The organism is Brevibacillus sp. MER 51 (assembly GCF_023714195.1).
GTDB lineage: Bacteria > Bacillota > Bacilli > Brevibacillales > Brevibacillaceae > Brevibacillus.
Window position 1 is genome coordinate 57,672 of sequence record NZ_JAMAUS010000014.1, and the last position, 57,671, is coordinate 115,342.

At 48.7% G+C, this 57,671-nt stretch carries 56 protein-coding genes, 1 pseudogene and 1 riboswitch (1 of these 58 only partly in view); of the genes and pseudogenes, 35 read left to right on the forward strand and 22 right to left on the reverse strand.

Translation table 11 applies throughout. The features are described from left to right. Nucleotides 1-75: 75 nt before the first annotated feature. The 3 genes from M3630_RS24560 to M3630_RS24570 are packed head-to-tail and all read left to right on the forward strand — an operon-like array spanning nt 76 to nt 2,423. Nucleotides 76-243, forward strand: coding sequence for a cytochrome c oxidase subunit 2A (locus M3630_RS24560; RefSeq protein WP_251253846.1), 168 nt, complete (start codon nt 76-78; stop codon nt 241-243). A 23-nt stretch (nt 244-266) separates the two neighbouring features. After that, nucleotides 267-734: a cytochrome c oxidase subunit II gene (locus tag M3630_RS24565; RefSeq protein WP_144618062.1), complete on the forward strand. Its 468-nt coding sequence runs from the start codon at nt 267-269 to the stop codon at nt 732-734. Between the two features lie 15 nt (nt 735-749). Beyond that, on the forward strand, nt 750-2,423 hold the full coding sequence (locus M3630_RS24570; protein ID WP_251253847.1) for a b(o/a)3-type cytochrome-c oxidase subunit 1: 1,674 nt from the start codon (nt 750-752) through the stop codon (nt 2,421-2,423). Nucleotides 2,424-2,646: 223 nt separating this feature from the next. Here M3630_RS24570 and M3630_RS24575 read toward each other — a convergent pair whose 3' ends face one another. Then, nucleotides 2,647-3,402, reverse strand: a complete 756-nt coding sequence (locus M3630_RS24575; protein ID WP_251253848.1) for an SDR family NAD(P)-dependent oxidoreductase — start codon at nt 3,400-3,402, stop codon at nt 2,647-2,649. 127 nt (nt 3,403-3,529) lie between these two features. On the opposite strand from M3630_RS24575, the gene M3630_RS24580 reads away from it, so the two are divergent. Further along, the gene (locus M3630_RS24580) at nt 3,530-4,162 is read left to right on the forward strand and encodes a nitroreductase family protein (RefSeq protein ID WP_173611851.1); all 633 of its coding nucleotides are present in this window, start codon (nt 3,530-3,532) and stop codon (nt 4,160-4,162) included. A 106-nt stretch (nt 4,163-4,268) separates the two neighbouring features. Here the strand turns inward: M3630_RS24580 and M3630_RS24585 are convergent, their stop codons facing one another. From M3630_RS24585 to M3630_RS24595, 3 genes are read right to left on the reverse strand one after another with little or no spacing between them, the layout of a single operon-like run. Continuing rightward, the gene (locus M3630_RS24585; RefSeq protein WP_251253849.1) at nt 4,269-5,663 is read right to left on the reverse strand and encodes a sensor histidine kinase; all 1,395 of its coding nucleotides are present in this window, start codon (nt 5,661-5,663) and stop codon (nt 4,269-4,271) included. Beyond that, a complete protein-coding gene (locus tag M3630_RS24590) occupies nt 5,650-6,357 on the reverse strand; it encodes a response regulator transcription factor (RefSeq protein WP_251253850.1) in 708 nt (235 codons plus the stop codon). The genes M3630_RS24585 and M3630_RS24590 overlap by 14 nt, the downstream gene beginning before the upstream one ends. A gap of 37 nt (nt 6,358-6,394) precedes the next feature. After that, nucleotides 6,395-7,759 (reverse strand): VCBS repeat-containing protein, encoded by a 1,365-nt coding sequence (locus tag M3630_RS24595; protein WP_251253851.1) that lies wholly within the window; start codon nt 7,757-7,759, stop codon nt 6,395-6,397. A gap of 254 nt (nt 7,760-8,013) precedes the next feature. Between M3630_RS24595 and M3630_RS24600 the strand changes: the two genes are divergently transcribed. The 4 genes from M3630_RS24600 (at nt 8,014) to M3630_RS24615 (ending at nt 12,091) form a co-directional block, all read left to right on the forward strand. Continuing rightward, nucleotides 8,014-8,970, forward strand: coding sequence for a hypothetical protein (locus tag M3630_RS24600; protein ID WP_251253852.1), 957 nt, complete (start codon nt 8,014-8,016; stop codon nt 8,968-8,970). A gap of 162 nt (nt 8,971-9,132) precedes the next feature. After that, nucleotides 9,133-10,347, forward strand: a complete 1,215-nt coding sequence (locus M3630_RS24605; RefSeq protein ID WP_251253853.1) for a GTP-binding protein — start codon at nt 9,133-9,135, stop codon at nt 10,345-10,347. Nucleotides 10,348-10,371: 24 nt separating this feature from the next. Beyond that, nucleotides 10,372-10,521 carry a 50S ribosomal protein L33 gene (gene rpmG, locus M3630_RS24610; RefSeq protein ID WP_012684162.1) on the forward strand — a complete coding sequence of 50 codons (150 nt, stop codon included), beginning with the start codon at nt 10,372-10,374 and terminating at the stop codon, nt 10,519-10,521. Nucleotides 10,522-10,654: 133 nt separating this feature from the next. Then, nucleotides 10,655-12,091 carry a glycosyltransferase family 4 protein gene (locus M3630_RS24615; protein ID WP_251253854.1) on the forward strand — a complete coding sequence of 479 codons (1,437 nt, stop codon included), beginning with the start codon at nt 10,655-10,657 and terminating at the stop codon, nt 12,089-12,091. 11 nt (nt 12,092-12,102) lie between these two features. Here the strand turns inward: M3630_RS24615 and M3630_RS24620 are convergent, their stop codons facing one another. Both M3630_RS24620 and M3630_RS24625 read right to left on the reverse strand, forming a co-directional pair. Then, nucleotides 12,103-13,236: a glycerate kinase gene (locus M3630_RS24620; RefSeq protein ID WP_251253855.1), complete on the reverse strand. Its 1,134-nt coding sequence runs from the start codon at nt 13,234-13,236 to the stop codon at nt 12,103-12,105. A gap of 92 nt (nt 13,237-13,328) precedes the next feature. Next, the gene (locus M3630_RS24625) at nt 13,329-14,492 is read right to left on the reverse strand and encodes a cation:proton antiporter (protein ID WP_173611859.1); all 1,164 of its coding nucleotides are present in this window, start codon (nt 14,490-14,492) and stop codon (nt 13,329-13,331) included. Nucleotides 14,493-14,722: 230 nt separating this feature from the next. Between M3630_RS24625 and M3630_RS24630 the strand changes: the two genes are divergently transcribed. Further along, nucleotides 14,723-15,067, forward strand: coding sequence for a cupin domain-containing protein (locus M3630_RS24630; protein WP_173611860.1), 345 nt, complete (start codon nt 14,723-14,725; stop codon nt 15,065-15,067). A gap of 50 nt (nt 15,068-15,117) precedes the next feature. Here M3630_RS24630 and M3630_RS31010 read toward each other — a convergent pair whose 3' ends face one another. The 3 genes from M3630_RS31010 to M3630_RS24640 form a co-directional block, all read right to left on the reverse strand. Continuing rightward, on the reverse strand, nt 15,118-15,252 hold the full coding sequence (locus tag M3630_RS31010) for a hypothetical protein (protein WP_012684166.1): 135 nt from the start codon (nt 15,250-15,252) through the stop codon (nt 15,118-15,120). Between the two features lie 26 nt (nt 15,253-15,278). Beyond that, the gene (locus M3630_RS24635; RefSeq protein ID WP_251253856.1) at nt 15,279-15,569 is read right to left on the reverse strand and encodes a hypothetical protein; all 291 of its coding nucleotides are present in this window, start codon (nt 15,567-15,569) and stop codon (nt 15,279-15,281) included. 98 nt (nt 15,570-15,667) lie between these two features. Beyond that, nucleotides 15,668-16,081 (reverse strand): Lrp/AsnC family transcriptional regulator, encoded by a 414-nt coding sequence (locus tag M3630_RS24640; protein WP_173611862.1) that lies wholly within the window; start codon nt 16,079-16,081, stop codon nt 15,668-15,670. Between the two features lie 118 nt (nt 16,082-16,199). Between M3630_RS24640 and M3630_RS24645 the strand changes: the two genes are divergently transcribed. From M3630_RS24645 to M3630_RS31245, 5 genes are all read left to right on the forward strand, one after another. Next, the gene (locus M3630_RS24645; protein WP_251253857.1) at nt 16,200-16,958 is read left to right on the forward strand and encodes an MBL fold metallo-hydrolase; all 759 of its coding nucleotides are present in this window, start codon (nt 16,200-16,202) and stop codon (nt 16,956-16,958) included. A 150-nt stretch (nt 16,959-17,108) separates the two neighbouring features. Further along, nucleotides 17,109-17,702 carry a winged helix-turn-helix domain-containing protein gene (locus tag M3630_RS24650; protein WP_007726169.1) on the forward strand — a complete coding sequence of 198 codons (594 nt, stop codon included), beginning with the start codon at nt 17,109-17,111 and terminating at the stop codon, nt 17,700-17,702. Next, nucleotides 17,699-17,956: a hypothetical protein gene (locus tag M3630_RS24655; RefSeq protein WP_173611864.1), complete on the forward strand. Its 258-nt coding sequence runs from the start codon at nt 17,699-17,701 to the stop codon at nt 17,954-17,956. The genes M3630_RS24650 and M3630_RS24655 overlap by 4 nt, the downstream gene beginning before the upstream one ends. A 35-nt stretch (nt 17,957-17,991) precedes the next feature. Next, complete coding sequence (gene clpP, locus M3630_RS24660; RefSeq protein ID WP_007726172.1) at nt 17,992-18,573, forward strand: ATP-dependent Clp endopeptidase proteolytic subunit ClpP; 582 nt, start codon at nt 17,992-17,994, stop codon at nt 18,571-18,573. A gap of 164 nt (nt 18,574-18,737) precedes the next feature. Further along, nucleotides 18,738-20,423: a methyl-accepting chemotaxis protein gene (locus M3630_RS31245; RefSeq protein WP_251253858.1), complete on the forward strand. Its 1,686-nt coding sequence runs from the start codon at nt 18,738-18,740 to the stop codon at nt 20,421-20,423. 61 nt (nt 20,424-20,484) lie between these two features. Here M3630_RS31245 and M3630_RS24670 read toward each other — a convergent pair whose 3' ends face one another. Further along, entirely contained in the window at nt 20,485-21,723 is a 1,239-nt protein-coding gene (locus tag M3630_RS24670; protein WP_251253859.1) for an MFS transporter, read from the reverse strand. Nucleotides 21,724-21,795: 72 nt separating this feature from the next. On the opposite strand from M3630_RS24670, the gene M3630_RS24675 reads away from it, so the two are divergent. The 3 genes from M3630_RS24675 (at nt 21,796) to M3630_RS24685 (ending at nt 24,617) form a co-directional block, all read left to right on the forward strand. Beyond that, nucleotides 21,796-23,652, forward strand: a complete 1,857-nt coding sequence (locus M3630_RS24675) for an SgrR family transcriptional regulator (RefSeq protein WP_251253860.1) — start codon at nt 21,796-21,798, stop codon at nt 23,650-23,652. A gap of 78 nt (nt 23,653-23,730) precedes the next feature. Further along, complete coding sequence (locus tag M3630_RS24680; protein WP_173611869.1) at nt 23,731-24,093, forward strand: cupin; 363 nt, start codon at nt 23,731-23,733, stop codon at nt 24,091-24,093. 89 nt (nt 24,094-24,182) lie between these two features. Then, nucleotides 24,183-24,617, forward strand: a complete 435-nt coding sequence (locus M3630_RS24685) for a metal-dependent hydrolase (protein ID WP_173611870.1) — start codon at nt 24,183-24,185, stop codon at nt 24,615-24,617. 167 nt (nt 24,618-24,784) lie between these two features. Here M3630_RS24685 and M3630_RS24690 read toward each other — a convergent pair whose 3' ends face one another. Continuing rightward, nucleotides 24,785-26,434, reverse strand: coding sequence for a DUF6583 family protein (locus M3630_RS24690; protein WP_237899854.1), 1,650 nt, complete (start codon nt 26,432-26,434; stop codon nt 24,785-24,787). A 214-nt stretch (nt 26,435-26,648) separates the two neighbouring features. Here M3630_RS24690 and M3630_RS24695 point away from each other — a divergent pair, with 214 nt between their 5' ends. The 10 genes from M3630_RS24695 (at nt 26,649) to M3630_RS24740 (ending at nt 37,951) form a co-directional block, all read left to right on the forward strand. After that, nucleotides 26,649-27,563 (forward strand): LysR family transcriptional regulator, encoded by a 915-nt coding sequence (locus M3630_RS24695; RefSeq protein WP_173611872.1) that lies wholly within the window; start codon nt 26,649-26,651, stop codon nt 27,561-27,563. Nucleotides 27,564-27,669: 106 nt separating this feature from the next. Then, on the forward strand, nt 27,670-28,752 hold the full coding sequence (locus tag M3630_RS24700; RefSeq protein ID WP_251253861.1) for a DUF418 domain-containing protein: 1,083 nt from the start codon (nt 27,670-27,672) through the stop codon (nt 28,750-28,752). 98 nt (nt 28,753-28,850) lie between these two features. Beyond that, complete coding sequence (locus M3630_RS24705; protein WP_173611956.1) at nt 28,851-29,954, forward strand: citrate synthase/methylcitrate synthase; 1,104 nt, start codon at nt 28,851-28,853, stop codon at nt 29,952-29,954. Between the two features lie 653 nt (nt 29,955-30,607). Then, nucleotides 30,608-31,636 (forward strand): NADH:flavin oxidoreductase/NADH oxidase, encoded by a 1,029-nt coding sequence (locus M3630_RS24710; protein WP_173611874.1) that lies wholly within the window; start codon nt 30,608-30,610, stop codon nt 31,634-31,636. A gap of 147 nt (nt 31,637-31,783) precedes the next feature. Next, nucleotides 31,784-32,374 carry a TetR/AcrR family transcriptional regulator gene (locus M3630_RS24715; protein WP_251253862.1) on the forward strand — a complete coding sequence of 197 codons (591 nt, stop codon included), beginning with the start codon at nt 31,784-31,786 and terminating at the stop codon, nt 32,372-32,374. Between the two features lie 74 nt (nt 32,375-32,448). Further along, a complete protein-coding gene (locus tag M3630_RS24720) occupies nt 32,449-33,828 on the forward strand; it encodes an MFS transporter (protein ID WP_251253863.1) in 1,380 nt (459 codons plus the stop codon). Nucleotides 33,829-33,899: 71 nt separating this feature from the next. Further along, complete coding sequence (gene pdxR / locus M3630_RS24725; RefSeq protein ID WP_251253864.1) at nt 33,900-35,285, forward strand: MocR-like pyridoxine biosynthesis transcription factor PdxR; 1,386 nt, start codon at nt 33,900-33,902, stop codon at nt 35,283-35,285. 103 nt (nt 35,286-35,388) lie between these two features. Continuing rightward, a complete protein-coding gene (locus tag M3630_RS24730) occupies nt 35,389-36,162 on the forward strand; it encodes an HAD-IIB family hydrolase (protein WP_251253865.1) in 774 nt (257 codons plus the stop codon). 20 nt (nt 36,163-36,182) lie between these two features. Next, nucleotides 36,183-36,878 (forward strand): M24 family metallopeptidase, encoded by a 696-nt coding sequence (locus M3630_RS24735; protein WP_251253866.1) that lies wholly within the window; start codon nt 36,183-36,185, stop codon nt 36,876-36,878. Nucleotides 36,879-37,324: 446 nt separating this feature from the next. Further along, nucleotides 37,325-37,951, forward strand: a complete 627-nt coding sequence (locus tag M3630_RS24740; RefSeq protein WP_251253867.1) for a hypothetical protein — start codon at nt 37,325-37,327, stop codon at nt 37,949-37,951. Nucleotides 37,952-38,630: 679 nt separating this feature from the next. On the opposite strand, the gene M3630_RS24745 is transcribed toward M3630_RS24740, so the two are convergent. From M3630_RS24745 to M3630_RS24790, 10 genes and pseudogenes are all read right to left on the reverse strand, one after another. Further along, nucleotides 38,631-39,446, reverse strand: coding sequence for an ABC transporter permease (locus M3630_RS24745; protein WP_251253868.1), 816 nt, complete (start codon nt 39,444-39,446; stop codon nt 38,631-38,633). Then, nucleotides 39,443-40,429, reverse strand: a complete 987-nt coding sequence (locus M3630_RS24750) for an ABC transporter ATP-binding protein (RefSeq protein ID WP_173611881.1) — start codon at nt 40,427-40,429, stop codon at nt 39,443-39,445. The genes M3630_RS24745 and M3630_RS24750 overlap by 4 nt, the downstream gene beginning before the upstream one ends. A gap of 21 nt (nt 40,430-40,450) precedes the next feature. Further along, on the reverse strand, nt 40,451-41,260 hold the full coding sequence (locus M3630_RS24755) for an ABC transporter permease (RefSeq protein WP_251253869.1): 810 nt from the start codon (nt 41,258-41,260) through the stop codon (nt 40,451-40,453). A gap of 1 nt (nt 41,261) precedes the next feature. Next, nucleotides 41,262-42,359 (reverse strand): ArsR/SmtB family transcription factor, encoded by a 1,098-nt coding sequence (locus M3630_RS24760; RefSeq protein WP_251253870.1) that lies wholly within the window; start codon nt 42,357-42,359, stop codon nt 41,262-41,264. Nucleotides 42,360-42,510: 151 nt separating this feature from the next. Further along, on the reverse strand, nt 42,511-43,839 hold the full coding sequence (locus M3630_RS24765; RefSeq protein WP_251253871.1) for a DUF4129 domain-containing protein: 1,329 nt from the start codon (nt 43,837-43,839) through the stop codon (nt 42,511-42,513). Next, nucleotides 43,836-45,026, reverse strand: coding sequence for a DUF58 domain-containing protein (locus M3630_RS24770; RefSeq protein ID WP_251253872.1), 1,191 nt, complete (start codon nt 45,024-45,026; stop codon nt 43,836-43,838). The genes M3630_RS24765 and M3630_RS24770 overlap by 4 nt, the downstream gene beginning before the upstream one ends. Before the next feature lie 4 nt (nt 45,027-45,030). Then, nucleotides 45,031-45,969: pseudogene (locus M3630_RS24775) on the reverse strand (AAA family ATPase). Nucleotides 45,970-46,017: 48 nt separating this feature from the next. Then, entirely contained in the window at nt 46,018-47,244 is a 1,227-nt protein-coding gene (locus tag M3630_RS24780; RefSeq protein ID WP_251253873.1) for an MFS transporter, read from the reverse strand. Further along, nucleotides 47,241-48,290, reverse strand: coding sequence for an ArsR/SmtB family transcription factor (locus M3630_RS24785; protein WP_251253874.1), 1,050 nt, complete (start codon nt 48,288-48,290; stop codon nt 47,241-47,243). Before M3630_RS24785 ends, M3630_RS24780 begins: the two co-directional genes overlap by 4 nt. A 153-nt stretch (nt 48,291-48,443) precedes the next feature. Further along, complete coding sequence (locus M3630_RS24790; protein ID WP_251253875.1) at nt 48,444-49,748, reverse strand: homocysteine synthase; 1,305 nt, start codon at nt 49,746-49,748, stop codon at nt 48,444-48,446. Nucleotides 49,749-49,837: 89 nt separating this feature from the next. Further along, nucleotides 49,838-49,944, reverse strand: a riboswitch (SAM riboswitch). Nucleotides 49,945-50,255: 311 nt separating this feature from the next. Here M3630_RS24790 and M3630_RS24795 point away from each other — a divergent pair. Continuing rightward, nucleotides 50,256-50,567, forward strand: coding sequence for a rhodanese-like domain-containing protein (locus M3630_RS24795; protein WP_173611890.1), 312 nt, complete (start codon nt 50,256-50,258; stop codon nt 50,565-50,567). A gap of 81 nt (nt 50,568-50,648) precedes the next feature. Next, nucleotides 50,649-51,275, forward strand: a complete 627-nt coding sequence (locus tag M3630_RS24800) for an SCO family protein (RefSeq protein WP_251253876.1) — start codon at nt 50,649-50,651, stop codon at nt 51,273-51,275. Here the strand turns inward: M3630_RS24800 and M3630_RS24805 are convergent. Continuing rightward, the gene (locus M3630_RS24805) at nt 51,272-51,610 is read right to left on the reverse strand and encodes a YqzG/YhdC family protein (RefSeq protein WP_251253877.1); all 339 of its coding nucleotides are present in this window, start codon (nt 51,608-51,610) and stop codon (nt 51,272-51,274) included. The two genes, M3630_RS24800 and M3630_RS24805, sit on opposite strands and share 4 nt — an antisense overlap. A 103-nt stretch (nt 51,611-51,713) precedes the next feature. On the opposite strand from M3630_RS24805, the gene M3630_RS24810 reads away from it, so the two are divergent. From M3630_RS24810 to M3630_RS24835, 6 genes are all read left to right on the forward strand, one after another. After that, nucleotides 51,714-52,484: a hypothetical protein gene (locus M3630_RS24810; protein WP_173611893.1), complete on the forward strand. Its 771-nt coding sequence runs from the start codon at nt 51,714-51,716 to the stop codon at nt 52,482-52,484. A gap of 98 nt (nt 52,485-52,582) precedes the next feature. Next, nucleotides 52,583-54,253: a ribonuclease J1 gene (gene rnjA / locus M3630_RS24815; protein WP_047073943.1), complete on the forward strand. Its 1,671-nt coding sequence runs from the start codon at nt 52,583-52,585 to the stop codon at nt 54,251-54,253. A gap of 79 nt (nt 54,254-54,332) precedes the next feature. Continuing rightward, the gene (locus M3630_RS24820; protein ID WP_173611894.1) at nt 54,333-54,761 is read left to right on the forward strand and encodes a BrxA/BrxB family bacilliredoxin; all 429 of its coding nucleotides are present in this window, start codon (nt 54,333-54,335) and stop codon (nt 54,759-54,761) included. A gap of 672 nt (nt 54,762-55,433) precedes the next feature. After that, nucleotides 55,434-56,141, forward strand: a complete 708-nt coding sequence (locus M3630_RS24825; protein ID WP_251253878.1) for an SDR family oxidoreductase — start codon at nt 55,434-55,436, stop codon at nt 56,139-56,141. A gap of 242 nt (nt 56,142-56,383) precedes the next feature. Then, nucleotides 56,384-56,938 carry an RNA polymerase sigma factor gene (locus M3630_RS24830; RefSeq protein WP_251253879.1) on the forward strand — a complete coding sequence of 185 codons (555 nt, stop codon included), beginning with the start codon at nt 56,384-56,386 and terminating at the stop codon, nt 56,936-56,938. After that, nucleotides 56,935-57,671, forward strand: partial view of a DUF4179 domain-containing protein gene (locus tag M3630_RS24835; RefSeq protein ID WP_251253880.1) — the 5' portion only. It continues 982 nt past the right edge of the window; the window shows 737 of its 1,719 coding nt (coding positions 1-737); it begins with the start codon at nt 56,935-56,937; its stop codon lies beyond the right edge, outside the window. Before M3630_RS24830 ends, M3630_RS24835 begins: the two co-directional genes overlap by 4 nt.

Genomic DNA, 57,671 nt, shown 5'->3' on the forward strand with positions numbered 1-57,671 from the left:
GGGGTTCCAGCGTTAGAATGAAGGCGTGAAAACTACACCGCGCCCATGAGGCACGTAGGAAAGGAGATGAGCGCGATGGAGACGCAAGTTGACAAGGCGGAGAAAGGCAAGAAATTAAAATCCAGCAAGCTGCAAACGGACCAGGAAGACTTGAAGGGAACGTTTGTCGCGGTTCTGATCGTCGGAGGTATCATTCTAGTCGGTTGGTTGGGTGTATTCGGGCTTTTTCTGGATAGGGCGTAATAAGGAAGTAAAGGAGGGTACTTATGCATTTGCATCGATATGAAAAAATCTGGTTGATGCTTGGCGCAGGTGGTTTGGCCTTATTTATTGTATTGTTGTGCGTCAATGCGTTTGCCATGGGGATGGCTCCGCCAAGTAATATGGAAATGATTGATCCGGAGAAGGTTACGGAGACGCCTCCTTTTGATAAACCAGGCTTGAAACAGGTAGGGGACAACGAATACGACGCTTATATGACAGCATTTGCGTTCGGCTTCTCTCCGACCAAGATGGAAATACCAGTTGGCGCAACGGTGAATTTCCACGTTACGAGTCCAGACGTTATTCACGGATTCCAGATTCCAGAGACCAACATTAATTTCATGGTTCTGCCTGGGCACATCAGCTCGGCGACACACACGTTTGACGAGCCAGGTGAGTATTTGATCCTTTGTAACGAATACTGTGGCGCAGGTCATCAGGTTATGGCGACCACGATTATTGTGAAATAAAGGTAGGTGAATCCTATGGTAATCGCACGGAAGATCGACGATACACTCCCCCATGTTCCGGTTCAGCGTTCTGCGGCAACGCTTAGTTTGGCCTATGTGTGGGTAGCTTATATTGCATTCGGATTGGCAGCTGTGGCAGGGATGGTACAGGGCATGGTTCGCGGTGGAATCATGGAACTGCCGAGCTGGACAAATTACTATCAAATTTTGACTGCCCATGGCGTGTTGATGGCACTTATTTTTACCACGTACTTCATCGTCGGATTTATATTCTCAGGAGTTGCCCGCACGACAGGTGGTTCCTTGCACGGAGCCGCTCTGAAATTCGGATGGGCAGGCTGGATTCTCATGACGCTAGGGACGTTGATGGCTGTTGTCACCATTCTGTTGAATGAAGCCTCTGTCCTTTATACGTTCTACGCACCACTGAAAGCATCTCCGTACTTTTACATTGGTTCTGCCTTGCTCGTAGTAGGTAGCTGGCTAGCTGGATTCGGTGTTTTTGCCAGCTATCGTAAATGGAAACGTGAAAATAAAGGGAAAACGTCTCCGCTCTTCCTCTACATGGGGGTTACTACTTACATCCTGTGGATTACTGCTACGATTCCTGTAGCGGTGGAGGTTCTGTTCCAACTCATCCCGTGGTCACTCGGGCTGGTGCCAACGATTAATGTCATGCTCAGCCGTACGCTGTTCTGGTTTTTCGGACATCCGCTCGTTTATTTCTGGCTATTGCCTGCTTATATGGCATGGTATGTATGTTTACCAAGAATCATTGGCGGTCACATCTTCAGTGACTCGCTCAGTCGACTCGCTTTTATCTGCCTGCTGTTGTTCTCGATCCCTGTCGGGTTCCACCACCAATTGATGGAGCCGGGAATCTCACCAGCTTGGAAAATGATTCACGTTACACTGACGTTGATTGTTGTAATCCCATCACTGATGACAGCATTTTCGATGTTTGCCATCTTTGAAACGACTGGACGTAAAAAAGGCGGAGTTGGACTTTTCGGTTGGTTCAAAAAACTGCCTTGGACAGACGTACGTTTCTTTGCTCCTTTTGTAGGGATGCTGTTCTTCATTCCTGGCGGAGCTGGGGGAATTATTAACGCAAGTAACCAGATTAACGCGGTTGTGCACAATACGATTTGGGTTACCGGTCACTTCCACATCACGGTAGGGGCAGCTGTTGCGCTCACCTTCTTCGGCGTCACCTTTTGGCTGATTCCAGCATTGACCGGCCGGAAGTTGACCAAGACTGCGAATCGGATGGCAATGGTGCAAACGGTATTCTGGGCAGTAGGAATGTTCTTGATGTCGCTCGCCATGCACACAATGGGCTTGCAAGGGGCGCCACGACGAACAGACTACACAACGTATATGGATCACCCGTTAGCTCTGGGCTGGATGGATTACCAGCGCTTGATGGCTTTCGGTGGAGGATTGTTGTTCGTATCTGCGATTCTCTTGATCCTGATCTTGCTGTATCTGACGTTCTACGCACCAAAAGGGAATACAGAATATCCGATTGCCGAGACAGAGACAACGCAAGAAGTTCCAAAAATTTTGGAACGCTGGCCAGTTTGGATCGGATTGGTTGCCTTCCTGATTATTCTCGCGTACGGTTATCCGATTTTGCAACAAATTCAGCACCAGGCACCAGGCTCGCCGCCTTTTGTGACTTGGTAAGACGATACGTACGAAAAAAGCCGCTCATTCCGTTTGGAAGCGAGCGGCTCTCCTTTTTTAAAAAAACTCTAGCGCTGCCAATTCGGTAAAGGCAAGAATCAAATACCCAATTGCCAAAAGCCATAGGGCGAGAATTCTGAGGTCTTCCTCTTCAAATGGCATACAACTCCTCCTTTTTCTCTTGTTAGCACAGCATATTCAAGAGGGAGGGCATTGGTTTAGCTTATGGCTCGTATATCATCTTGCGAGTCATTCCGCCATCTACAATCAGCTCAGTACCCGTAATGAAATCGTTGTCCTTTTGCGTCAAAAATAGACACGCACGGGCAATATCATCGGGTGTTCCTACGCGACCTGCCGGATGCTGGGCATGATCACCGGGACGAAGAGCGGCATAATCGCGGTGTTCAATCCAGCCGGGAGAGATCGCATTGACCCGAATCCCATCGGGGCCGAGTGATACACCAAGCGCATGTGTTAAGGATAAAATACCTCCTTTGGAAGCCGCGTATGCCTCCGAGTGTGGCTCAGACATATGTGCCCGCGTCGAACAAAGATTAATGATTGCGCCTCCACCATGGCGACGCATGATTTTTGCTGCTTCTCTCGATGCGAGAAAAACACTTCGCAAATTTGTGTTCAAGATATGGTCCCATGCTTCCACGGTCAGTTCATAGGGAGATTCCCATACGGACAAGCCCGCGTTGTTGATCAAAACATCGAGCCGCCCCCAGCGTTCATCGACGGTTCTCATCAACTGTTCGATTTGCGCTGGTACGCTGACGTCGATGTGCTCGAAGTGTGCCGTGCCTTTCACTGCTTCTGTTGTGTTGATTAGCGAGGCCGTTTCTTCTCCTGCTGCGCGATTGCACTCGGCAATGACGACATGTGCTCCTTCGGCAGCATACATGGTGGCCACAGCCCGTCCGATGCCTTGGCCACCGCCAGTGACGATGACAATGTTATCCGTGTATTTCATCGGGAGTGCCTCCAAACAATAGGGTATGAAGCAAAGTGTAAAAAATAATTGCAAAATGTTTGTAACGATAATAAAGTAAGTAGTATCTTTTTAACAGCGTACTATACCGTATGGAGGAGATTCAACCATGAATTCAGAACTGAAAATTACCGCTGAACAGGTAATGGAAGCCCGTCACAGCGTGCGTAAATACGACCCGAATGAAAAAATTCCACAAGGCGAGCTGAACGAAATCCTGCGTCTTGCAGCAAGTGCGCCATCTTCCTGGAACTTGCAGCATTGGCGTTTTCTCGTCGTGACCGATCCTGCTATCAAAGAAAAACTGCTCCCAATCGCTTACAACCAGCAGCAGGTAGTGGATGCTTACGCTACGATCATCATTCTCGGCGATCTGGAGGCTTACAAGTCTGCTCGCCCTGTTTATGATGAAGCATTGGCAAAAGGTTACGTTACAGAGCAAGTACGGGAGACCATGATCGCGCAAATCGAAGGGGCTTACAATAACAACCCGGAAATCGCGCGCGATGAAGCAATCCGTAATTCGTCCTATGCAGCGATGCAGCTCATGCTGGCGGCAAAAGCAAAAGGATACGACACGTGCCCGATGGGTGGATACAACCGTGATGCGCTCATTAAAGAGCTGAACATCCCATCCCGCTATTTGCCAACACTCATGCTGACTTTGGGGAAAGCAAGCGTGCAAGCTTATTCGACTTCCCGTTTTGGTCTGGATCAGTTGGTCATTCAAAACAGCTTCTAATATCGTGTACTAACAGCAAAAAACTCATCCACGCCTCATTTTCAATGCGGCAAGGGTGAGTTTTTTTGCAATATCTTCTCCAGGAGAGCAACCCGCTCTTCCTGCCTTATTGATTCGCCAACAACGGTAAATCCACCATAATCGATGTTCCTTGACCAAGGGCGCTGCTAACCGAAAACCTCCCGGCATGGAGTTGAATGATCTCTTTGCAGATTGCCAATCCCAAACCACTGCCGGAGAGCTTGGAGCGCCCCTTGAAAAACTTTTCTGTGACATGTGGCAGGTCTTCCGGGTTAATGCCTTCACCAGTATCCGTGACAGTGACAAGGAGCCTATCGCCTGACAAGGAAGCTGCGATGATGATCGAGCCATTTTGTGGCGTGAATTTTAACGCGTTGTCCAATAGATTCACAAATACTTGCTTCAGCCGATTCGGGTCTCCCATAACCATGAGTGGAGTAGGGGGAGTCTCCAGTTTCAACTCGATTTGTTTGGCGTTGGCACGTACTGAAAATTGAAGATGCAAATCATGGAGAAGATCCCGGACATCCATACGTTCTCGAGACAATTTCATCTCACCGGATTGAAACTTCGAGAAATCGAGTAATTCCTCGACCAGACCAATCAGACGATCTGTCTCCTTGGAGATGACTTCCAAACCGAGCATTGTCTCTTCAGGTTCTTCCAAACCACCCGAAATGAGTGTTTCGCCCCACCCTTTAATCGACGTAAGTGGGGTACGCAGCTCATGGGAGACCGAGGAGATGAAGTCATTTTTCAGTTTTTCGTTTTTCCCTATCTCCGTTGCCATGTAATTGAAAGTATCTGCGAGTGTTCCTACCTCATCATCGAATCGTTTTGGTGCGCGGACAGCGAAATTTCCTTCCGCCATTTGTTTGGCCGCATTCGTTAAATCTTCAATAGGGTCGACGATTCGTTTTGCCATGAGCAGGCTGAGTGCAAAAGCAAGGACGACTACGCCTGTCCCAACGCCAGCGCCGTACAAGGCAATGCGATTTACTGCTTGATAGAGCGGTTCAGCAGAGATCGTGTACCGAAGAACGCCTACAAATTCTCCGCTGTACGTAAGCGGATTGGACACCGCGATGACACGCTCCCGCGATTGTGGACTTTTCCCGATGTAGAGACCACTTTGTCCCTTGAGCGCATCCATGACGTCAGGGGTATTGATGATCTCGCTGGTCTGAAAGCCGTAGGAGTTGAGAATGACTTTTCCTCCCGGGTCCAAGACCTCAATTTTGGCGTATTCCTGATTCGAAACATTCTCCAAAATGTAGCGTGCTTTGTCTTTTAACCGATAGCCAGTGGCGTACTTGTTAATAAAATTGGTGAAGGTCGTGCTGCGGGTCACTAACGCTTCGGTCGCAGTCCCGATGTAATATGTATGAACGGCCCAGTAAAACAGTCCTTCCAAAAGCAGCACGATCAGAAGGAGGATCAGGCCGAAATGAAGAACCAGCCTACTCTTAATGCCTTTCATCTGGGACGTCCTTTCGCCACAGGTAGCCATACCCCCAGACAGTCTCCAGGAAAGCTGGATGAGCCGGATCGTCCTCGATTTTTTGCCGGATTCGGCGGATATTCACATCAACGATTTTTAAGTCCCCGACAAAAAATTGACCCCAAACTGCTGTCAAAATCTCGTCTCGACTGATGGCTTTGTTCGCATTTTCAGCGAGTAATTTGATGATGGCAAATTCTTTTGGCGTGAGGTCAATTTCTTGTTCCACCCGAATCAGCTTGCGTTCATCCAGCAATAGCCTGAAGGGGGCAATGTTAATTTCATTTTTGTCCTCAGCCTCAGCAATGGGTGTCAATCTTCGGTGCAACGCTTTGACACGGGCCAGCAGTTCCGCAGGGCTAAATGGCTTGGAGACGTAATCGTCCGCCCCGAATTCGAGACCCATGACTTTGTCCAACTCCTGGCTTTTCGCCGTCAACATAATGATCCCGAGACGCGGATATTTTTTTCGTAGCTGCCCGCATACTTCGAAGCCATCAATGCCGGGGAGCATGACGTCGAGAATCGCGATGACGATGTCCGATTGTTGATCTGCGAGATCAAGTGCCTCTTCTCCGGTCCCAGCCTCGATTACCTCATAGCCCTCGCGCTTGAGATTGATGCGCACAAAATCCCGGATGGATTTCTCGTCTTCCAGTAATAGAACCTTCATAGGGCAAATCTCCTTGATAAGGATTTACTATTTCACTTTATTCCCGGCTCGTCACCGGTTTGTAGAGCTGACGAACCTCCTCTGCGGTAAGCTGCATGGATCGATATTCTGCGAGCGCAGCTTTTCCAAGGGTAGGTGTCGTTTGCGGTAAAATGGCGATCAAGACTTGTTTTCCCTCTTCCTTCAGCAAAATGTAGGGAACTTGCTTTTGCTTCAATCCGCTTTCAAATTTGGTCCATTCGTTTTGTGGAATGCTTTGCAGCGTTAGTAATTCTGCCTTATTTTTCCCATTCGCGCCATAATAATGGAATCGGACTAGAAGTGGATTCGTATCATGGTTGATGGAGATGGTGTACTTTTCGCCCCATTTTGCCGGAATCTTGAGGTCAAAGCCCTGTGTATAATTTTGATAATGATCCTCAATGTGTTTCAAGCCCGTTTTCCCGTCCCATTGGAAGTAGGAGGAGACCCAGGGTATTTCTGCCATGGCCAAATCCTCTGTCCCAGCGGGTTGTATCTTTGTGCCGATCTCGATGATGCCATCACCGTTGATATCTTCACTTTCCAAAGAATAAGGCTTGAAGGTCAGGTCCATCTCTCCTTCTATTTTTGCCAAAGGGTTGGACAGTTGTCCATTGTCCCAGAGGAGTAGTTCAGTGGAAGCAGAGTGAGCACCTAATCCAGCATCAATAAATAGTCCGTTTCGGGCCGACGATGCTTTTCCGATGATAGCCTGATAGTAACCATTCACATATCCGTCAAGGGCTATCTCTGTCTTTTTGGCGATTGTTCCATTCGCCGCCCCGTACAACTCGGCTTTGGATGTGAAGTTATTTTTATCGAGAACAACGAGAGCGAGATCCGCGTGATCATCTCCTGTCAAATCGCCTACTGCCATAATGGTATAGGGCTGCTTCATTAATTCCTGGGTCATATTATTCGCTAGCGAATAGATGGAGAGCTCCTTGTTTAAATCTTCGCCGCCTCCCATTCCGATCAGCATTTCTGGAATTTTGTCCCCTGTGAGATCTTGAAAGGAGACGTAATCCAATTCGCTGCCGACACCAGTAAAGGAGGAGAGCTTTTCCCAGTTTCCTTGCTTTTGGGTAAGCACAAGCACACCGATTTCATAATCGGTTTTTTCGGTTTTGTAAAAAGCGACGACCTCTGCAACTCCATCTCCATTTAGGTCCTGTAGGGAGACGGCACTGGCTTCTGCGGGATGAAGAGGAACAGATAATTGTGACCCAGCCGGCAAAAATTGCATGACGGCCTGATTGATTGATTTTTGATCGCCGTCTGCTGACGGGGCGCGCATCAATTCATTGGGTGTATCTGTGAGTCCGCAACCGCTAACAAGCGAGGCGCAGAGTGCTGTCGTTACGAGCCAAGCCTTTTTCATTTCAAATGTTCCTTTCTGTTGCTGCATCCATTTGACTATATTGTAGCTTGCCCATCCCGCAAATTTGTTGCAAAACGGTAAAAAAACCCGTTTTGGAGCTTTTCAAGAACGAAAGAACATGCTCTAAGCTACCTTATACAGGAAAAAAGTGCGAGAGAACAGGGAACATTTTACTAGCAACAATTGACCTAGCAAATTCGTTTAAAAATGTAGGATAGGAGTTGGATGTTATCTATACGAAGGAGGAGAATAGGATGAAAGCATGGCACAAAACGATGGCGGCAGTTCTTTGCAGCGGCGCGGTTCTCATGGCTTCAGGCGTTGGGGCTAACCCGGTTCAAGCGAGCGGCACCCAATCGCAAGCGTACGCGCCGGTAGTCTTATTGCAACCAGTGCAAAATATCCCGTTCAACATACAATTTGCCGATGGATTTGTGGCAAAAGTAACGAACACAAAAACAAAAGCGACGAGTACAGTAGATATATCGGACAATAAGGCTACGTACGTGAAGCAAGGGATTTATCATGCCAATGGAAAGTTGCAAAAGGCAACCAATGGATATACGCAAAAGCTGGTGGAGCTGGTGCCATTCCGGGATGCGAAAGGCAACCTGCGTTACATGGGCAAGCAAATCTTGTGGGGGCTGAATACGGAGGATCGCCTGGCGGTGGCGACCAGTGTATGGAACGTCGTCGACAAACAGCCGCAGCTTTTACAGGTAACGGTTCAAAAAGCAGACTGGGACAATATGCCGTCGCCAGATGTGACGATCAATAGCGGCTTCAGTATGAGCAGCGATAGTACCTTTGTCCTTGATACGAAATATGCAGACGTAACGGGAGACAATATCAAGGATCTGATTTTGCTTGTAGGCGATAAAATGGGTGTATCGATGAATCAGACGGCTCATAACCTGCGTGTCGTAGTTCGCGAAGGGAAGGATAATCAGCAGACGTTTATCTCTGTAGGAAAACGTGACAGTGGTATTCTTCCGAAGCTCTCCATCACGGATGGCAATGCTGATCAGGTAAAAGACATCCTCGTCACGATGCCGACTGCGACAGGTCATGTGTACAGCCAGCTTACGTGGAAAGACAATCGCCCGCAGCCAGTCGTCGAGCAGGGGAAGTTAAATGATCGTCAGTCGTACCAGCCAGTCATTGGGGTTTATGGTGAAGCAGTTGGGATGAATAAGGCGAAAAAGCAATAGTGGAGTAGGCGTGGACGAATCAGTCAGAGTGAAATCTGGCTGATTTTTTTGTTTCTTAAATCGTAATAATTACGTTTTGTATTGACTTTAGATATTTTGGCGCGTTATGATAACCAACAAATCGGAATAATTACGTTTTAAAAACTGAAAAGGAGATCTAGCATGAACATAAACGAAAAGAGAATCCCTGTCACAGTCCTGAGCGGGTACTTGGGAGCGGGCAAAACGACGCTACTGAACCATATCCTGAACAATCGGGAGGGGCTACGAGTCGCCGTAATCGTTAACGACTTGAGCGAAGTAAACGTAGACGCCTCTCTAATTCTCGCAGGCAGTGGTCTGTCACGCGTGGACGAAAAGGTCGTGGAGCTGTCGAATGGTTGCATTTGCTGCACCTTGCGAGAGGATTTGCTGACGGAGGTAGAGCGTCTGGCTTTGGAAGGAAGGTATGACTACATACTGATTGAATCGACGGGAGTAGGCGAGCCGGTTCCTGTCGCCCAGACTTTCACATACGTAGACGAAGAAAATGGCATTAATTTGTCGTCCTTATGCCGCCTGGACACGATGGTAACCGTAGTGGATGCGTACCGCTTCTGGCATGACTTTTCTTCCGGCGAAAACCTTTTGGACAGAGGGCAGGCAGTTGGCGCAGAGGATACTCGTGAGGTCGCGGATCTTTTAATCGACCAGATTGAATTCTGTGATGTGCTGATTCTGAACAAATGCGATCGCGTCGCTCCAGACGATTTAATCCAGCTGGAAGCCGTTCTGCGCAAGCTACAGCCAAAGGCACGCTTCATCCGCGCTGTTCGTGGGCAGGTGGACCCGCAAGAAATTTTGAATACCCATCTGTTCGACTTCGAGACTGCCAGTCAATCAGCGGGATGGATTGCTGAGCTGCAAAAGGAAGTGCATACACCTGAGACGGACGAGTACGGAATTTCCTCCTTCGTTTATCGCAGTCGCAGACCGTTTCATCCAGCCCGTTTTGAAAAGTGGTTAGAGGCTTGGCCAGAAGAAATCGTGCGTGCCAAAGGCTTTTTCTGGTTGGCGACACGAAATGACGTGGCGATGACACTCAGTCAGGCGGGGCCATCCATCGAAATCGGAACGGCAGGCTATTGGACAGCAGCGTTATCGGCAGAAGAGCAACAAGCCATTTTGGTAGAGGAGCCAGATTGGCAGCAAACATGGCATCCCGTACATGGAGATCGAACCACAGAGCTCGTCTTTATCGGGATCGATCTAAACCAGGAGCAAATCGTGAAGCATCTCGATGCATGTCTCCTGAACGATGAGGAATACGAGGCGGACTGGAGTAAGCTGCCCGATCCACTCCCAACAGCAGATGCTGTAATCGAGACGACATTGTAACCAAAAAAGAGGAGGCTGACATCCATGCGCGTGAACATTACCCTGCAATGCACTGAAACCGGAGATCGCAACTATATCACATCCAAAAACAAGCGGAATCATCCCGAGCGATTGGAACTGAAAAAATATTCCCCGCGACTAAAGCGCTATACCCTTCATAGGGAAACAAAGTGATTCCCAAAAAATGTCTAAGGGCAATAGGCCCCGAGCCCAACACCTTCTACTCACCCAAACATAAAATGTACTTGTGTCTATCGAATGAAAAATTCTCTGCAAGTCCTAGCTCTTAAACAGGAGAGGGATCGGTATGAAAATCGTGATCATCGCCCCTGAGCAAATTCCCGTTCCCCCCATTCTTGGGGGGTCCGTCGAAATTACAATTCTGGCGATCGCCAAAGAATTGAGTAAGTGGCACTCGGTCTCGATCATCAGCAGAGCGCATTCTCGGTACCCAAAGTATTCTGTTATCGATGGGGTGAACATCTATCGCGTTCCTACCGGGAGTCCTGCGAAATATTTAACCCATGTGAAAAAAATCCTGAAAAAACGCCAATTTGACGTTTTGCAAATTGATAACCGTCCAGAGTTCGTCGGGCAGATTAAATCGATGTTTCCGAAAGCTACGGTCTCCTTGTATCTTCACTCGCTGACTTTTGTCAACTTTCCCCATACCAGTCGGGCAGAGACTTTGGCCGGGTTGCGAAAGGCAGACTTGATTATCACCAACAGCTCCTCTCTTGAAAGGCGACTTTCTGCTCGGTTTCCCAGTATGTCGAGAAAAATCCGGGTTGCATGGCTTGGCGTTGATACATCTCGCTTTTCCCCTATTCAAAAAACCTCTCATCCCCGTGCTTTCACTTTATTGTTCGCAGGCAGGCTTATTCCACGCAAAGGCGTTCCCGTATTGCTTCAGGCAGTTAAGCTCGTGAATAAACAGGTAAACCAACCTGTCAAAGTAATGATTGCAGGAGGGTCACCCACAAGCAAATATGCAAGGCAATTGCAGTCGCTCTCTCGTAAATTTGGCGTACATGCTGAATTCCTAGGTACGATCCCCCATTGTCATATCCATCGCGTTTTTAGAAAAGCCGATTTGTTCATTTGTCCTTCGCAAAAGCATGAATCGTTTGGACTTGTTAACGTCGAAGCGATGTCTTCCGGATTGCCAGTCGTTGCCTCGAAAAACGGGGGCATAAAAGAAGTGATTCAGCATGGCCGTTCTGGATTGTTGATCAAGCAATATAAAAATCCGCAAGCCTTTGCCGATGCGATCTGTTCGCTGATCATGAATAAGCCCCTGTATTTGAAAATGAAGCAAGAAGCTCGTCAAATTGCGTTGGAGAAATTCAGTTGGTGTGCAACAGCCGATAGACTCAACCACATTTATGAATCTGAAATAGATTTACAACAGGATAAGCGCCAAAATGAATACCATTGCACCGCTGCCCATTGCCATGAACGTCAAGATTTGCAAGAATGCAATGAAACCGGGCAAGGCGCCCAGCCGGAGCGAATGAAAGAGGAGCCAGCCATCCCGCAACCATTTGACCTCGTCCACGATTGGAGTTCCTTTGATGATGACACCCTAAGCATCACCAGTACCGGAGTTTTCCAAAATTTTACTGATCTATGTGCGGAAAATGATGACGAGTCCGATTGGAGTAATGACTCCGCCGAAGCCACTTTCGATTTCTTTTCCGATATCGGCTATCAAAGGCTTGTCGATGCACTCATATACGGTTAACGAGAGGCCGATCAGGTTTTCAAGCTATAAATCCGCATAACCTGCTCGGCTGTCTGCTCCAAGAGCGAGGCGGCTTCGCGCATTGATTGATCTAGGGTCATCGGTTTGTTGGTGATGCCGACAACGGCAGAAACGCCTTTTTCATAAAGGGTGTCGATGCCACTTCCAATGGAACCAGCGAGGACGATGACGGGAATGCCGTATCGTTGCGCGACTTGGGCAACTCCACATGGCGTCTTTCCTTGGGCAGTCTGGAAGTCGACTTGTCCCTCGCCTGTGATCACAAGATTGGCTTTGTCCATGGCTTCCGCGAGTCCTGTCGTCTCGATCACAATCTCAATACCGGAACGAAGCTGTCCATTCAGAAAAGCGAGTAGGGCACCGGCGACACCACCGGCAGCACCAGTTCCAGGCAAATCGTGAATGGCGATGCCACGGGTCTTTTCGATCAAGTCAGCGAAATGGCGCAAATGATCATCCAATTGCAGCACCATTTCCGGTGTGGCTCCTTTTTGCGGACCGAAAACGTGTGAAGCGCCATTGGGTCCAACAAAAGGATTGGTGACATCACACGCGATGACGAAGTGACAGTCAGCCAGTCGCTTATCAACCTGACTCGTATCAATACGGCTCAATCGTGATAATTCCCCACCTCCAAAAGAGAGTGGCTGGTCGTCTGGATCGAGAAGCAAATATCCGAGAGCTTGGAGCATGCCAGCGCCTCCGTCATTGGTAGCACTACCACCCAGTCCGAGAATGAACTTGCGGCAGCCTTGATCGAGTCCGGCCGTAATCAGCTGACCAAAGCCAAAGGTCGTCGTGACAAGCGGGTTGCGATCTGCGGAAGAAATCAAGTAAAGACCAGACGCAGCAGCCATTTCGATCACACAGGTTGCACCGTCACCCAAAATGCCGAATTCAGCAGAAATGTCCTGTCCGAGCGGGTTTTTTACGGTGGCGGTCAGTATTTTGCCATCTGTGGCATCGACCAGGCATTGCATAGTACCTTCACCGCCGTCAGCCATCGGTTTTACGATGAGTTCACTTTGCGGGAGTGCGCGTTGAATCCCTGAGCGAATGGCTTCGCCCACCTGTTTGGCAGTTAGGCTGCCTTTAAAGGAATCGGGAGCGATGACAATTTTCATGACGGTGTTCCTCCTTTCAGTACAGAGGGTATTTTTCCCATAATAAAAAAGACTGTCTCCAGCGTCTATGGCGAGAAACAGTCTTGGTTTTGTTAGGCGTTCTTTTTCAACGCCATTCCTTCTGGCTGCGATGTTTTCGAGAAGAACATTTTCATCATTGGCGGAGTGACGATGGTCGTCAAGAGTACGACGACAATCAGGACGGCAAACATGTCTTGCGTGAGCAAATTGTTCTCCAAACCAATGGCGGCGATAATGAGTGCCACCTCTCCACGCGATACCATGGCTGCACCAATGGCCATCGAGTTTTTCCACGGGAAGCCCGTGATTTTTGCACCAAATGCACCACCGATGAGCTTGGAAACAATCGCGATGACGCTCAGGAGCACAATCAGTCCGAGATTTTCCAAGATGCCAGAGAACTGTGCCGTTACCCCGATAGAGGTGAAGAAGACTGGCACGAAAACCGCGTAGCTGATGGTTTCGACCTTGTGAGTTACTTCTGTCTTGTAATTGGTTAAGCTGATCGCAACACCGGCGATGTAGGAGCCGATGATGGCGGCAACCCCTGTATATTCAGCAAAATAAGCGAACAGGAAACAGATAATGAGTGCCGCGGAAATGACCGATTCTGTAACCTGCAACGGAGCAAATTTTTTCAAAACCCAAGGGACAACTTTCCAGGAAAGAACGATGACGATGGCAAAAAATGCGACCTTTTTCAAAATCACCATACCAAGATTAACATCGCCGCCAGCAAAGCTCATCAAGAAAGCGAGTGCCAGGATGACCAAAACGTCATCGATAACAGCAGCCCCCATGATCGTTGCGCCTTCCCTTGATTTTAGCTTGCCCAATTCCTTCAACGTTTGTACGGAAATACTCACACTGGTAGCAGAGAGCAACAGGCCCAGGAAGATCGCTTCAATGTTGGAGAGACCAATCGCAATCCCGGCACCATAACCGAGTGCAAGTGGCATGACAATTCCTGCGACACCTACGCTGGTTGAAGACTTGGCAGTGCGTTTGAACTCATCAATATCGGTCTCCAAGCCCGCGATAAACATGAGCAGGATAACCCCGATTTGGCTAATTTCCTTGAGGATTTCTGTGTCTGTGACTAGCCCGAGAACGGTAGGACCTAGAACGATACCGATGAGCAGTTTCCCCAAAACGGATGGCTGTCCCAGCCGCACGCTGATGTCACCGGCGATTTTGGAGGCGATCAAAATGACAGCCAGCTGAAAAATAAGCATCTGGTTTCCCCCTTTTTACGAAATAAAAAAGAGCCCGCAATCACAGCTTTCTTTTTGTCGGCTAAAAAAAGACAAAAAGAACCCTATGATGACAGGCTCCTCCAGTAACGAATCAAATATTCACTTAGAATACACAAATATTTTAACATAGCCAGCAGAAAAAGTAAACACTTGGTGACAAATGCTCCTCAGCGTGTGAAGATAGAGCAAAAAACGGAGGAGGAACAGGCATGGCAAAAATCAGCAAAGAGAATGCAGAGCATTATCATTGGGGAGATCAATGCGATGGCTGGTATCTGGTCAAAGGCCAAGACCTCAGCGTCATTCATGAGCGGATGCCCGGAAATACAGCAGAGGTGCGCCATTATCACGAGCGGTCGCGGCAGTTTTTCTTCGTGCTGTCAGGACAGGCTATGCTGGAAGTGGATGGCGTTCGTCATGTGCTGGGCAGGCAAGAAGGGGTAGAAGTGCCTCCGGGAGTCAAACACCAGATGAAAAACGAGGGAGCAGAGGATGTGGAATTTCTTGTGATCTCGCAACCGACAACAAGAGGAGATCGCATCCAAGCAAATTAAAGAAAGCCTGACCGTCAATGGATGCGGTCAGGCTTTTCTATGTGTCATGCTTATTTGAAATTGGTAAAATCGGATACTTGGGCGAAGAAATCTGCCAATGCATGTATTCCTTCGAATGTTTGGTAAGCAAAAATAGGCAAACCCACAATAAACAACAAAGCTTCTCCGATATATTTGGCGATCATATGATCAACCTCCTTTTGGATGTTCGTTACGCTACGCGATCCAAAACAAAGGAACCATATGTATCCATTTCGCTGTCTGTATGCTGTATGCGCCTAAATAAGCGAAGGCGCTGCGGTTGCCTTGCCGCCATTGGATAAGTCTCAACTAACAACGTGTTAATGGGAGGTCGGTACATATCCGTGACGTTCTGAGGTAGAGCCCGGTTTTGCAGGCAACACTGTCTGAGACAAAAAGCAGAAGTGAAGCATCCTACAAAAATCGCGACCAAGGCGAAGAAATCTTCCAGCGAAAACAGCAACATCAGCATATCTTCCATGGCGATTCTCCTCCTTTCGTATTCATCATTCTACTCTTGTTCACAAAATTGTGCAATCTTAATAATTTATGAGAGCGAATACATTGACAAACTACCAACTATTTCAATTTGTTAATCGATAGGTTGACGCGGTAGTTCCCAAAAGGAAGAAGGGTATCTAAAAAATGATTGAGGGCCTCTTGATCTGGAACATGTACCAACATGGTATAGCAGCCTTCTCCGCTAATACGATGGGCTTCGACGATCTCGCTACGACTTTTGATAAAACGAGTGAAGAGAGAATGATCAGTAGTAGTCATGAACATCGTGACCAGAGCAGTGAGGAACGGGGCGATTTTGGCTTCATCAATGAGCGTTGTGTAGCCTTGAATAATCCCTTGCTCCTCCATTCGTCTAATGCGGTTGCCGACGGCTTGACCGCTTAGATGGACCTGTTCGCCGATGTCCTTCCACTGCAAGCGGCTGTTTTTTCGTAGCAAGGCAAGAATGGAGAGATCAATTTGGTCTAGCATGCGTAACTCCTTTCACGGCGAAAGTGGGAAGCCAGCAATCGTTTCGCGGCAACCGTTCACGGCCTTATACAATAAACGTACAACCATTATAACGGTAACGAGGAAAGGAAGAAATGACATGCAGATTCAGCTTGTACGACATGCTACCTTGCGTTTGGAATATGCAGGGCTGACATTTTTGGTCGATCCGATGTTTAGCTCCAAGGGCGAAATGCCAGCAGTACCAAATACGCCGAATCAGCGCCCGAACCCAGGAGTAGAATTGCCTATATCCGTGGAAGAGGTACTTGCTGGAGTCGATGCCCTCTTGGTGACGCATACTCATTTCGATCACCTCGATGAAGCGGCCATTCGCCTCCTCCCGAAGCATTTGCCTGTATTTTGCCAGCCACCGGATCTGGATAAGCTGATGCAGCATGGCTTCGAACAAGTCATTTCCATCGAAGAGGAGTATACATGGCAAGGGGTTCACCTGCATCGGACAGGTGGTCAACACGGAACAGGGGAAATTGGGCAGCAGATGGGGCAAGTATCTGGCTTTGTCTTGAAGCGAGCTGGTGAGCAGACGCTGTATGTGGCGGGGGATACGATTTGGTGTGAGGAGGCGGAGCAAGCTGTTGCAGCGTATCGTCCTGATGTGATCATCGTTTTCGCAGGTGCGGCCCGGTTCTTGACGGGAGACCCGATCACGATGACGAAGGAGGATATCGTCCATGTCGCAAATGCCGCGCCCGACAGCCGTATCCTTGTTGCCCACATGGAGACGTGGAACCATTGCTTGCTCAGCCGCCGGGAATTGAATGAATGTTTGCACGAAAAACAGCTGTCCGGACGTGTACATGTTCCGCAGGACGGAGAAATTATCTCTATTCATTGAGCGAATCGAATAAAAATGAAAAACAAAGCTCCGCAGGTGATAGCGGGGCTTTTGGCGTTGTCGAAAAAAAGGCTTATCCATCATTTGACAAACAAAAACGAACGTAATAAACTATTTTTACGTAAATGATTAATGTCATGAGGTGTTGTTGTGGCGCACGAACAACTGGAAACATATGTAGTCGAGAAGCCGGAACAGGCGATGGCGCTATTGAACCCGCTACGTGCCGAGATTTTAAGCCGTTTGGCAGAGCCTGCTTCGGCAGCAGAAGTCGCACGTGGTATCAATGAAATCCCGCAGCGTGTCAATTATCACTTGAAGGCCTTGGAAAAAGTCGGATTGGTCAGACGGGTAGGGAGTCGACAGGTGCGCAATCTCGTCGAGGTGCTTTACTTGGCGATTGCGCGGACGTATGTGCTCTCGGAAGGACTGAACTGGGGCAACGATACCGTTCAGCAAATGAAGGATCAAGGGTCGCTGTCTCATCTGGTCCAGACAGCAGAACGAATCAAGCGTGATGCCATGCTCTTGCTGGAGCGCTCCGATCAAGAGGTCGAGGTTCCGAGCGCCTCACTGAATGCGAGTATTCAGCTAGCCAGTGCGGAACAGCGCAGTGCTTTTGTAGAGGAGTACGTCCAACTGGTGAATCAGCTTGTGGCGAAGTATCAGCCAAAAGAAAAGGGACAAGAGACGTATCAGGTGGTTCTCGCGGTTTATCCAAAACAAGGAGGAGACGAGGCATGAAAGCACAAGCTGCGGAGTCCAATAAGTCCAAACCCGTAATCGTTTGGGAAAGTCGAGTCCAGCCTCAAACCGACCAGGTCATTGCCATGCCTGCCCGAAACGGAAATGGGGTTGCTGTCGAAAGAGAAGCGGCTGTTCAGACATGGTCAGTGGGCCCGGCGAGTAATCCGGCAGTCGTGACGCAGGTTTCATCAGGATTTAACAAAAAATCAGTGGCGGTTCCACAAGCAATCAGCATGAGTATGGCCGCGTAAAAAACGCAGCGTAAACAAGCGAAGGAGGGTTTTTCATGAATCTCATTCCGGTAGTAGTCGAGCAAACGAGTTATGGAGAGAGGTCCTATGACATTTACTCCCGGTTGTTGAAGGATCGCATTATTTTTCTCGGCAGTGCCATCGATGATCAGGTAGCCAATGCAGTCGTAGCTCAGTTGCTGTTCCTGGCAGCAGAGGACCCGAAAAAAGACATTCATCTTTATATCAATTCGCCCGGAGGCTCTGTCACAGCAGGGATGGCGATTATCGATACGATGAGTTTCATTGCGCCTGATGTGTCTACAATCTGCACAGGGATGGCAGCGTCTATGGGTGCGATGCTTCTCGTAGCGGGAGCGCCGGGCAAACGGTACGCGTTGCCCAATGCAGAAGTCATGCTCCACCAGCCGTGGGGAGGCAGTCAAGGACAGGCAAGCGATATCAAGATTGCAGCAGACCGTATCATGCGACATCGCAACATGCTGTATACGATCATCGCAGAGCGTACGGGAAAGACAGTCGAGCAAATCGAAAAAGATGCAGACCGCGACTATTTCCTTACCGCCGCAGAGGCGCTTGAATACGGCTTGATTGATAAAGTGATCGAAAAATTGTAATGATGGGGATAGAGAATACTGGCTGCGAAGCTTGGAGTTTAGCGTACCGAATGTTTGAACCGTCAGGGATTTTGCCTGGCGGTTTTTTGTTTGCACATCAAATTGTTTGAAGGAAGGAGGAGCTGGGTATGAACAAGAGTATCAGATGACGGGAGGCACATCTTGTGAAAATCAGAACAAAAATCATCCTGGCTTTTGGTGTCATATTGGCAGTCATGTTCGGTTCAGGTACGTATATGCATCTGCAAATGCTAGCAATGAAGGCATCCTACACCCAGATTATCGAAGAGGAAAAATTATTGACGGATCTGCGTGAAATGCAGTTTATCATGACAGGTCGAAATAATGACGAACGAGCCTACTTGTTAACAGGCGATGAAGAATTTCGGATGGAATTGAAGGGAAAGGCAGCAAAGGTGGACAGCCTGTTTGCCAAAATGAACAGTTCTTTAGAGTCTTCTCACCATCGTGAAAAAATGGAGGAGGCAATGGGACTGTACAAGTCCTTTCTGGAGTCGAGTGAGAAAGCGGTAGAGGCACAGGATAATGGGCTACATGAAGAAGCCATCGCTCATCATTTCGGCCAGGAGCGGCAATCGAGATTAGCACTGGATTCGGTTGTGAGTGGATTGGTCGAAGAGGTGCGTAATGAAATCGAAGTAGATAGACAGGAGCTGGCGGAGAACGAAGGAACTTCGGCTATGATCCAGTTGTTTTTTAATGCAGTGGGAATTCTCGTCGCGATTGTGGTCGGCGGTTTTCTGATTCGCTCGATTGTGGCACCGCTGCACCGGGTGAACAAACAGCTACATGATATCGCTGAAGGAAAAGGAGATTTGACGCAAGAGTTGACCGTCTCTTCCAAAGACGAGATTGGACAGTTGGCAGGCTCATTTAACCGGATGCTAGCCAACTTACGAGAGCTGATTTCTCAGGTTCGTGGGCATGCCCAGCAGGTTGCAGCCGCAGCTGAACAACTGACAGCGAGCTCGAAGCAAACGAGCCAAGCTACGGAGCAGATCGCCATCACGATTCAGGAAATGACGGAAGGAACGGACAGGCAATCCCAAAACGTAGAGGAGAGTCAGCAAGAAGTCGAAGAAATATCCGCAGGCATTGAAAAAATTGCGGCACGTGCGCAAAGTGTGTCGGCTGCGGCTGCCAGTACCTCAGAGCTGGCGACAGAGGGGGATCGTACTATCCAGCAGTCGGTTTCCCAGATGAACGGGATCGGAGAAACGATGGAGAATTTGACTGCAATGGTAGGTGGTTTGGGAAAACGCTCTGAGCAAATCGGCCAAATCGTCGAAGTCATTACACAAATTTCAGGTCAGACAAATCTCTTGGCATTGAATGCTGCTATCGAAGCGGCGAGGGCTGGCGAGCACGGCAAAGGCTTTGCTGTCGTGGCGGATGAAGTGCGAAAGCTGGCTGAGCAGGCATCTGCATCGGCACAAGAAATCTCCCAACTGGTAGCGTCGATCCAGATGGAGACGAACGAAGCGGTCCTCACGATGGAAAAAGGCTCTCAAGAAGTAGCAGACGGGATGGGGGGCGTCGCAAGAGCAGGGGAAGCGTTCTCTCAAATTCGTGATGCTGTTGTTGGCGTGACGAATGAAATACAAGAGGTATCGACTGCTGCACATACCCTTACGGAAAGTACAGGCAAGGTCGGACAATCGATGCAGATGATCGCCACTGTCGCGCAATCGGCTGTCTCTCTGTCGGTGGGAGTCTCGTCTGCTACAGAAGAACAGCTTGCCTCGATGGAGGAAATCTACTCCTCGGCTGCATCGCTGGCGGGTCTCGCGGATGATTTGGAAAAACTGATAGGCCATTTCAAGGTATAAAGCTTCGCCACAGGATACACCCCTGAGAATCGACAGAATGATTCTGAGGGGTGTTTTTTGTTTACGACAATTTCCACAAAGCCAATCTTCGATATACGAGAAAAACCACGAGATTCCCCACTGCCGCTGCCAAAAAGACTGCCCAAGGCCCGAACGATAAGGTCATCCAGCCCGAACCATAGATGGAGAAGACAATTCCGAGCTTGAAAATAGAGCCGGTGATCCCGCTAATTCTTCCAATCATGTGGGCAGGGGTAGTCTCTTGACGAAAGGTCCAAATACAGACGTTTTCAATCGTGCTGATCAGTCCCGTGAGAAATAGAGAAAGACAGAGCATCCACGTACTTTGCGCGAAAACCATGAGCAAATAGGAGCAACCGAGAAGCAGGATGGTCATGCCCATGATGCGACCGATGGGAAATCGTCTCCGCAAATAGGCAACCACTGAGCTGCCGAGAAGACCGCCAAGTCCAGCCGCGGAAAGCACCAGCCCTAATGTGGAATTGTCCAACCTAAGGTGATCCTTGGCAAAGAAAATGATCATGGCGTCATACATGCCCGAGGTTGCATTGAGAAAAATCACGAGTACTGTAATCTGCCATAATGGTCGATTGCCCAACAGTTCCTTCCAACCGTTTCGCAACTCCTGCCAAAAGCCGCCCTGAGAGGAGGCAGGCGCATCTGTACGATCTAAAAACGATATGGCGATAAAAGCCAGTAAATAGGCTGTACCCGTAATAAGCAGCCCAGTGTGCAGCGCCGACAGAAGCAGAATAAACCCGGTAATCGCAGGTCCCATAATTTCAATAAACGTGCTCATAAAAGAAAAACGAGCATTGGCTGAGGTTAACAGAGGGGGAGGAACCACTTGCTTGATCATGCTGACGCGAGCGTTGTGAAAGCCGTAGTTAAACGCCATCAGGAAAAAGCCAGCCACATAATAATGAATGACCTGTGCATGTCCGGATTCGGTCAGTCCATATAGCAAAAACAACAGGATCATCTGGCCAAAAACCATCCATTGCGACCAGCGTTTTTTGGAGAAGCGATCCACCCAGACGCCGATGAACATGGCGAGCAGCAGATTTGGCAAAAACTCAATGCTTTTCATGGTCGTCATGGCAAATGGCGATTGGGTCATATCATACAAGATCAATGGCAAGGCCAGTTCGTACACCTTTGCTCCACACGCGATAAAGGTGGACGTGAAAAAGAGGACGAGAAAGGGCCGATTCCGCCAGATCGACATTCTCTCGTGTGATTCAAGCTTCGTGGCGGGGGTGTTGTTAGGCGCTGGCATGAAAAAACCTCCTTCTCAGATCTCATTGTAGCTAGAAAAAGGGGAAGAAAAAGGGTAGAGTGTTTGGAGAGTATGGACCCCTTTTTGGATTCGACAGCGACTGTTTACGTAGAAAGAGTGATCATCTCGATGCAAAGTGCCTACTACTACTTGCGCTTGCGCCAGCATTTTGCCTCTGCGGCAGAGGGGGAACAGCAGGAGATTACGCTTGCCGAGCTGGCTCAAATATTTTGTTGCACGATTCGGAACACGAAAAAAGTCATCAAACAGATGGAGGAACAGAAGTGGATTGAATGGAGCCCGGGAAGAGGACGAGGCAATGTCTCGCGGATCGTCTTGTTATACGGGATCGAGCAGATCGCTTTGCCTATCGCTCAGGGGCGTATCCAAGATGGCGATTTGGAAGGCGCTATGCAGCTCCTCAATGATTTTGCCATCACTGCCAAGGGGCGGGAGCACTTTTTTGACTGGCTCTCCGGGCAGTTTGGCTTTATTCAAGAGGAAATCCGTGAACGAAAACTGGATACGCTTCGCATGTCCTTTTACAGACCGATTCCCGCTCTCGACCCTGCCTTTGTCAACAGGCGCACAGAGTCACACATGGTGAAGCAACTATTTGATACGCTCATTCGTTATGACGAAAAAATGGATACATTCATCCCGCATCTCGCCCACCATTGGGAAGTAAATGAGAGTGGAACAGAATGGACCTTTTATTTGCGCAAAGGGGTACTTTTCCACCATGGACGTGAACTGACAGCGCATGACGTCGTCTGGACGCTCGAGCGCATTGCCGATCCGAAGACGGGGTCTCCCTATCGCTGGATGCTGGAAGATGTAGAAAAAGTCACTGCTGAAAAAGAGACGATAGTAAAAATTGCACTCAGACGTCCCAATCAATTACTGCTATCCATTCTGGCAGCGAATCGGCTTTCGATTGTTCCGGGAGATGTCATTCAGGAAAAAGGACAAGCATTTAGTCGATTACCTGTGGGCAGTGGACCATTTTCGCTGGTGACGAATGACTCGCAGATGTTCATTTTAGAGGCTGCCCCAACGTATTTTCTCGGAAGGGCTCATTTGGATCGGGTAGAGATTTGGATTGTTCCCGAAAACAGTCAGGATGTGCGAAACGAGGATTACTTTTCAAAACGAGGAGAGGTGCACTTTCAAACCTTTTGGAATAAGCTCGGCCCGATGGAGCATTGGCAGGAGTTGCAGAGCCTGGAGAAAGGCTGCACGTATCTCGCTTTTAACCTGAATCGCCCAGGCCCACAACAAGATATTGCATTCCGGCAAGCGCTGGATCGTTTTATCGTGCGCGAGAAAATGATTACGGAGCTGCGCGGCAATCGGTATGCGCCTGCTTACGGATTTTTACCTGAAAACAAGGATGTGCCTGGTGATGGAGTGGGCTGGGATGGGGATTTCAAAGACTGGCCCGATCATCAACCGATACAGTTGTTTACGTACGAAGGGGCAGGCAACGAAAATAATGCGGAATGGTTACGGCAGCATTTGGCTGATGGGGGCATTCGAGTTGAAGTGACAGTCCTGCCGATTGAGGAATTGAAGAAGCCAGAGGTCATTCAGCAGGCAGATATGGTGGTTGCGGGAGAGGTTTTTGATGAACAGTGGGAGTTGGGGATGGTGGAGTTCTTTAAGTCGGATATCAGCTTTTCGCGGCAGTTGTGGAGCCCTGTCTTGCGGGAGCAAATCGATTTTGAGCTGGACGCCTTGATGCTGGAGAGGGATGTGACAGGGCAGCGTCATCACTTGCAGGAGGTCGAGAGACTGCTGCGTGAGCAGTGCGCGATGCTGTTTTTGTACCATACGCGTCAGCATTCTGCTTACCATTCGGCTCTGGCCGGTGTTTCGTTGAATGCGCTTGGTCTTGTTGATTACAAAAATATTTGGTTTCGGCAGTAATTGTGGAAGATGAGTCTGTCACAGCGCCTCTGGTTGCGCTATGATAAGGCTTACGCGTCAAAAGGCGGAGGGGAAAGTATGAAACGATTTCGATTTGATCAGCAAGTAGGCAAAACGATTGATCGCTATAATTCCGTCCATGCGACGATTTCTCGTGTTGTGCGCACGCCGAATTCCGTTTCGATAGGATGTATCCATTTGGAGGCGGGTGGGATTGTCGGTTATCATCCGGCGCCTTGCCCTCAGCTTTTTCTCGTGGTGAATGGTGAAGGCTGGGTACGTGGAGAAGGTACAGAGCGCATCCCGATCCAGAGTGGTCAGGCGGCATTCTGGATCACAGGTGAAGGGCATGAATCAGGCAGTGAAACCGGAATGACAGCCATTGTGATTGAAGGAGATGGGCTTGATCCAGAGAGCTTCATGTCCTTATTGGAGACGTAGCATCCGTATGTATGATGGTATTGGTTTGCCATTCCACCAACCGTACATAAGCTCCCCAGATTACCCAAGAAAGACGGTGTGAAAGGCAAATGACATGGAAAACACATATGGTACTCGGTGCCATTGCAGGCTACTGCGCCTATCCTTCGTGGAAGGGCAGTGTTATTGGTGCAACGATGGCACTAGTACCCGATATCGATCAAGCAAATAGCAAGCTCGGAAACTTGATGGGACCTTTGTCCAAAATGCTGCAAAAAGGATTTGGTCATCGTACAGTTACGCACTCTTGGGTGATTTTATTCCTTCCGTTCCTGCTGTTCGGCGATTCTTTGGCTGCCATGGCAGGACTTTGGGGGATTTTGTCCCATTTGATCAGCGATATGCTGGTGGGACGCATTCAGTTATTGTGGCCGTTGCGAGTGGGATGGCTCGGCATTCCGGTGTCCAAGTCGATGTATCGGATTGTGGATCGAATCGTGTTTTATGTAGCGATTGTGTATATTGTGATCAAAGGTTATCAGTAAGAAGAATGGAAATGGAGAAAGGGCCTCCCCTCAGGAGGTCCCCCTATTTGTTGTAATCGGAATATTTAGAACAGATCGTGATTTGAATAAAAAAGCTGACATCGGTTTAGCACCGATGCCAGCTTGCTAGTTGCTACTATGAGCGGATTCTTCTTTTTACGAAACAATTAAGGCATCATGAACTGTTGCACGAGCTCAGCGTTCTCATTCATGAATTTATCTGCGTTTTGCATGACTTCTTGTTGCGCTTCCATCATTTGTTGGTCAGTCACTGTAGCGAAATTGATGGAGTTGTCAGCAGTCATAGCTGGAATTTCCAGTGCTTTGCCGAATTCTGCTTTGGACTTCAGCTTGAAGCTAAAGCCTTTTGGCATATCTGGAGTAGGGTTCGAGAACTTCACTTTTACTGTGCCGTCAGAATCTACACCATTGTCCGTCTTTGTCTCGTTCATGGTAACATTACCGGTCAGAGCAACAGGGTTGGAGGAATATTCGTCTGCCACTACGAGTGCAAAGTCATAGTTTCCGGTTGTTTTCTTATCTTGCTTGGTTGTCTCAAAAGTGGTCGAGAGGTCCAGAATTGGCTGGTCGGTCTCTTTCATCAGGATGCTGAACTTGCCCTTTGTCTTGTCTTTTTCTTCTGTCGCTTTGTAGGTTAAGGACATTTCGCCACTTTGCTGGTCAGACAGGTTGTGCAGGGAGTAACGGTAGTACGTTTCAGCGCCTTTATCGTAAGAAACACTGCTGTAGACCAATTGATCTTTTTTCTCTTTGTCATCGACCAAGAGCTTGCGGGACAAGATTTGATGATCGCTATTCACGAGCACGACCATTCTCAATTGCTCAGTTGATTTGGCGTCTGTATCTTTTGTATCCTTGATGATGTCATCGAAGGTTTGCTCGTAATTTTTCTTGAATTCTTCTTTGCTGATTTCTTCTACTTTGTAGCCGCTGTCGAGCATCAGCGTAGCCACATTGTGGTAGCGGCTGTAGATCAGGTCAAACAGCTTTTGGTCAGCTTTTGCTTTCTCTGCAATTTGCTTCGACAGAGCCGCGCCTTCTTGGGCGTTGAAAGTAACGGTGATCTCACGTGCATCTTCCTTGAGTCCTTCTTCAGAGAAAGAAACGTCTTTTTTGATGCTTACCTGGCTGTCTTTGATGTTGTCAGCATACAGCAAGGCATACGGAGTCATGACCGTTTTGAGTTCATCCTGGTTAAAATTGATTGCTTTATACAAATCGCTATAGGTTACGAAGCGCTTCGGCAGTTCTTCGCCGCCCAGCTTTTCCTTAAGTGCATCGCGATCCTTCAGGTCCATATAAGCGTATTTAGAGTAAAACTCCGGCAGCTTGAAGCCCATAACAGAATCATTCATGAAGTACTCAAGAGTAGCCAGCTTTTTATCTTGCAGGTGAACTTCCAGGTTCCCCGATTGTTGATTTTTCTGTTCATCGATGTTGCTTTGCATCACGAGCTTCGCTTTGCCCAGCATGTCGAGAATTTTTTGTGCTTGCGGGTCTGGGATGGTGGCATCTAGTGCAATATCGCTCAACTCAGTGGTGGAGTGAACTGGTTTTTCCAGGTACGGCTTCATGTAGTCTTGGTATTCCCCGTAAGCTTTGGATACGTCGCTAGAAAACTTCATCATGCTTTCCGCTTCCGCTTGCAGGTAAATCGTTTTTGCACTCTTAAACAGATCGTACTTGGCATAGGCGGTCCCTAAACCACCCAGCACAACGACAGCCGCTGCCCCCGCGATCAGCCATGCTTTTTTCTTGCTTTTGCGCGGTGGGTTCACGTTTGTTGCAGTTTCCATCTTTTCTCTCCCCTTTTGCTCTCTCTCTTTGCTGAATCCAATGTGCGTAATGATTTTGCGCACTCGATTTTGTATTGTACCATAAGGAGGAAGAAGGGGAACGACTTCCAGTAAATTTCTTCAAAAATGAGGAAGAAAGACCCAAAAAGTTGCATTCTTCCTACTTTTGTATGCATATAGAACAAAGAAAAAGCGACAGCAGGGGGGAGATCACGTGGATTTTCGCGTGCTGCAAACGTTTATGGTGGCGGCCACGACAGAAAATTTTCACCAGACAGCAGAAGCGTTGTTCATTGCGCAGCCTACTGTCAGCCAACATATACGACAATTGGAAAAGGAATTGGGGATCAAGCTGTTTGAACGGGTTGGCAAGCGCGTTCGGTTAACGGCTGCGGGCAAACGCTACCTGCCACATGCAAAAGGACTTCTCCAACAGTGGCATAACAGTATGGAGGACTTGCAGGCTTGGAGACAAGGCTATCGGGAAAAGCTTCAACTGGCTGTTTCCCCGATTATCGCCCGTGCTCGTTTTTCCCATTTGCTGCACCGTTACACCAAGCTCTATCCCGATGTAGATATCTCGATTAAAATTGTTGACTCCGTGGAGATTGGCCCGCTGGTTCAAAATGGACAGGCTGATCTGGGCTTAACCCGGATGGTGCCAGGAGAATTCCAGTTGTCTACTTATCTTTTGTACGAAGATCCTATTGTTTTTGCAGTCCCTCACAGCGGTGGAGATATGGAGGCGCCCTTGCCTGATTGGGAGCAAGAGGTGCAATCGAATCGTCTGCTGACCCATAATCACCCGGGCTACTGGGATGAGTTGCTGTTGCTTTTGCGTCAGAGGGGGCTTTCCTTGCGTACGATGGCTGTTTCGCAAGTAGACATTACAAAGCGATTTATCGAGGATGGATTGGGCGTTTCCTTTTTGCCTCGGACGGCTGTCGATCGGGATTTATTTGAAAACCGCTTTATTGAACTTCCCACACCTGGCCTCGTTTTGCCAAAGGTTGCTTCTTATTTGCTGGTGCCGAAAGCAGGAATCAGCGAGCCAGCGCAGCATTTTATGGAAATCCTGCATTCCTTGTATCCACCGATGCCGCTTGTTCAGCCAGGGGGACGGACATAGAAGATAACAAGCCTGTAAGGTAGATGTAAGGTGAATCGATAGTTTTGATGAGCATATGTATCCTATACTGAATCCTGCTTAAAGACAGCAGGAGGGAATGACGAGTATGCAGCAGGCTGAACCAATCACACAGAAGGATCGGATTTATTCTATTGATATTGTAAGGGGTTTGGCATTGTTCGGGATTTTGCTGGTGAACTTGCCTAGCTTTATCATGTATTCGGAAGACGTTCCTATGCCAGTAGAGGCGGGGATCGATGCGTGGATCCGCTTGAGCTATGATTTATTCATTCAAACGAAGTTTTTCGGGATCTTTTCGTTTCTGTTTGGCTTAGGTTTTTACATGTTCATGTCACGGGCTGAACAGCGTGGACAAAAAGTATTTCGTCTCTTCAGCAGACGATTGTTCGCGATGTTTGCCTTTGGTGTGATTCACATCGTTATTTGGTTTGGGGATATTTTGACAGTGTACGCGCTACTCGGCTTTTTACTGATGCCATTTTATCGAAGAAAGTCTTCTACGATTCTAGCATGGGCAGCCAGTCTGGGAGGAGTGTACATGCTCACTCAAGGCGTGGCACTTGTACAGACGCTCAATGGTCAGGAAGTCTATCCGTTTGTAGCATCACTCCAGACGACATTGATACCGATCTTTGTGATGTTTCTGTTTGGTTTGTATGCGGGAAAACGCGGTTTGATTGCTCAAATTCGCGAGCATAAACCGTTTCTGAAACGAATCGCTACTACTACTCTGGCAATGAGTCTTCCGATCGCAGCAGGGATTGTGTGGGCGAGCGGTGTCGTCTTTGGTTCAAAGCTTGAACAGGTGAATAAAATATTGGTTGATCTGAGTACGCTGCCTATGGCGCTGTGCTTGATAGCCAGCTTGTTTCTGTTGTTGGATCGTGAGGCGGCAAGGAAAGTTCTTAAGCCATTTGCCTACACAGGACAAATGGGGTTAACGACATATTTGGGTCAGACAGTCATCATGACCATTCTGATTCCTTTGTTCGGTATTACGGCTATGCCGCTCTCTGCTTGGTTTTTGCTCGCTCTGCCGATCTATGCGTTTCAATTACTCGCAAGCTGGCTGTGGCTGAAGCAATTTAATCGAGGGCCGATGGAAAAGCTGTGGCGTTTCCTGACATATGGACGTAAAAAGAAGGCAGTTCCAGCTCCTGCTAACTGATTGTAAAACGTGATCAAAATCCCGTTTTTCTTCTATTTCCCTTCACGATTATGAATCGATATACTGAAGGGAAAAGAGATGAAAATGGAGTGGTGATGATGACAAAACAACATCCTTTGGCTATCGGCTTGGATGGTATCGCCGTAGCAGAAACAGACCTTAGTTTGGTGGATGGGATTAATGGACTGCTGGTGTACCGCGGTCATTGGGCGCGTGATTTGGCTATTCACCACACATTTGAAGAAGTGGCACACCTGCTCTGGTTCGGACATTTGCCGAGCGAGCAGGAGTTGAAGGAGTTAAAGGATAAGCTCAAAGCAAACCGTGAGCTGCCGGAGCATGTAAAAGGAATCCTGAAGCTGATCCCGGCAGATGTAGATATGATGAGTGTCCTGCGTACAGGTGTTTCGGCACTGGGCAGTTCCTCACACGGCTTTCCGCCAACCATCGATGAGGTGATTGCGCTGGCGGCCAAAATGCCAACAATCGTCGCGTATCGCTTTGCTTGTCTGGAGGGCCGCGAGCCGCTGGCACCGAATCCGGAGCTGGATCATACAGCGAACTATCTGTATATGCTCAAAGGCGTAAAGCCGAATGCGGCACATGTACGTGCGCTCGATGCGTACCTGATTTTGACGCAGGAGCATGGCATGAATGCATCCACATTCGCCGGTCGTGTCGTCAGCTCGACTGAATCTGATCTGATTTCATCTATTACGGCAGCTATTGGAACCCTGAAAGGACCTTTGCACGGCGGAGCACCATCTGAAGTGACGGAAATGATCGAGGCGATCGGCACGAAGGAAAATGCAGAGCCGTGGCTGCGCAACAAGCTGGAGAGCGGCGGACGTTTGATGGGCTTCGGACACCGTGTCTATAAAACGGTTGATCCGCGTGCAACTGCTCTCCGCGTTGTTGCATCCGAGCTGTCATCCAACGATCCGTGGTTCGATCTGGCGACACATGTAGAAAAAGTAGGCTTGCAGCTGCTGGAAGAGTACAAACCAGGCCGCAAGCTGAATACAAACGTAGAGTTTTTTGCCGCAGCTGTCATGCGCGCGGTTGGTTTGGACGACAATTTGTTTACACCGACATTTGCCGTGAGCCGTGTGGTTGGTTGGAGTGCGCACATTCTGGAACAGGCAGGCAAAAATCGCATTATTCGCCCGCAATCCAATTACATTGGCACAATGCCGGAATAATAAAGACGTTAATTATAAAAGCTATCCGTTATGCGGATGGCTTTTTTTCGTGGTTTATAAATGTGGCTGTGGTGGAGAGAAGAATATTTCCAGTCTAGGCTCCAGGCTCCGTCCCGCTGAGGGCTGAGACTGTCCGCTCCGAAGGGATTCGCGGGGAAACGCAAAAGTGGTAGCCGCTTCGTCGCGCGGGAACGTTGCGTTTCTTTTGCCCGCGAATCCCTTCTCCGCTTGGTCGGACTCCACAAGTCGCTACGTCTGGAAATATTCTTCTCTGTCGTAACAGATGACATCCTTATATTCTTTTAAGTCTTTTTAAAACCCGTTTAAGCAGGGAAGCTCGTAGAGGAAACAGGAGAAATAAGCGAAGATCTTAGGGACACCGACCGAGACGCAATGCAAAAAGCGAAACACGCCCTTAAGCGTCCACCTCTGATACACATCCTTGAAGATACCACTTTGGACGCGGTTTCGCTTTTTGCATGAAGTCGTGCAGTCAATCCCACAGCGGGTGGCCCTAGAATCTGAGCGTTTTCTCCTGTTTCCTCCCCACCACAACAGCCGGAAATATATCTCGTTTTTACAAAGTGCAACTTAGGATTGCAGAACATGCTTACTTTTGGCATGATAATGAAAAAAAGTAAGGAGTGGAGCAAATGGCGTTGTTGTCTACCCCGTTTCAGTTTAAAGGACTTAGCTTGAAAAATCGGATTGTCATGCCGCCGATGTGCCAATACTCTGTGGATGCACACGATGGAACACCAACAGACTGGCACTTTGTTCATTACGTTTCTCGTGCAGTAGGCGGAACAGGTCTGATCATCGTGGAAATGACCGATGTCGAGCCGGATGGTAGAATTTCCAACGGCGATTTGGGCTTGTGGTCTGACGAGCAGATTCCGGCGTATGCGCGAATCGTCTCCGAGGTTCAAAAGTATGGGGCCAAAATTGGCATACAGATTGCTCATGCGGGTCGCAAAGCGGAAGACGCAGAAGTGCCTGTATCGGCGTCCGCGATCGCTTTCCCAGGGGGTCGCTACAAAACGCCACGGGCGTTGACGACAGCAGAGGTTAAGCAAATGGTCGTCAAGTTCCAGGACTCAGCGAGACGTGCGGTGGAAGCAGGGTTTGATACCATTGAAATCCATGGTGCGCACGGATACTTGATTCACCAGTTCCACTCTCCTTTGACCAATCAGCGAGACGATGAGTACGGGCGGGATAAAGCGCTGTTTGGCGTGGAAATTATTCAGGCGATCAAAGAGGTCATTCCAGCTGATATGCCGCTGATCATGCGTGTCTCAGCCGTAGAGTACGTGGATGGTGGGTATGGGCTGGATTACAGCACAGAGCTTTGCCGCCGTTACAAGGAAGCTGGCGTGGATATTTTCCATATATCCAGCGGCGGGGAAGGACCGATTGGTTCAGCAGGTCGCCCAGGTGTTCATCCTGGCTATCAAGTACCATTGGCACGTGCAATTAAGCAGGCATTGGATATCCCGGTCATTGCTGTCGGCAACCTCGATGATCCGAAAGTGGCGGAAGCATCGATTGGCAATGGCGATACGGATTTGGTAGCAGTCGGACGCGGCATGCTGCGTGATCCTTATTGGGCACTGCATGCAATTCATGAGCTGTCGGCGGATGAGTTGCAGCCACCGAAGCAATATTCGAGAGCGTTTTAATCAGGTAAAAGAGCGCTGGGCTTTCCTTTCGACTGCATGGGTCGGGGGAGAGCCCTTTTCTATGGTGAATCCTTGACACTTATTTACAGTCGGTTTAAGATAAATGTCAGTCAGTACTGACAATCACTTCCGGGGATGAGGATAGCAATGAGCAGCAGCAAAAGTTTTACAAGCAGTGAAAAACTGATGATAGCCGCAATCGATCTCATCGCGGAAAGAGGTTACAACGGCGTAACCACGCAAGAAATTGCCACTGCGGCAGGATTGAGCGAGAAGACGTTGTTTCGTCACTTCGGCAGCAAGCGGAATTTGCTGGAGAGCGCCTTTGACCGTTTTCATTACACGGAAGGACTGACAAAGCTTTTCGCGGAGAAGCTTACGTGGAATTTGCGCGAGGATTTGCTTTTAATCAGCCGAACGTATCACGAAATGATGAACCGCAATCGGAAAATGATTTTGATTAGCATTAAGGATGAGGCCCATTTGCCCGGATTCCGCGAGCGGACCCAAAAGCACCCGCGACAATTGATGGTACTTTTTACAGATTACTTCAAAGAGATGGGCAAAAAGGGCAAGATGATCCAAACAAACCCGGAGGCACAGGCAACTGCCTTTATGGTTATGAATTTCGGGGCGTTTTTGAACGATCTGGATGGCACTAGCAATTTTTCGGGGGTATCCCTGGATGTATTTATCGAAGAGAGTGTAGAGGTTTTCGCTAGGGGTTTGACTCCCTAGTTTTTTTACAACTCAAATGTCAGTCAGTACTGACAGTCAGAACGTGAATAACAAAGTGAAAGGAAAGATGCGGCATGGAAGCGACAAAAACGCAGCAGAACAGGGACATATTAATCCGAATCTTGATGTTTACCTTGGTCATATCCTCCATGAGTGCTTTGGTGTTTAACATTGCACTCCCGGAAATTAGCAAGGAGTTTGGTTTGAGCATAGCGCAGGTGAGCTGGCTATCGACTGCATATGGATTGTTATACGCGATCGGAACTGTGACGTATGGCAAGCTGGCGGATCGATACAAGCTCAAGAATTTGTTGACGTTTGGACTCATGGTGTTTACGGCGGGTTCGTTTTTCGGTTTGGTCTCCGATTCCTTTGCGATGGCTCTTTTCGGGAGGTGCTTGCAGGCAGTAGGGGCGGCTGTCATTCCGGCTACTGCGATGCTCATTCCTTTGCGATATTTCCCGCCCGAGAGCAGAGGCTCTGTTTTAGGAAGAACGGCAGTAGGATTGGCTCTTGGCGGTGCACTCGGTCCTGTCGTCGCGGCTTTAATCGTCAGCTTTGCTCATTGGCGCTGGCTGTTTTCCATACCGCTCCTGATCTTGCTTACGCTGCCGTTCTACCGTAAATATTTGGAGGATGAAGAGATCGCAGCTGGTGGGAAGTTTGATTGGGTGGGTGGCTCCTTGCTTGCGATCAGCGTGACGTCACTGCTTTTGGGAGTAACGAATGGGTCGTGGTGGTTTGCATTAGGCAGTTTGGTTACATTGCTTCTGTTCGTCGTACGAATTCGTTCGGTAGCTGATCCGTTTGTCCAGCCGAAGGTTTTTGCCAACAAGCAGTATACAATCGGGATTCTGATGGCATTTCTCATAAATGGAATGGGGATATCGCTTTATTATCTCAGTCCACTGCTCTTGGCTCAGGTGCAGCAGCTATCGACGAGCTGGATCGGCTTTGTGATGGTTCCAGCGGCCATCGCTTCGGCATTGCTTGGTCGTGTGGGAGGAAAGCTCGCGGACAGGCGGGGGAATGCTTTTCTGTATTTCGTTGCGTCTAGCTTACTGATTAGCTGCTTTGGGTTGTTGTCTACTTTCACAAGCACCGCAGTTTTAGGCATTGCACTCTTTTTGATCCTTGGCAATGTGGGGCAGTCTTTTATGCAAATCTCGATGGCGAACTCGATCTCGAGGACGTTGACGAAGGAGCAGGCAGGAGTAGGCATGGGGATCTTTTCGATGCTGAGTTTCATTTCCATGGGGATCGCGTCTGCGGTATACAGCAAAGTGATCGATCTTGGCGCGACAACCAATTGGAACCCGGTGAATCCTTATACGAGCGGCTATATTTACAGCAATATTTATTGGATGATGGCCCTGATTCACGTGTGTCTGATGGTCTTCTACTACTTTCAGTTCGGTAGGGTTAAAAGACATAGCCTTCTGGCGGATAGCTGATCTTTTGTTCATTCAGGCTTAAATACTTTATGTGGTAGACTAAAGCAAAAAAGGAAGGGGGTTCCTGCTCGGTGCGAGAACTTGCTGCCATTCGTTTTACAGAGGGAGAGCCATTGTTCATCCAAATCTATCACTTTATCAAAGACGAAATATTGCGTAACCAAATCGCGTATGAAGAGTTTCTACCCTCGATCAGAAGCTGCGCCCAGTCGCTTGCTGTCAGCAAAAACACGGTAGAAGTTGCTTATCAGCTACTGGTATCGGAAGGGTACGTCACTAGCATTCCGAAAAAAGGGTATCAGGTGACGTACAAGGTAGAACCTCCTTTCGGGCAGCATGTAACAGAACGAGATGACCCTCGTATATCGTCGATTCGCTATGATTTTCGCTACGGCAACATCGAGCTGGGGGCATTCCCCTTTCATCCGTGGAATAAGCTGCGCAACAAGCTCATTGCCTACCATCAGCGAACGTATATGGTGGAGGGGCTGGCACAGGGCGAATACTCCTTGCGAAAAGAACTCTCGAAATTGCTGCATGAAACGAGAGGAGTCCTCGCTACGCCGGAGCAGATCATTATTGGAGCCACCCCGCAACAGTTGGTGTCGATGATCGTCCAGCTTCTGGACAGAGAGAAGCATGTGATTGGCGTAGAAAATCCGGGCTATGATGGTGCGAGAAATACGTTTCTCAACGGTGGCTACCGGGTACACGGTATTTCTTTGGACACAGACGGTGTATCCATCGAAGAGCTGAGACAAAGCGGGGCAAACATCATGTACGTGAGTCCTTCCCAGCAATTCATCAACAAAATGACGATGCCTTTGGAGAAAAGAAAGCAATTGACCCTATGGACGCAATCTATCGCGCATTCGTATTTGGTGGAGGATGACTACGAATGGGAGTTCAAATATCAAGAAAGCTACATTCCTTCGATCCAGAGTCTGTCTCCCCAAAAAGTTGTTTACATTGGGCGACTTTCCAAAGCATTGCTGCCGCTCGTAAACGTCAGCTACGTTGTCCTTCCTTACGAGCTGTTATCGCGTTTTCACCAGCGGGTACCTGAATACGATCAGCCTGTTTCCCGCCTGGACCAATTGACGCTAGCGGCGTATTTGTCCGATGGCTATTGGCATAGACACTTGCAGCACATGCGAAAAAACTATGTGGAAAAGCGAGAGGTGTTTCTTCAGGCAGTCGCTCGCTACATGGACAGACGTGTGGAAATAGAAGGCAAGGATACGGGGCTGCATGTATTTTTGACCGTAAAAAGTCAGTGTACAGAAGCGGAACTCATGGAGCGTGCCTATCAAAAAGGCGTAAAAGTCTACGGAACTGCCCGATACTGGCTGCATGATACACGGGAGCATCCGACGGTATTGCTAGGGTACGGAGCATTGCCCCCCGAAGATATTCAGGAGGGCATTCGCTTGTTGGCCAGCGCCTGGTTCGAGTAACAGAGCAGCTTTCTGTCCCACTCATCTTGAACAATCTGTCCCTTTGGCCTCGGACGGCTATCCATTACGATGGATGGGACAGCGATTAGAAAGGGTGGGAAAAATGAAATTTATTTTTGATCTGGACGGGACGATCTGCTTCAAGGGTCAACCGATCTCTACAAACATTTTGGATAGCCTGCTTGCACTCGAACAGGCAGGACATGCCGTAGGTTTTGCCTCCGCAAGACCGTGCCGTGACATGCTGCCTGTCCTCGATGAACGGTTTGCCAACCATCTCCTCATTGGCGCGAATGGAGCGATGACACATCACCAAGGGAGCTTGCAGGGCAGCGTGCCGATCCCGGATCGTCTGGCGCAAGAAATCATCAGCATTCTCGAGGATTATCGCGCGCAGTATTTCATCGATGACTCGTGGAATTACGCACATAATTGTGTGTCGACGCATCCTTTTTTGAGCAATATCGATCCCAATCGGACAGCCAGCCGCGTGGACGTGGATCAACTGAATGCCGTGCTGAAAATCCTGATTTTATCGTGTGACCGTCACGAAGAATTGATGACGAGAATCAAGGAACTAGACGTTACGCTGCATTATCATTCCGCAGAAGGCATTCTCGACCTCACGTATCGGGGAGTGAATAAATGGGCTGCCCTGAATCGTTTCGATGTGGCAGGGGAGCCGTTCATTTGCTTTGGCAATGACATGAATGATTTGCCGCTGTTTGAAAAAGCGCATCATTCCGTATTGATTGGCGAGTATGAGCCGCTTCTTCCACTGGCAAAGGAAAAAATTACGATGGATGATCAAGTGGAGCAATCCATTGTCGCAAAATTGCGAGAGCTAGGAGAGAAGTATGAGTTAGCTCTTCCGTAAACGGAAAAGGAGGAGATCAAATGATGGATCCATTATTGGAGAAGAGACATCAGGCACTGCGCGAAGCAGAGACCAAAGCAGAGTTTTTATTTGCCACCATCGAAGAGAAGGGAATCATTCGCAGCGGTGTGACGGAAAAAGAGATCAACAAGGAGATTTACGAGCTGGCCTTTCAATTGTTCGGGATCAAAAAATATTGGCATAAGCGAATTGTGCGAGCGGGCAGAAACACGCTGTATCCGTACAGAGAAAACCCACCGAATTTGACTGTCTCCCCTGAAGATATTGTCTTTCTCGATTTCGGGCCCATTTTTGAGGACTGGGAAGCTGATCTTGGTCGGACGTATGTGCTTGGAAATGATCCGGTAAAACAAAAGCTGCGCGACGATATTGAAAAAGCGTGGGACGTGGGCAAGACTTACTTTTTGTCCAAGCCGGATATTACGAGCAGCGAGCTGTTTGCCTACATGTGCGAGCTCGCAAAAGCATATGGTTGGGAGTACGGCGGTCCACACGCAGGACATCTCATCGGCGAATTCCCGCATGAAAAAATTCAAGGCGATGATATCGATAACTACATTCATCCAGACAACCACAAGCCGATGAGAGAACCAGATCGGCACGGTCAGCCGCGCGATTGGATCTTGGAGGTTCATTTTATTGATCGGGAACGGGAAATCGGGGGATTTGTGGAGAAGCTGTTGACGGTGGAGTAGGGTATATTCCTTGCCCTTGGTGAATTACTGGAGATTCTGATTGTTCGTCGGAGTCTCTTTTTTTTATTTTCACGGGTATGACATTTTAAGAGGCAGGGAAATTGGTATACAGAATATCTATGATCAGCTGTTTGTTAGAGGGTGCTTATAATTCAAGGTGATCATCACTAGAAATTAGTTTATCCCTCTAAAGGTCTTACTTAGGGGTGCTGTTATTCAACAGCATGAAATCTTACTCGATAACGGTACTCCTGCAAAATGAATATCCTTCTCTAATCGTAAGAACAATGTTGATGCTGCTGTACAAGAGCTATATTTTTAGTTAGACGGTACTAAGGAAGTTTAATTTCAAAATGTGCGATTATTCTTGAAAAAATTGTAAAAAAAACAAATCGTTTGGTAAAATATTACATATTGTTTCATATTAAAATATAGGAGGTCTTGTGATGTTTGCTAAAAAATCTTTATTATCTATTGTAGCTACTGCTCTTCTACTGGGTGTTTCGGTTACTGGGGGTGGCATGAGTCCTGTATTTGCAACGTCCGTACAACAGAGTCCTCAACAAATAATGAGAATAATTGGGGATAAATATCAGGTTGGAGAAGTTCTTAGCGATAAAGATGCAGAATTAGTTAAAAAATATGCCTTTCAACCAAATCAGGTTAAAACCTTAGCAGACGCTCAACCAGATAACTGGACAGTAACTGGAAGTAATTCAAACACAGCTTTTAATGCTTTTATGTCGGGGACTGTATATGTTGGCTTAAACTTATGGGAAAATAATTTCAGAGCAGACCTGACAACCTACGTGCAGAAAGGAACACCAACGCATTATCAAAATTCAATCCAGCTGGAGGCTTACGGTCTTGTAGGTGCAGGTGGAACAAAGATTGGGAAGACTGCTGAATTTGAGGTAAGCAGTGGTTGGACACCGAGTAATAAATTACAATATAGCTCTACATTTGATCAACCGTTTAATGCTTCAGTAGCTTATTACTACATAACTCCAAAAGGAGCAGTAAAAGGTGCAGCTGGATCCATAGAGATTGTAGGAGTCGGTAAAAAAAAATAACACTTTAAAACTACTCCTTATTTCCAAATGGAGTAGTTTTATTTGTATAATACAAATTAATTACAGATTTAAGAAAATGAGGTGTATTTATGGGAAGTGTAGGTTACCCTGGTCTCATGGTTTTGGTAGTTTTTGCGATTGTCGTTTCAGCAATTGTATATAAGATAGTAGAAAAGAAAAAAAGAAAAAGAGGCTAAAATCGCTAGCTCTATTTGGTTCACTAGATGATTTGTCACTCAAAATAATAAACCGACTACCTTTGATACTGAATGAAAATGCGCTGACAATACTTAGCTAATAATGAATTGGTGGGATAGGGGGGGCCCAAGCACCTATCGTTCCGTAGGGTAAAAGAGATTGAGATACGCTTGCTTTTACCAGTTTGGTAGCCCCTCCGTTTGAAGGTATTCGACTACGGCCTGCACAAAAAGGGGGATTTCCCCGAACAAGTTAATCTGGATCAGGCCATACAACTACCTCCGTCTACCTGACCTGAAATGACATCCGAGAATGGCAGCAAGGAGGAGCCAAGGCAAAAGAACTGGCTCCACATGGTTACGTCGGTAATCCTGCCGGGTATGAACAGGCTCTGGCTGCCGCCCCTGATTTTATCGAATGCTTCGCCGATTTCGCATCCCGAGGAATTATCTCCTATCTCTACCCGAAACCCAGCTAGAACTTAATACATCACCATGTTCCCGGTCTTTTTCATATGCTTCTCCGCTTGCTTCAACAACACGACAGTCGCTGTCACGAGCACCAGCAATACCGCGGCGAGAAGTCCCATACTCGGCAACATGGTTTGCAACGACGCTCCCTCCATCAGCAGTTCGCGAATCAACTGAAGCGCATAGGTCAAGGGAAAGCAAAAGGAAATGACCTTGGCCCAAACCGGAAAGGCCATCGGGGGCAGACGGACACCAGAAAAGATCAGCATCGGCTCATCCAAAACGGTGTACAGGAAGCTCGCGTCGCGTGAAAACAGAAAGAGCACACAGAGAAAGCCGCCCCAGACGATGGCCGATACCAGCAAAATGAGGAAGGCGAGTGGAGGCGCCCACCAGCCGCTCAATTGAATGCCATCGACAAAAAACAAGGCTAACAGGGCGAAGCAAAAGAACAGCCAGACCCCTTCGATCAGCGAGGAAAGTGAACGCCCGTACAGAAAAGCGAGTCGGTTGACCGGGCTGATGAAGATCATTTCCATGGTTCCCGCTTGCCGTTCAAAGCTCATTTGCCAGGACGACTGCACCAGGCACCAATAAAAGATGTAGCCTAAATAACCAGTCAACAGGAACAGCGGCAACTGCTCGTAGCTGATGAACCGGGCTAGTGGGGAATCAGCTCCCATACGGAACGGTGCAAACGAATAATAAGCGGTCACGAAATTAATGACAGGCCAGACCAAGAGCGAGAAGTAGATCATTTTGCTGTGAAACGAATGGCGATGCTCCTTGATGATTTCGGCCAAAAGCAGGCTGCCTAGCTGTTTCATGCGCCCCTCCGATCTGCCATGTGCAGGATGACGTCCTCCAGTGATGGCTGTTGGGTAGAGAGACGCAAGACAGGGGACTGGTGAGCAGCCAAGAGGGAAAGCAGCGGAGTTGTCATATCCGTTTTTCCTCGTAATGTCACTTCCCAGGTCTGCTCGTCTGTTTCTGCGATTTCACGCGAGCCGCCGTAATCTTGAGCCAGCTGGCGCAGATCGTAATCGAGCGAGTCGGAGAGAGAGGGGATCACTACCTGTAAGGCTGTATCCAGGTGGAGCGATTTGGTCAGGTGCTCCGGTGTATCATGCGCCACGAGCTTTCCTTTATCGATGATGTATACCTCGTCACAAAGCTCTTCTACCTCATGAATGTAGTGGCTGGTCAACAGAATGGCTTTTCCGTGCTGGGAAGCGAGCTCACTTACATGCTTGCGAAGCTGTCGGGCGATGGGGGCGTCCAAGCCGAGAGTCGGTTCGTCCAGAAACAGGTAACGCGGGTCATTGATCAGGCCGCGGGCGATTTGCAGTCGTTGCTTCATGCCTTTGGAATAGCGCTCGACAGGGGTGTTGGCGGCCTCATACAGGCCAACCTGCAAAAGCAATGTATCGATCCGATGGCGCAGTTCCTGCCCTTGCAAACCGTATAGACTTCCGAAATATTGCAGGTTTTCCCGTCCTGTCAGCCGCCAGTACAGCATGCGCTCTCCACCGGCGATCATGTTGACCTTGGCTTTGACGAAACGATCGTCCTTTACCGCGTCATATCCGTCTACCGTGATCGTGCCGCTGGTCGGGGTGAGTAGTGTGGAGCACATCTTGATCGTTGTTGTTTTTCCTGCACCATTAATGCCTAACAATCCAATAATTTTGCCGGGTACCATGCGAAAGGACAGATCAGCGACTGCCTCGACCTCTGTCCATTGTTGGCGAAACCAACCTTTTTTCTCCTTCACCCGGTATACCTTCCGTACATTTTCTGCAATCAGCATGATTGTTGACCTCCTCGTTCGTTATCCAAAAATCGATTCCATGACGCGTTTTTCCATCCGACGTATGCCCCACACCCCGATGACGAGATAGACGAGGGACAGGGCTGCCATATGAAACAGCTGTGGGGAAACAGCATGCAGCGGGGCTCCTTGAATCACGCATTGCCGAAAAGCATCCAACGCAGGCGCGAGCGGCATGATGAGACCGAGTGGTTGCACCCATTCAGGCAAATACGGAATCGGAAACGTTACCCCACTGACAAAGGCCATCACGGCAAACAGCGTGTTTTGTGTGATGTACGTATCGCGGAACCAAAGCATGAGACTGCCCAAAACGAGCGCCTGGCAAAAGAAAGCCCCTGTAGACAATATCCAGACAAGAACGGCGCTCCATACGTTCGTGTGAGAGAGCGTGAGTCCGAACAGCGCTCCTACCAACACAATCACCGAAAATTCAAACAGAGTACGCATGAGCTGTTGAGCGACATTCCCCAAAAAGTATCCTCTGCGCAAGGAAGGGGTGAGCAAAACCGCCTCCAAGGTCCCTTCCCGTAGCTCCGTAATGAGAGAACGGCTGACATTCATCAAGGTAGAGACGGCAAACGCATAAAAAGCTCCGCCGAGGATGGCGTACGACAAGTAATCGGACGAGCCGGTGAGATATGCGAAATTTTCGTCCAACTGCCCGGCAAATACATAGTGATAGGCGAAAAAGGCGAACAGCACCGTATACACCCCGGAAAAAATGTGGCCGATGACAAACGACCACGGATAGGCACGAATCATTACGCGGGTATTGCGGATAAAGGTAGCTTTGGCGACATGAAACACGTTATTTCCTCCGTTCTGGGAGATGTGATGAAGCAGGTGGAGAGACAAGTCCGGGAACAGGCATATCGATGAACTCATGCAGATCGACGGCGAGTTGTTCCAGCCGTGATGCAATCGCGCGGTAAAATACATACCGTCCCCGTCGTTCACTCCAGATAAAGCCTGTGTCTACCAACAGATTCAAGTGCTTGTTGACGGCAGGCTCACTGATGTTGTGCAGGTCAGCCAACTGCTGCGTGCAGTAAGGATGAGCCAATAACGATTTGAGAATCGCCGTCCGTGTCGGGTCACTGAACACCTTCATTTTGCTGATGAAGTCAGTGGGAATCACCGAGGTGGCTCTGGTGCCGGGAACATCAACGGATAGGCACACGGAGATATGGTCGTCGTAAATGCCGAGCAACAAATGCGGCGCGACAAAAGTAGAGACACGCAAATGGATACGAGCCAGCTCCGAATAGCCAAATGTGTACGTTTTTGCCTTATGAAATTGCAAGAAGTTCTCGTGCACCTTCAAGCGCGGATGTACCTGCGACAAAAACGGAATCGGATCAAGCTTGATCTGCTCTTGTGCTTCATGTACGGCGCGAACGAGCCACGGTTCAATCCGCCGTTCTTCTGTCTGGAAAAAAGGCAGGTAGTCGTAGCAAAACTCCAGAAAACTGCGCTTAGTCGAGAGCGGATGGCGCAAAAGCTCCCGATGCTCCGGTTTCAGTTCGTCAAAAATCTCGTCCGTACGCCCTTGCATCCAAGCATGAAGTTGTTTGGGATGATAGACGGGACCGATCATGAGCTGGACAAACTCACCTGCATCCATCGCCTGTACGCGCTCCAATGCGGCCTCAACAGAATGCTCAAAGCACTCCTCCCAAGGCGCCAGGAAGTCCATGGCATCGAGAAACTGATTGGACATGGAACTAAAATAGTGAAGCTTTTTCAAGAGCGAGGCAGGTAAAGCAATGAGTAACTCCTCCGCCCAATGCAAGCGGGAGGTATGATGCTCCGGCTTTGCTAGCACGTGGAGACTTAAGAAAAACTCATAGCCGGGTATGTATGCGACATGAAGATGCTTACGCAGCCAATCAGGCAAATCTTGCACCGAGCATCCTCCTTTCTTGTTCAATTAACCATTTGGTGAATTCATTTTGGGAGTGGGCAAAATTGAAGAAATTATGCCGGAGGGGCATCCCGATGTCAAGAGAAAAAGAAAACAACCACGGCTAACACATAGCGCGTGGTTGTGGGATGTATTACGTCTCGGAAAAACGTGAGCCGAGCGTCTGCACGGCTTGCTGCATCGCAGTCAAATCCGCTTTGGGAAGCGATTTTTCCTGATAGCGATATTGCTGATAGTAACGTGTGATGCGAGCGACTGCATCTAGCTGACCTGCATCTAGCAAAAGCTGTTCGCGCAGGCGATTGAAAAACTCTTGGGGTGTCTCATGCAGCTTGATTGGCATTCCTTGCTTCTCCATGAGGACGAGGAATTGATAGTAGGCGTATCTAGTGGGATCATCCTCTGGGCCGACGGGCTGTTTGAACCATTTGGCAGAGTCATCCTCAGCACTTTCTTTACTGGAAGAGGGGGGGATAGTGGACAACACGGTGTTTTGTGCAGCAGCCACTTCTTTTTCCCGCGTAATCGTCCCCTTGAAGCGCTTTTTCCATATGTATCGGCCGAGCAGGATCACACAGGTGAGGATGAAGGCAATGATTAAGTATGGCTGCAGAATAGAAAAAAGTGACTCTCCGAGCGGTATCTGTGCCTCGGGATTATCTGCTTTTTGTCCTGCATTTTCCATGAGTATCTGCATGCCTGCCTGTTTTTGGCTCGCCTTCTCGTACAAATGTTCCAACATTTCCACAATGAAAATAAGCACTGGCTCAAAGAGCGTATACAGCCCATTGCTGACAGGTCCTTTTATCCAACTCCAGATCCAATAGATGAGTCCAAGTGCGATAGAGCTGACAGCCACATAACCCGCGATCAAAAGAATACGTGTTGCGAGCACTTGACTGCCGAGCATCAAGCTAATGCGTGCAGGCAGCCTCGTAGAAAGTGATCCTTCCCGCAGCACGAACGCCACAGTCGTCACCAACATATAGCTGAGAGTAATGAGGACGAGCATGGAAAAAGAGGCTGCGAGCGAATAGGAACCCGGGTCAACAATGGAGGTGTAGAGTACTGCTATCACGAGCTGCATCAGGCCCGCCATCAGCGCCAGAACAAATCTGCGTTGCAGACTGTCATGTCGATAACCTTTCGATGCGGCACTTTGTACTCTCCAAAAATAAACAGCAGCCAGTACAAGCGCGATGAGCCAAGAATCGTAGAGATAGAAGCAGCCTATTCCTATGAAAAACACAAGGGGGTACAGCAACAGATGGAGTGTAAATCGACCGCCACCACCATAGTACAACCAGCTCCCCGCCATGAGCAGAGTCGCTGCGACCAGGCAAAACGCGAGCAGTTGAGTAAAGCCTGCTGTCATATACCCAAACAAGATCAGGAAAACGCCCGTCAGCATGGCCTCCAGCCAAAACGCGAGCGTCCAACGCCCCATCAAGGAGAGTGTCATCCCATCACCACGCTCCTTTTTTTCAAGCGAGCATGCTCAAAACGCTGGATGGTGACAGGGTCAGAAGAAACATCCAGTACCGCAACCTGATGACCGTATTGAATAAGACGCTCCGCTGAGGCTTGTACGGATGGGTCCATTCGTGGTGTCACAATGAGAATGGCTTCCTCCCCATGTGCCCCCTCTAACCGACGAAGAACAGGCGCCAGTGGCGTCGTCACAAAATGGTGAATTTGCGCCAGCTGGGTCATGACGTGCAAGTGGTGTGCCTTGCCATTTCCCGCAGGCAAATGAAAATGCTCTCGTCCTCGTTGCTTTACGGTAAGGTACAGCTCATATCCGACCGATTTTCTCCTGCACAGGCCAGCCAAAGCCGCAAGACAGGAGATCGTCCGTTCATTGGCGGTATCGTTATACTTTTGCATCAACGGTTCATAGGAGGGCAGGATATGTCCGACGATTCGCCAGTTCGGATGGGCTGTATACTCGAAAAGACGCGTCTCCAGTGAGCCTGTTTTGGCGGTTGCCTTCCAATGGATGTGTTTGAAACGGTCGCCCGGCATGTATGACCGAACACCACGCTGAAAAGTGGGGTCGTCCTGTTGGCGCTGACGAGAGAGCCGATTCCCGTCCGGTTCCGATTCAGCGAGCACGACGGGAGAAAGAGCAAGAGGCAACGGATAGACCAGCAAGGAAAAGGAAACTGACAATGTCATGGCGGTGGGCTCCTCACCCAATAACGGCAAAGTCTCGGATTGAACATCTCTCAGCCAAACTGTGCCGCGTTTGTTCGGGACGAGAATCAAGGTGCGTGTAGCACTTTGCCGCATCGGCAGATCAAACCGCAGGCGAACGCTCGTCCGATGATTGAGGATTCGCACCTCGTCTGCGCCTTCCACCGAGACATGCTCCGGCAGTGTGAAGCGAAGCCAGGTAGCAGGCAAAGGCAGCCACGAACGATTGTGCAAGCGAACTGTAATGTGCACGGGTGTCCCTGACAGGACGCGCGTTTGATCACTGGACCATTCGAGCGATACCCACTTGGACATGGACTTGGCCCACCAGTCTTGTGCAGCGGGGAGAAAAAAGAAAAAGCCCCCAAACAGAAAGAAAAACCAGTGGCCGGAAAAAACGGCGAAGAGCAGTAAGACAAAACCGATTACGTGAAAGGTTTGCTTGGTGATCATAGCACTACACGCTTTCTTCGACGGGAGCGGGGACGCTGGTCAAGATTTGCTCCACGACTTCCTGCTCCGTCACATGCAGCTCTGCTTCCATAGAGAGGCGGATGCGGTGGGCTGCCAGACTTGGAAACACCACTTTTACATCATCTGGCAAGACAAAAGTACGGCCAGAAACGAACGCGTAAGCCTGAGCGGATCGCAACAGGGCGAGCATGGCGCGCGGACTGATGCCCACCTCAACCGAGCGATGCTGGCGAGTCGCTTCCGTCAGGTCGATGATATAGTCTTCCACTGGTTGGCTGACGTGAACGGTTGTGACCTCGCGTTGCAGAGCCGCAATTTGTTCGACAGTGATGACCGGCTCGACCGCCTCTAATGGGGAGTCGCTGCGGAATCTCCGCAAAATTTCTTTGGCATCCTCTCTTGTACCGTAGCCAAGAGACAGCTTGAAAAGGAAGCGGTCCAACTGTGCTTCCGGCAGTGGATAGGTCCCCTCCGATTCAATCGGATTTTGGGTAGCAATAACCAGCATGGTCGATGGGAGTGGCAGGGTGACGCCTTCAATCGTAACCTGGCGTTCCTCCATGCATTCCAGCAAGCCGGATTGAGTCCTGGGAGTGGCCCGGTTTATTTCATCTGCGAGCAAGACATCCGCAAAAACAGGTCCCTTGCGCAGTTAGAATTCACTTGTTCGTTGATTGAACACGTGTAGACCGACGACATCAGATGGCAGTAGATCCGCGGTGAATTGCAGACGGTTGTAAGAGCCACCAATCGCTTGCGCCAATGTTTTGGCAAGCACGGTTTTTCCCATTCCGGGCAAGTCCTCCAGCAATACGTGTCCACGGGCGAGCAATGCCGTTACTAATAGGCGGATCTGACTTTCCTTGCCCACGATGACGCTGCTGACAGCATGCTGAAGGTTATCCAATGTCGGATGACTCATGAAAATTCTCCTTTTCCCATTCAAAATTGAGGAGTCGTACGGTTCTTATTATATATGGAATATCCTGTTAGTTACAAATTTTCGAAATAATATTCCCGTCAGCGCGGCGAACACGATGATGGCACCTACAGAGATGTAAAGAGGGCGAATCCCTACCTGATCGCTCAGCTGTCCACCAAGCCAAATACCGACGGGCATCGTCGCACGCACGATGAGTAAGCGGACAGACAGTACACGCCCCATTAGCTCGGAAGGAACGTGAAGCTGATACAGGCTTGTGCTGTGTACCTGGAAAAAGGGAGCAAACAGACCAGCCAGTAGTTCGATGGTGATTGCGAGCCAGATGTCATGAGTACAGCCTATCGCAACAAAGCTCAAGCCACCTAGTACCAGTGATCCCAACATGATCAGGGGCTGTCCGAAGCTGCTACGGAAGCGAGGGACGAGCAAGGAGCCGAAGAAATATCCCAATGGATAGCCAGCCAAGAACAAGCCTACATGAAACGAGGTGCCTTGCAGCTCGCCGGCTACAAAAGGCAGGTTTAGTACGAGTGTGACTCCGACAGCAAATTGGACGAGAGCTGAGTACAGGCCAAGCCAGAGCAGAAGGGGTTTCTGCCAAAAAATCGCTAGACCAGCCTTAAACATGACGAACCAGGATTGCTTCTTGTTGGCAGTATCCGCTGGGGCGATTGGACAAAGAACCAGAAAGAAACCGCTGAGCGCATAGCTGATCGCGACCAATGCGAGTACGGCCTCACCACCAATACTCGCCACGAGAATTCCAGCCAAAGGCGGACCTGTAATCAAGGCAATTCGCAGGACGCTATCCAAATAGGCATTGGCTTGGAGGAGTTGCTCTCTTTTGACCAGAGCAGGGAGGAGCGACTGACTGGCTGGCACATACAGCGGTTGGACGAGACCGTTGATCAAAGAAGTGAAATACAGCGGCCAGAGTGATTCTGTCCCGGAAGTAATGACTGCAAAGGACAAACAAAACGCAGCAGCTCGCATCCATTGAGAAAAAAGCATGACACGCTTCTTATCGAATCGGTCGATGTACGGCCCGGCTACCAACTGAATCGCAAGCGACGGCAAAAAATACAGAAGCCACATCTGTCCGACCGCACCTTGTGAGCCTGTTGCCTGATAGATCAACCAGCTATTGGCGAGGGTACCGAGTGAGGCGCCGAGTTCTGAAATGAGCTGACCGAAAAGAATCCAACGGTAAGAACGCTGCTGCCAGACAGAGGCTTGTACCGCGGTTTGGTTCATGGGTTGCTCCTGTTCAGGAAGTCATCCCACATCAGGGGAAGCTTGTCCAGCGTATGACGGCGTAGTCTGTAACGGGAGCCTGCTTGTTCAACGAGATGGGCAGACCGCAGCATGGACAGGTGATGGTGCACGGTCGATTTCGCCATGGAGAGTTGATCGGTTATCTCTTGCAGACTCAGGTCCTTTTCCGCCAGCAATTTGATCATGCGTAGCCTGTGCTCGTCTCCGAGTGCTTTTAAGGCTTGCACCAGTGAATGGGGTGGCTGATAAGGATCTACAGCATCGTGCAAATTTTCGTCGGCCACAGGGTAATAAAAAATTTTCGTCCCGACAGCATCGGCCTGTACGGTCCACGGGCGATAGATCGCTTGTGGAATCAGCAGTACGCGTGTCACGGAAGGCTCAGGGAGGTAGTTCGAACCCGTCGCATACTCTACCAAGGCTTCCGGGGTGAGCTTTCCTAGCTTGTTTTGCTTTTGCGACCAATCCCGTTCTAGCATGCGAACGATTTCTTCCTCACGCGGCTTGATGTGAGTGGTATACCAGCCTTCCATCAATTGGAGAATATGGCCCCGCAGCTCTTCTGCATCAACGGAAGTAATATGGCCGATATACGATTCAAAAAAGAGGTGCGCACGGCACGCTTCCTGCAAAGCGGCGCAATCATCTTCGCTTCCTTGTGCAGCCTTCCGCCGTGCTTCCTGCATATTTTCACCGAGATAAGGGAGGGCCTCGTATCGGAGCTGTTCGGTTGAGAGCTCTCTGACATACGAGAGGAAGGAATCCAGATCAGCGAAAGGGCAGAGATCAAGCAGTTGCAAAAGCGTCTTCCACGTGTTGTGCTCCTTCGCATATTCGACCTCTTGCCGTACAGAAGGTGATAGCTCGTCCAACAGTTGGCGCCAGTAGGCAGGAGGGTGTTCCATCGTGTGATGCAATTGATCGTAGGTAGCGGCAGCGATTCCCAGGGCAGCTTCGAATAAAGGAGAATACGAGAGATCAACCCGGTAGGTCGTTCGTTCACTGCCAATGTTCAAAATCTTCATGTGATCATCCTTCCAAAATTTGTGCATGATTGTATTTTATAAATACCGAATGTTAAATTCAATGTTTTTCGAACGAAAATAGAAAAGGAAAAGAAGAATCACAAAATCTCTATCCAAAGAGATGACATGATTCTTCTTTCTGTAAAGGTATGGTTAACCTACCGTGGATAATTGCAACGCACGCTGCAGGGCTTGCTCCAAATCGGAAATGATATCGTCAATGGATTCTGTGCCGACGGAGAGGCGAATAAGTCCCGGGGTCACTCCGGCTGCTGCCTGCTCTTCTTCCGTCATCTGCTGATGTGTTGTGCTTGCTGGGTGAATGATGAGTGACTTGGAGTCTCCGACATTTGCGAGATGAGAGAACAGCTTCACTGACTCGATCAATGCTTTTCCTGCCTCAACGCCACCGCGAATGCCAAAGGTCAGAATCGCGCCAGCACCTTTTGGCAAATATTTTTGGGCCAATTCACGCTGGGAGTCTGACTCCAATCCCGGATAACTCACCCACTCTACGGCAGAGTGATTGGCAAGGAATTGGGCTACTGCCAAGGCGTTTTGGCTATGCCGCTCGATGCGCAGATGCAGAGTTTCTAATCCTTGCAGGAACAAGAAGGAGTTGATCGGGGCGACTGCTGCTCCGATATCGCGCTGGAGCTGAACACGGGCCTTGATAATATAGGCAAGCGGACCGACTGCTTCTGTATAGACGACGCCATGATAGCTGGGGTCTGGTGTAGTCAGACCTGGGAATTTTCCGTTGTTCCAGTCGAATTTTCCAGAGTCTACAATGATACCGCCAATTGCCGTTCCGTGGCCGCCGATGAATTTGGTGGTGGAGTGCACGACGATATCGGCCCCGTGCTCAAAAGGACGGCACAAAATCGGAGTTGCAAAGGTGTTGTCCACGATCAAAGGCACGCCATTTTCGTGAGCAATATGGGCGATCGCCCCGATATCAGCGACATCAATGCGCGGGTTTCCGATTGTCTCGCAAAACACGGCTTTTGTCTTTTCATTGATATAGGACCGGAAATTTTCCGGATTGGATTGATCTGCAAAATGAACCTTGATTCCAAGGCGTGGAAGCGTGTGGGCGAACAGGTTGTAGGTACCGCCGTAGAGGCTGCTGGAAGCAACGATTTCGTCTCCTGCATGCGCAATATTTAAGATCGCGAATGTAATGGCAGCTTGCCCGGATGCGGTTGCGAGTGCGCCAACACCACCTTCAAGTAAGGCAACGCGCTTCTCAAACACATCCTGCGTGGGATTCATGATACGTGTATAGATGTTCCCAAACTCTTTTAAGCCAAACAGGTTGGCTGCATGCTCCGTATCGCGGAAAACATAGGAGGTCGTCTGATAGATCGGAACAGCACGCGAGCCTGTTACAGGGTCAACCTCCTGTCCACCGTGTACCGCAAGTGTTTCTGGCTTCCATTGTTGTTGATCGGACATGTCCATCTCTCCTTTTACTATGGGGAATCGGCAAATAAAAAAACGGAGCATTCTCCTGAGAAGAAGAAGCTCCATCATGCACGGGCTTTTGTTCATCTCTCAGAATCACTGGATTCTGCAGGAATTGGCACCATGCAGCTAGTCTGCTGGTTGCCGGGCTTCGTAGGGCCTGTCCCTCCACCGCTCTTGATGAAAACAATTGTTGTCGTAATTGTATGAAAATAAAGCCTTGCTGTCAACGATAAATATACAGTTATCGGGGAGGTTTTTATGTATATATGAATGAAGGTGGTTCACTCATGCCATTAATTTGTAACGGTTTTGTCTCAAGCTGTTCACATCCCGTGTGGCTATTGCCGCAGCGAAATAGGAGATAATGGTAGAAAATGGGGAGTATGGATGCATGGTGAAGCCAAGTGCTCTTCGCGTTAGAAAAGTAAAAAAGCGTGTGATATCATGGAGGTGGTTACAACTGATCTGATTGTACATATAGGAGGATAAATAGCGATGAGCCATGGAGTAAAGGAAATTACACCACAAGAGCTGTTGGAAAAGCTGGAAGCCAAAGAGGAACTGCAAGTCATTGATGTACGTGAAGTGGAAGAGTGGAATGCAGGTCACATTAAAGAGGCAAAGCTAATCCCGCTCGGCTTTTTGCCACATCGCATTGATGAATTGGATAAGAACATTCCGATTGTGATGGTTTGCCGCAGTGGTGCCAGAAGCAATACAGCTACAGAGTATTTGAGTGCACAAGGATACGACGTGGCAAATATGGTTGGCGGCATGCTCGCATGGCCAGGTGAAGTGGAACAGTAAGACGTGATAGAAACAGTGTGAATGCCTCCCGTGTGTAATCAGGAGGCATCACGCATGGGACAAGCAGGGAGGTAGCAACCCGTGAGTGAAGGAGCACAATTGCAGCAGGAATCTGCAATGAAAAAACATTGGTTTCCTGTGTTAGCTGGTATTATCCTTTTGGCTATCATCGGAGTATTTGGTTATAATTACATGACAGAAGAGAAGATCGAAGTGTTGAAGCCGATCGCGGATTTCACCTTGGACAACAGTGACGGAACAACCTATACATTTAATTCAAGTGCTGGCAAGGTACGATTGGTAGAGTTTATGTTTACCAAGTGCCCGGATATTTGTCCGGCGACTACGTTCAACATGGCCAAACTGCAAGATCAGCTGAAGGAAAAGGGACTGTTCGGAGACAAAGTGGAGTTTGTTTCCATTTCTTTTGACCCTGATAACGATACACCGGAAGTCTTGCAGGAGTATGCAGCCAAGTTCAAGGCAGATCAGAGTGGCTGGAAGTTCCTGCGTGGGGACGCTCAGGATGTAGAGAAAGTGACGAAGGATTTTGGTCTGATGGTCATTAAGGAGCCAGATGGTTCTTATTCACATACGGCTCGCATGTTCCTGGTGGATGGAGATGGAAACATGCGTCGCGCGTACGGGATGGCAGCCAACATGGAACTGGATGTCATGATGAAAGAGATGGTACAGCTCGCTGACTAGCGGGTCTCCTCATAGGAGATGTTTACGACTTCTTCTGTCTGATTCACGAATTCAATATGAACGAGTAACGCCCACCTGCGATTGCTTTCTTGAAGCAAGAGCTTAAACGTCTCTTCCGACGTGGTGGGCGTTTTTTGTTTTCGTCCGACATGCAGGTAATCCACAATTTGAGCGCTTGGATATCGCTTCATCGTTTCCTGCATTGCGAGTCTGCCCCATTTTGCATAGGAAGGCTGGGCATAGGTAGGGACCGTCTGAAAGATGAAGAGGAAAAGTACGATAGAGAGAAGGGGCATCATGTTCCGATAGCGAAATAGGCGACGAGCGGTTTGCACTTGCTGATCCCTCTCCTTTTCGAAATGGCTTGCCATGTATTTTGAAGACTTTTCGGAATATGATTCGTAGAAAATAATGACAATGAAGTGCGGGAGGTATTCGATGCATTACTTGCTCATTCCCTTATTTGGCGTTCCTGTGTTAGTGGGGGTTCTTGCGGCGATTTTCCAAAAGCCTCCTTTCTGGAAAAAATGGGGGCTCACGATTGCTTCAGCCGTATTGATTTACGGGGGCTGCTTTGCCGCGAATGTATATTGGCAAATGAAGTATGGCATTCCTGTTCTGCCCACGGAGGCCGACTTGGAGGTATTTTTCTATTTTTGTATCCTGTTGGTGTTTGTTTGTATCCTCCTGTATATTGGCTTTTTGATCACGATGAGAAAACAGTTTTGGAAGATGAACCTCGTTTTTCTATGCACAGCTTTTGGTTTGTTTAGCTTTTTTGCTGCTGCCTTTTTAGGGATGGGTCCCTTTTTGAAGAAAGCGGAGTACGTTATCGTCGTACAAAAAGCAAAAGACCAGTGGAAAGAGGCGAAGATGGACAATGAGAAGCCCATTGACCTCGCCCTCGTATACAGCAGACAAGAGTGTACGAAAAATTGTGCCGGGTATCCTTATTCAAGCCTCATTCTGGTACGGAATCAGTCGGACCAGCCGTTGGAGATCGATTTGAAGCTGCGATTGAAAAACAAAAGCGGCGCCGTATTAAAAGAAGTCGAGGCCGTACCACTACAACTCTCTTCAGGAGAAATTACGGAGGTATGGACGGGCGATTCTTATGCGAAGCACGACTTCTGGGCGAGAGCTAGTGTCGTTACCGATGAACGAGTTGCCGATTTGGAGTATCAGTATTCGATTATTGACCGAAGATGAATGTGTGGAATAGACAAGACTGGGTGAAACGAACGTCTTACGTTGTGATATAATAAGAATGGCATGCTTGGTTCGGATTCCCATAATCATGCACGACGATGTTAGGAGGAAAGAGTTTGAGCGACGTTAAGATTTTCGCGATGGGCGGCCTCGGCGAGATCGGAAAAAATATGTACTGCGTCGAGTATGAGGACGAAATCATCATCATTGACTGCGGGGTGAAATTCCCCGAGAACGAAATGTTCGGTATCGATCTGGTTATCCCGGATGTTTCCTATTTAGTGGACAACCAGCACAAAATCAAAGCACTTTTGTTAACGCACGGACATGAGGATCACATTGGCGCGATTCCTTATATTTTACGGCAAATCAAGGTGCCGATTTACGGTGGTCGTCTGACCCTGGGCTTGGTCAAGGCGAAGCTGGAAGAGCACCGTTTGCAAAATGAAGTGAAGCTGATTCCGATTTCGGAAGATACGGAAATTCCTTTTGCGAAGCTGAAGGCGACATTTTTCCGGACGAACCACAGTATTCCAGATTCTCTGGGAATTGTGCTCCATACACCAGAGGGAATGGTCATTCACACGGGTGACTTCAAGTTTGACATGACACCAGTCGGACAAACAACGGAGTACGGAAAAATTGCACGCATTGGTGCGAGCGGAGATGTTTTGGCGCTTTTGTCCGATAGTACGAACAGTGAGCGTCCTGGATTTACGATGTCAGAGAGATCGGTAGGGGAAGGGATTCTCGATGTGGTACGCAAAGCGCGTGGACGCATCATTCTGGCTACCTTCGCTTCCAACGTGCATCGTCTGCAGCAAGTGGTAGATGCTGCAGAGCAGTGCAATCGCAAAGTAGCGGTTATTGGCCGCAGTATGGAAAAGGTATTCTTGATTGGTCAAGAGCTGGGCTATATTCAGATGCCAGAGGGCATGCTGATTGATATTAAGCACATCGATAATTACGCGGACAACCAAGTGCTGATTATTTGCACAGGCAGTCAAGGTGAGCCGATGGCAGCGTTGACCCGGATTGCATCCGGATCGCATCGCACTGTTTCCATTTATCCAGAAGATACAGTGATCATTTCTGCATCTCCGATTCCAGGAAACACGATCAACGTAAGCCGCACGATAGACAAGCTGTACCGTGCAGGTGCTAACGTAGTATTGAGTCACGAATTTGATATTCACGCATCGGGTCATGGCAGCAGCGAAGAGTTGAAGCTCATGCTGAACTTCATTCGTCCGAAATATTTTATCCCGATCCACGGGGAATACCGGATGCTCAAGACTCACTCCAAGCTGGCCCAACAGGTTGGGATCGAGGAGAGCAACATCTTTATTATGGACAACGGCGAAGTGCTGAATTGCAACCGCGAAAAAGCGTGGCTCAGTAAAGTACAAGCAGGGATTGTCCTCATTGATGGCAGCGGTATCGGCGACGTCGGCAATATCGTCCTGCGCGACCGCAAGCATTTGGCTGAGGATGGCTTGATGGTCGTCGTTGTCAGCTTGGATATGAAAAACTTCAAAATTTTGACGGGCCCAGATATCGTGAGCCGCGGCTTCGTATACGTACGCGGTTCAGAATCCTTGATTCAGGAAGCGACACAGCTTGTTCGTGGGCGTCTACAGGAAGCATTGGATAAGAAAATCAAGGAATGGTCTGAGCTGAAGTCACAGATTAATGAAGTGATCAAGCCGTTCATTTATGAAAAAACAGGCCGTAACCCAATGATTCTTACCATTTTGATGGAAGTGTAGCTCCTGCTTTCTCGGGTAGGCGCAGTCGGGGTATAATAATAAGTAAGTTGAACTTCGTGATAAAAAGGAGAGTTGCCCAATGATGTCTTATGAAGCATATATGAGCCAAGTAATTCAACCGATGCGCGATGAGTTGACTCGCAATGGTTTTCAAGAGCTTCGCACTGCTGAAGAAGTAGAGCAAGCACTGCCAAATGCAAAAGGCCTGACACTGGTTGTCGTGAACTCGGTTTGTGGCTGCGCAGCAGGACTCGCTCGTCCAGCAGTTGTACATTCCTTGAACCACACTACCAAGCCGGATAACATCTTCACTGTATTCGCTGGTCAAGACAAGGAAGCAACTGCAAAAGCTCGTGAGTATTTCGAAGGCTATGCTCCATCTTCCCCTTCCTTCGCGATCATGAAAGACGGCAAAATCATGACCATGATCGAGCGTCATCAGATCGAGAACAACGAACTGGCGACAATCGCTGGCCTGTTGACCAACGCTTACGACACTTACAAATAAGAAACCACTAAACATCACGAGGCGCCCGGTAACGGGTGTCTTTTTTTACAGTTTCCGCTAAAACGCAGTCATTTCTTCTTGACGTTTGAAATGTAGCTGTAGTGGAGAGAAGAATATTTCCAGTCTAAGCTCCAGGCTCCGTCTTGCAGGGAAGCCTGTACTGTCCGCTCCGAAATGATTAGCGGGGAAACGCAAAAGTGGTAGCCGCTTCGACGTATAGGCACGTTGCGTTTCTTTTTCCCGCTAATCATTTCTCCGCTGGGTGGGACTACACAAGTCGCTACGTCTGGAAATATTCTTCTCTTGCGTTACTGATGACATCCTTACATTCTCTTAAGGCTTTAAAAAACCGATTAACAAGGAAAGCTCGTAGAGGAAACAGGAGAAAACAGCGAAGATCTTAGGGACACCGACCGAGACGCAATTCAAAAAGCGAAACACGCCTTTAAGCGGCTACCTCTGAAATGCATCCTGAAGAGACCACTTTGGACGCGGTTTCGCTTTTTGCATGGAGTCGTGCAGTCAATCCCCCAGTGGGTGGCCCTAGAAGCTGAGCGTTTTCTCCTGTTTCCTCCCCAACACTATAGCCCAAACTCGAATTTATTGGGATTGATTCCCTTTTATTATTATACTAAAATGTTTAATAAGTATAATAATAGAGGAGGAGAGAAAATGAATAAGCTGGTAGTGATTACAGGCGTGACACGTGGTTTGGGCAGGGAAATGGTCGAGCGTTTTCACGAAGCAGGCTGGACAGTTGCAGGCTGCGGTCGTTCGGAAAAAGAAGTGCAAGGATTACGTCGGCAATTCGGAGATCAGCATCATTTTTCTGTTGTCGACGTTTCGGTCATGGAGCAAGTGGAAAAGTGGGCAGAGGAAATCAAAGCCGAGGTGGGAGTTCCCGATCTGTTGATTAACAATGCTTCCATTATAAACCGGAACAGTCCAGTCATTGGGCTTGAAGCAAATGAGTTTTCAAGAGTAATGGACATCAATGTGAATGGTGTTTTCTATGTGATTCGCGCCTTTTTACCGTTTATGGTTCAGCGCGCAAAAGGTGGAGTCGTCGTCAATATCAGCTCGTATTGGGGAAGATACGGGGAAGCGTTTTTATCGCCGTACTGCGCTTCGAAGTTCGCTATCGAAGGATTGACGCAATCATTGGCAGCCGAATTGCCTGAGGGAATGGCAGCCGTGACGCTTGATCCAGGAGGTAGTATCGATACTTCTATGCTCCGTTCATGCTCACCAGAAGATGTGGACACCGCACCGAATCCGGTAGAGTGGAGCCGTGTGGCGGTACCGTACATCATCAGTCTTGGTCCGCAAGACAACGGAAAGTCACTTACCTGCCCACCCGTGAGAAAAAGAACCAACTGAATATCATTGCCATTGTGTCATTAGCTGTCGAGATACCCTCGGCAGCTTTTTTGGTACCTGTCGATGGGAGACTTTATTCATCGATTATTTGACTTCCATAAATATTTTTCAAAAAAAGTTGCGATCTTTTTCCACCATTTTCCGTCGTATTAAGGTGTACAAGCAAAAAGGTGATAGCTGCGCAGCGTACCTTTTTGAACCTGTAGCCCTCGATACAGGTTTTGATATGGGGAGGAAGACAGATGCAGGACGACAGGCTGATCATTGAGGAGGTCCTCCAAGGGAACAAAGAGGCGTATTCTCAGATCATACAAAAATATAACAAAAGGGTCAGATTGCTCATTCGCAAGATGATCGGACAGCCGCATCTTGAGCAGGATATGGCTCAGGAGATCTTTATCAAGGTGTATTACCATTTGGGTGACTACAGCAAAAGCTCCGAATTTGGTGCCTGGCTCTACAGGATTGCCACCAATTATTGTTTCGATGAACTTCGTAACAGGAAAAGGTCGATTGCGGTTACGGATGCAGAGATCGAAGTGGCTACCAGCCAAACACCTGAAATGGAGTACCTTGCTAAGGAGAAGAGGGTCTTTTTGCAAAATCGAATGATGACCCTGGAGTCCAAATACCGCGTCGTCCTGGAACTGCGCTACCTCCAATTTTTGAGCTACGAAGAAATTAGTAAGGAGCTGGATGTTCCCATCAGTACGGTGCGTACACGTCTTTCCAGAGGCAGGGTTAAGCTCAAAAATGCCATTACGAATTCGGGTAAAGGAGGGGATCTCTACCTATGACATGTTTGGATACATTCATGCTGAACGCGTATTTGGAAGACAAGCTTCCTTTTCGAATGAAACAAGAAATACAACGGCATCTGGATACATGCAGCGTGTGCCAAAGCAAGTTTGAGCAATATTTGGATGAGCTGGATACACCCGATGATGAAACAGAAGATGCATGGCAGACGGGGGCAACTATCCAAAATGTCATGGCAAAGCTCCCCGCATACCCGATGAACGTGCTCAAACCTGTTCAAAAACAACCGGTTCAAATAAATTGGAAAAAGCGGAGTGTGGATATTGTGAAGAAAACAACGATTGCAGTTGCAGGGTTGGCTATGGTAGTCACATTCGGAACAGCAGTTTCTCCTACGTTTGCGAGCTATATGAATGGGATCTATGCATCGATCAATCCGAGTGAGATAACGGTAACAAAAGGGCCATATAATGCGAAACAAGTAGTCGACCTGTTTGATAAAAAACAGACGGACATAGGTGTACTGAAAGCGGCAGAAAACGGCTTTGTACAGCCGCTTGACATGAAGGTGACAGACCAAGGGCTGACCATGGAAATCAATGCGGTTGTAGCTGATCCCTTGCGTATCATAGTTCTGGGCTCTGTGAAGGACTCGTCAGGCAAAAAGCTTCCTTCGTTCTGGAAGGATCAGTTCACGTTCATTTCTAGCGACAATTTGAATGAATTCAGGGAAGTTCGACTGAAAGATAAAAATGGCAAAGTAATCACGAG

Coding starts and splice junctions, on each gene's coding strand:
- M3630_RS24825 (WP_251253878.1), top strand. CDS start 55,434: ATGAATAAGCTGGTAGTGATTACAGGCGTGACACGTGGTTTGGGCAGG.
- M3630_RS24740 (WP_251253867.1), top strand. CDS start 37,325: ATGTTTGCTAAAAAATCTTTATTATCTATTGTAGCTACTGCTCTTCTA.
- M3630_RS24765 (WP_251253871.1), bottom strand. CDS start 43,839: ATGACACTCTCCTTGATGGGGCGTTGGACGCTCGCGTTTTGGCTGGAG.
- M3630_RS24560 (WP_251253846.1), top strand. CDS start 76: ATGGAGACGCAAGTTGACAAGGCGGAGAAAGGCAAGAAATTAAAATCC.
- M3630_RS24575 (WP_251253848.1), bottom strand. CDS start 3,402: ATGAAATACACGGATAACATTGTCATCGTCACTGGCGGTGGCCAAGGC.
- M3630_RS24750 (WP_173611881.1), bottom strand. CDS start 40,429: ATGCTGATTGCAGAAAATGTACGGAAGGTATACCGGGTGAAGGAGAAA.
- M3630_RS24715 (WP_251253862.1), top strand. CDS start 31,784: ATGAGCAGCAGCAAAAGTTTTACAAGCAGTGAAAAACTGATGATAGCC.
- M3630_RS24565 (WP_144618062.1), top strand. CDS start 267: ATGCATTTGCATCGATATGAAAAAATCTGGTTGATGCTTGGCGCAGGT.
- M3630_RS31010 (WP_012684166.1), bottom strand. CDS start 15,252: ATGATCGCCAAATATATCGGAGAAGCTTTGTTGTTTATTGTGGGTTTG.
- rpmG (WP_012684162.1), top strand. CDS start 10,372: ATGCGCGTGAACATTACCCTGCAATGCACTGAAACCGGAGATCGCAAC.
- M3630_RS24615 (WP_251253854.1), top strand. CDS start 10,655: ATGAAAATCGTGATCATCGCCCCTGAGCAAATTCCCGTTCCCCCCATT.
- M3630_RS24590 (WP_251253850.1), bottom strand. CDS start 6,357: ATGAAGGTTCTATTACTGGAAGACGAGAAATCCATCCGGGATTTTGTG.
- M3630_RS24700 (WP_251253861.1), top strand. CDS start 27,670: ATGCAGCAGGCTGAACCAATCACACAGAAGGATCGGATTTATTCTATT.
- M3630_RS24675 (WP_251253860.1), top strand. CDS start 21,796: ATGGACCCCTTTTTGGATTCGACAGCGACTGTTTACGTAGAAAGAGTG.
- M3630_RS24770 (WP_251253872.1), bottom strand. CDS start 45,026: ATGATCACCAAGCAAACCTTTCACGTAATCGGTTTTGTCTTACTGCTC.
- M3630_RS24705 (WP_173611956.1), top strand. CDS start 28,851: ATGACAAAACAACATCCTTTGGCTATCGGCTTGGATGGTATCGCCGTA.
- M3630_RS24570 (WP_251253847.1), top strand. CDS start 750: ATGGTAATCGCACGGAAGATCGACGATACACTCCCCCATGTTCCGGTT.
- M3630_RS24645 (WP_251253857.1), top strand. CDS start 16,200: ATGCAGATTCAGCTTGTACGACATGCTACCTTGCGTTTGGAATATGCA.
- M3630_RS24585 (WP_251253849.1), bottom strand. CDS start 5,663: ATGAAAGGCATTAAGAGTAGGCTGGTTCTTCATTTCGGCCTGATCCTC.
- M3630_RS24635 (WP_251253856.1), bottom strand. CDS start 15,569: ATGGAAGATATGCTGATGTTGCTGTTTTCGCTGGAAGATTTCTTCGCC.
- M3630_RS24625 (WP_173611859.1), bottom strand. CDS start 14,492: ATGCTTATTTTTCAGCTGGCTGTCATTTTGATCGCCTCCAAAATCGCC.
- M3630_RS24620 (WP_251253855.1), bottom strand. CDS start 13,236: ATGAAAATTGTCATCGCTCCCGATTCCTTTAAAGGCAGCCTAACTGCC.
- M3630_RS24600 (WP_251253852.1), top strand. CDS start 8,014: ATGAAAGCATGGCACAAAACGATGGCGGCAGTTCTTTGCAGCGGCGCG.
- M3630_RS24735 (WP_251253866.1), top strand. CDS start 36,183: ATGATGGATCCATTATTGGAGAAGAGACATCAGGCACTGCGCGAAGCA.
- M3630_RS24730 (WP_251253865.1), top strand. CDS start 35,389: ATGAAATTTATTTTTGATCTGGACGGGACGATCTGCTTCAAGGGTCAA.
- M3630_RS24780 (WP_251253873.1), bottom strand. CDS start 47,244: ATGAACCAAACCGCGGTACAAGCCTCTGTCTGGCAGCAGCGTTCTTAC.
- clpP (WP_007726172.1), top strand. CDS start 17,992: ATGAATCTCATTCCGGTAGTAGTCGAGCAAACGAGTTATGGAGAGAGG.
- M3630_RS24630 (WP_173611860.1), top strand. CDS start 14,723: ATGGCAAAAATCAGCAAAGAGAATGCAGAGCATTATCATTGGGGAGAT.
- M3630_RS24710 (WP_173611874.1), top strand. CDS start 30,608: ATGGCGTTGTTGTCTACCCCGTTTCAGTTTAAAGGACTTAGCTTGAAA.
- M3630_RS24720 (WP_251253863.1), top strand. CDS start 32,449: ATGGAAGCGACAAAAACGCAGCAGAACAGGGACATATTAATCCGAATC.
- M3630_RS24690 (WP_237899854.1), bottom strand. CDS start 26,434: ATGGAAACTGCAACAAACGTGAACCCACCGCGCAAAAGCAAGAAAAAA.
- M3630_RS24820 (WP_173611894.1), top strand. CDS start 54,333: ATGATGTCTTATGAAGCATATATGAGCCAAGTAATTCAACCGATGCGC.
- M3630_RS24745 (WP_251253868.1), bottom strand. CDS start 39,446: ATGAAACAGCTAGGCAGCCTGCTTTTGGCCGAAATCATCAAGGAGCAT.
- M3630_RS24795 (WP_173611890.1), top strand. CDS start 50,256: ATGAGCCATGGAGTAAAGGAAATTACACCACAAGAGCTGTTGGAAAAG.
- M3630_RS24595 (WP_251253851.1), bottom strand. CDS start 7,759: ATGAAAAAGGCTTGGCTCGTAACGACAGCACTCTGCGCCTCGCTTGTT.
- M3630_RS24685 (WP_173611870.1), top strand. CDS start 24,183: ATGACATGGAAAACACATATGGTACTCGGTGCCATTGCAGGCTACTGC.
- M3630_RS24790 (WP_251253875.1), bottom strand. CDS start 49,748: ATGTCCGATCAACAACAATGGAAGCCAGAAACACTTGCGGTACACGGT.
- M3630_RS24785 (WP_251253874.1), bottom strand. CDS start 48,290: ATGAAGATTTTGAACATTGGCAGTGAACGAACGACCTACCGGGTTGAT.
- M3630_RS24810 (WP_173611893.1), top strand. CDS start 51,714: ATGCATTACTTGCTCATTCCCTTATTTGGCGTTCCTGTGTTAGTGGGG.
- M3630_RS24605 (WP_251253853.1), top strand. CDS start 9,133: ATGAACATAAACGAAAAGAGAATCCCTGTCACAGTCCTGAGCGGGTAC.
- M3630_RS24680 (WP_173611869.1), top strand. CDS start 23,731: ATGAAACGATTTCGATTTGATCAGCAAGTAGGCAAAACGATTGATCGC.
- M3630_RS24655 (WP_173611864.1), top strand. CDS start 17,699: ATGAAAGCACAAGCTGCGGAGTCCAATAAGTCCAAACCCGTAATCGTT.
- rnjA (WP_047073943.1), top strand. CDS start 52,583: ATGTTAGGAGGAAAGAGTTTGAGCGACGTTAAGATTTTCGCGATGGGC.
- M3630_RS24580 (WP_173611851.1), top strand. CDS start 3,530: ATGAATTCAGAACTGAAAATTACCGCTGAACAGGTAATGGAAGCCCGT.
- M3630_RS24830 (WP_251253879.1), top strand. CDS start 56,384: ATGCAGGACGACAGGCTGATCATTGAGGAGGTCCTCCAAGGGAACAAA.
- M3630_RS24670 (WP_251253859.1), bottom strand. CDS start 21,723: ATGCCAGCGCCTAACAACACCCCCGCCACGAAGCTTGAATCACACGAG.
- M3630_RS24640 (WP_173611862.1), bottom strand. CDS start 16,081: ATGCTAGACCAAATTGATCTCTCCATTCTTGCCTTGCTACGAAAAAAC.